This is a genomic window from Streptomyces sp. NPDC060028 (genome assembly GCF_042736725.1).
Taxonomy (GTDB): domain Bacteria; phylum Actinomycetota; class Actinomycetes; order Streptomycetales; family Streptomycetaceae; genus Streptomyces.
Window position 1 is genome coordinate 1 of the sequence record NZ_JBHWVJ010000019.1, and the last position, 56,817, is coordinate 56,817.

General features: G+C 72.2%; 51 protein-coding genes, 1 tRNA gene and 1 other RNA gene (1 of these 53 only partly in view). 17 read left to right on the plus strand and 36 right to left on the minus strand.

Annotated features, from left to right (window positions below; all coding sequences use genetic code 11):
• On the minus strand, positions 1-646 hold a 646-nt coding region (locus tag ACFWBF_RS12400), incomplete at its 3' end, for a DUF2510 domain-containing protein (RefSeq protein WP_385599327.1).
• 274 nt (positions 647-920) lie between these two features.
• On the opposite strand from ACFWBF_RS12400, the gene ACFWBF_RS12405 reads away from it, so the two are divergent.
• Positions 921-1,400 (plus strand): SsgA family sporulation/cell division regulator, encoded by a 480-nt coding sequence (locus ACFWBF_RS12405; RefSeq protein ID WP_385599330.1) that lies wholly within the window; start codon positions 921-923, stop codon positions 1,398-1,400.
• A 43-nt stretch (positions 1,401-1,443) separates the two neighbouring features.
• Here ACFWBF_RS12405 and ACFWBF_RS12410 read toward each other — a convergent pair whose 3' ends face one another.
• Positions 1,444-2,886, minus strand: a complete 1,443-nt coding sequence (locus tag ACFWBF_RS12410; protein ID WP_385599333.1) for an FAD-linked oxidase C-terminal domain-containing protein — start codon at positions 2,884-2,886, stop codon at positions 1,444-1,446.
• Between the two features lie 96 nt (positions 2,887-2,982).
• Here ACFWBF_RS12410 and ACFWBF_RS12415 point away from each other — a divergent pair, with 96 nt between their 5' ends.
• The gene (locus ACFWBF_RS12415) at positions 2,983-4,458 is read left to right on the plus strand and encodes a hypothetical protein (protein ID WP_385599336.1); all 1,476 of its coding nucleotides are present in this window, start codon (positions 2,983-2,985) and stop codon (positions 4,456-4,458) included.
• Positions 4,459-4,560: 102 nt separating this feature from the next.
• Here ACFWBF_RS12415 and hppD read toward each other — a convergent pair whose 3' ends face one another.
• On the minus strand, positions 4,561-5,715 hold the full coding sequence (gene hppD / locus ACFWBF_RS12420) for a 4-hydroxyphenylpyruvate dioxygenase (protein WP_385599339.1): 1,155 nt from the start codon (positions 5,713-5,715) through the stop codon (positions 4,561-4,563).
• Positions 5,716-5,845: 130 nt separating this feature from the next.
• Between hppD and ACFWBF_RS12425 the strand changes: the two genes are divergently transcribed.
• The 8 genes from ACFWBF_RS12425 (at position 5,846) to ACFWBF_RS12460 (ending at position 12,306) form a co-directional block, all read left to right on the plus strand.
• Complete coding sequence (locus ACFWBF_RS12425) at positions 5,846-6,322, plus strand: Lrp/AsnC family transcriptional regulator (RefSeq protein ID WP_385185474.1); 477 nt, start codon at positions 5,846-5,848, stop codon at positions 6,320-6,322.
• A 36-nt stretch (positions 6,323-6,358) separates the two neighbouring features.
• Positions 6,359-7,006: an ABC transporter permease gene (locus ACFWBF_RS12430; protein WP_385599342.1), complete on the plus strand. Its 648-nt coding sequence runs from the start codon at positions 6,359-6,361 to the stop codon at positions 7,004-7,006.
• Positions 6,999-8,252, plus strand: a complete 1,254-nt coding sequence (locus tag ACFWBF_RS12435) for a betaine/proline/choline family ABC transporter ATP-binding protein (RefSeq protein WP_385599345.1) — start codon at positions 6,999-7,001, stop codon at positions 8,250-8,252. Before ACFWBF_RS12430 ends, ACFWBF_RS12435 begins: the two co-directional genes overlap by 8 nt.
• Positions 8,249-9,118 (plus strand): ABC transporter permease, encoded by an 870-nt coding sequence (locus ACFWBF_RS12440; RefSeq protein WP_385599348.1) that lies wholly within the window; start codon positions 8,249-8,251, stop codon positions 9,116-9,118. The genes ACFWBF_RS12435 and ACFWBF_RS12440 overlap by 4 nt, the downstream gene beginning before the upstream one ends.
• On the plus strand, positions 9,119-10,102 hold the full coding sequence (locus ACFWBF_RS12445; protein WP_385599351.1) for a glycine betaine ABC transporter substrate-binding protein: 984 nt from the start codon (positions 9,119-9,121) through the stop codon (positions 10,100-10,102). It begins immediately after the preceding gene.
• A gap of 91 nt (positions 10,103-10,193) precedes the next feature.
• Positions 10,194-10,778, plus strand: a complete 585-nt coding sequence (locus tag ACFWBF_RS12450) for an ArsR/SmtB family transcription factor (RefSeq protein ID WP_385599353.1) — start codon at positions 10,194-10,196, stop codon at positions 10,776-10,778.
• Positions 10,779-10,801: 23 nt separating this feature from the next.
• Positions 10,802-11,005 (plus strand): hypothetical protein, encoded by a 204-nt coding sequence (locus tag ACFWBF_RS12455; RefSeq protein WP_385599356.1) that lies wholly within the window; start codon positions 10,802-10,804, stop codon positions 11,003-11,005.
• Positions 11,002-12,306 (plus strand): MFS transporter, encoded by a 1,305-nt coding sequence (locus ACFWBF_RS12460; protein ID WP_385599359.1) that lies wholly within the window; start codon positions 11,002-11,004, stop codon positions 12,304-12,306. Before ACFWBF_RS12455 ends, ACFWBF_RS12460 begins: the two co-directional genes overlap by 4 nt.
• On the opposite strand, the gene ACFWBF_RS12465 is transcribed toward ACFWBF_RS12460, so the two are convergent.
• Positions 12,236-13,033 (minus strand): S16 family serine protease, encoded by a 798-nt coding sequence (locus ACFWBF_RS12465; protein ID WP_385599362.1) that lies wholly within the window; start codon positions 13,031-13,033, stop codon positions 12,236-12,238. The two genes, ACFWBF_RS12460 and ACFWBF_RS12465, sit on opposite strands and share 71 nt — an antisense overlap.
• Positions 13,034-13,170: 137 nt before the next feature.
• Positions 13,171-13,812 (minus strand): helix-turn-helix domain-containing protein, encoded by a 642-nt coding sequence (locus ACFWBF_RS12470; RefSeq protein ID WP_365921598.1) that lies wholly within the window; start codon positions 13,810-13,812, stop codon positions 13,171-13,173.
• A 375-nt stretch (positions 13,813-14,187) separates the two neighbouring features.
• On the opposite strand from ACFWBF_RS12470, the gene ACFWBF_RS12475 reads away from it, so the two are divergent.
• Positions 14,188-15,927 (plus strand): hypothetical protein, encoded by a 1,740-nt coding sequence (locus ACFWBF_RS12475; protein WP_385599365.1) that lies wholly within the window; start codon positions 14,188-14,190, stop codon positions 15,925-15,927.
• Between the two features lie 79 nt (positions 15,928-16,006).
• Here the strand turns inward: ACFWBF_RS12475 and ACFWBF_RS12480 are convergent, their stop codons facing one another.
• The 4 genes from ACFWBF_RS12480 to ACFWBF_RS12495 form a co-directional block, all read right to left on the minus strand.
• The gene (locus ACFWBF_RS12480; protein WP_385599368.1) at positions 16,007-17,791 is read right to left on the minus strand and encodes a DEAD/DEAH box helicase; all 1,785 of its coding nucleotides are present in this window, start codon (positions 17,789-17,791) and stop codon (positions 16,007-16,009) included.
• Positions 17,792-17,918: 127 nt separating this feature from the next.
• Positions 17,919-18,317: a type II toxin-antitoxin system death-on-curing family toxin gene (locus ACFWBF_RS12485; protein ID WP_385599522.1), complete on the minus strand. Its 399-nt coding sequence runs from the start codon at positions 18,315-18,317 to the stop codon at positions 17,919-17,921.
• A 71-nt stretch (positions 18,318-18,388) separates the two neighbouring features.
• Positions 18,389-18,589 carry a hypothetical protein gene (locus ACFWBF_RS12490; protein WP_385599371.1) on the minus strand — a complete coding sequence of 67 codons (201 nt, stop codon included), beginning with the start codon at positions 18,587-18,589 and terminating at the stop codon, positions 18,389-18,391.
• A 13-nt stretch (positions 18,590-18,602) separates the two neighbouring features.
• On the minus strand, positions 18,603-20,075 hold the full coding sequence (locus ACFWBF_RS12495) for an MFS transporter (RefSeq protein WP_385599374.1): 1,473 nt from the start codon (positions 20,073-20,075) through the stop codon (positions 18,603-18,605).
• 207 nt (positions 20,076-20,282) lie between these two features.
• Between ACFWBF_RS12495 and ACFWBF_RS12500 the strand changes: the two genes are divergently transcribed.
• A tRNA-Cys gene (locus tag ACFWBF_RS12500) sits at positions 20,283-20,354 on the plus strand.
• Between the two features lie 74 nt (positions 20,355-20,428).
• On the opposite strand, the gene ACFWBF_RS12505 is transcribed toward ACFWBF_RS12500, so the two are convergent.
• The 12 genes from ACFWBF_RS12505 to ACFWBF_RS12560 all read right to left on the minus strand — a co-directional run bounded on the left by ACFWBF_RS12505 (position 20,429) and on the right by ACFWBF_RS12560 (position 34,947).
• A complete protein-coding gene (locus tag ACFWBF_RS12505) occupies positions 20,429-21,118 on the minus strand; it encodes a hypothetical protein (RefSeq protein WP_385599376.1) in 690 nt (229 codons plus the stop codon).
• Positions 21,119-21,147: 29 nt separating this feature from the next.
• On the minus strand, positions 21,148-23,487 hold the full coding sequence (locus ACFWBF_RS12510; RefSeq protein WP_385599379.1) for a hypothetical protein: 2,340 nt from the start codon (positions 23,485-23,487) through the stop codon (positions 21,148-21,150).
• Positions 23,488-23,500: 13 nt separating this feature from the next.
• Positions 23,501-23,926 (minus strand): hypothetical protein, encoded by a 426-nt coding sequence (locus ACFWBF_RS12515; RefSeq protein ID WP_385599382.1) that lies wholly within the window; start codon positions 23,924-23,926, stop codon positions 23,501-23,503.
• Positions 23,927-23,958: 32 nt separating this feature from the next.
• Positions 23,959-24,999, minus strand: coding sequence for a type VII secretion-associated serine protease mycosin (mycP, locus tag ACFWBF_RS12520; RefSeq protein WP_385599385.1), 1,041 nt, complete (start codon positions 24,997-24,999; stop codon positions 23,959-23,961).
• 132 nt (positions 25,000-25,131) lie between these two features.
• Positions 25,132-26,514, minus strand: a complete 1,383-nt coding sequence (locus ACFWBF_RS12525; protein WP_385599388.1) for a hypothetical protein — start codon at positions 26,512-26,514, stop codon at positions 25,132-25,134.
• A complete protein-coding gene (locus tag ACFWBF_RS12530) occupies positions 26,514-26,930 on the minus strand; it encodes a DUF2563 family protein (RefSeq protein WP_385599391.1) in 417 nt (138 codons plus the stop codon). The genes ACFWBF_RS12525 and ACFWBF_RS12530 overlap by 1 nt, the downstream gene beginning before the upstream one ends.
• A 10-nt stretch (positions 26,931-26,940) precedes the next feature.
• The gene (locus tag ACFWBF_RS12535; protein ID WP_385599526.1) at positions 26,941-29,247 is read right to left on the minus strand and encodes a xanthine dehydrogenase family protein molybdopterin-binding subunit; all 2,307 of its coding nucleotides are present in this window, start codon (positions 29,245-29,247) and stop codon (positions 26,941-26,943) included.
• A 50-nt stretch (positions 29,248-29,297) separates the two neighbouring features.
• On the minus strand, positions 29,298-31,076 hold the full coding sequence (locus ACFWBF_RS12540) for a 2Fe-2S iron-sulfur cluster-binding protein (protein ID WP_385599394.1): 1,779 nt from the start codon (positions 31,074-31,076) through the stop codon (positions 29,298-29,300).
• Positions 31,073-31,948: an FAD binding domain-containing protein gene (locus ACFWBF_RS12545; RefSeq protein WP_385599397.1), complete on the minus strand. Its 876-nt coding sequence runs from the start codon at positions 31,946-31,948 to the stop codon at positions 31,073-31,075. The genes ACFWBF_RS12540 and ACFWBF_RS12545 overlap by 4 nt, the downstream gene beginning before the upstream one ends.
• Before the next feature lie 294 nt (positions 31,949-32,242).
• Positions 32,243-33,913, minus strand: coding sequence for a beta-N-acetylhexosaminidase (locus tag ACFWBF_RS12550; RefSeq protein WP_385599399.1), 1,671 nt, complete (start codon positions 33,911-33,913; stop codon positions 32,243-32,245).
• A gap of 159 nt (positions 33,914-34,072) precedes the next feature.
• A complete protein-coding gene (locus tag ACFWBF_RS12555) occupies positions 34,073-34,357 on the minus strand; it encodes a DUF3039 domain-containing protein (protein ID WP_030161320.1) in 285 nt (94 codons plus the stop codon).
• A gap of 29 nt (positions 34,358-34,386) precedes the next feature.
• Positions 34,387-34,947: a YqgE/AlgH family protein gene (locus ACFWBF_RS12560; RefSeq protein WP_385599402.1), complete on the minus strand. Its 561-nt coding sequence runs from the start codon at positions 34,945-34,947 to the stop codon at positions 34,387-34,389.
• 274 nt (positions 34,948-35,221) lie between these two features.
• On the opposite strand from ACFWBF_RS12560, the gene murA reads away from it, so the two are divergent.
• Positions 35,222-36,565, plus strand: coding sequence for a UDP-N-acetylglucosamine 1-carboxyvinyltransferase (gene murA / locus ACFWBF_RS12565; protein ID WP_385599405.1), 1,344 nt, complete (start codon positions 35,222-35,224; stop codon positions 36,563-36,565).
• A gap of 137 nt (positions 36,566-36,702) precedes the next feature.
• Here the strand turns inward: murA and ACFWBF_RS12570 are convergent, their stop codons facing one another.
• The 8 genes from ACFWBF_RS12570 to ACFWBF_RS12605 form a co-directional block, all read right to left on the minus strand.
• A complete protein-coding gene (locus ACFWBF_RS12570; protein WP_007264399.1) occupies positions 36,703-36,984 on the minus strand; it encodes an HU family DNA-binding protein in 282 nt (93 codons plus the stop codon).
• A 309-nt stretch (positions 36,985-37,293) separates the two neighbouring features.
• Positions 37,294-38,718, minus strand: a complete 1,425-nt coding sequence (locus tag ACFWBF_RS12575) for an NAD-dependent malic enzyme (RefSeq protein WP_385599408.1) — start codon at positions 38,716-38,718, stop codon at positions 37,294-37,296.
• A gap of 439 nt (positions 38,719-39,157) precedes the next feature.
• Positions 39,158-41,476, minus strand: a complete 2,319-nt coding sequence (locus ACFWBF_RS12580) for a HelD family protein (protein WP_385599411.1) — start codon at positions 41,474-41,476, stop codon at positions 39,158-39,160.
• A 155-nt stretch (positions 41,477-41,631) separates the two neighbouring features.
• Positions 41,632-42,210 carry a CGNR zinc finger domain-containing protein gene (locus tag ACFWBF_RS12585; RefSeq protein ID WP_385599529.1) on the minus strand — a complete coding sequence of 193 codons (579 nt, stop codon included), beginning with the start codon at positions 42,208-42,210 and terminating at the stop codon, positions 41,632-41,634.
• Between the two features lie 78 nt (positions 42,211-42,288).
• Positions 42,289-42,831, minus strand: a complete 543-nt coding sequence (locus ACFWBF_RS12590; protein ID WP_385599532.1) for a GNAT family N-acetyltransferase — start codon at positions 42,829-42,831, stop codon at positions 42,289-42,291.
• 12 nt (positions 42,832-42,843) lie between these two features.
• A complete protein-coding gene (locus tag ACFWBF_RS12595; protein ID WP_385599414.1) occupies positions 42,844-43,989 on the minus strand; it encodes a uroporphyrinogen-III synthase in 1,146 nt (381 codons plus the stop codon).
• A gap of 102 nt (positions 43,990-44,091) precedes the next feature.
• Complete coding sequence (locus ACFWBF_RS12600; protein WP_385599417.1) at positions 44,092-45,444, minus strand: nitrate/nitrite transporter; 1,353 nt, start codon at positions 45,442-45,444, stop codon at positions 44,092-44,094.
• A 100-nt stretch (positions 45,445-45,544) separates the two neighbouring features.
• The gene (locus ACFWBF_RS12605; RefSeq protein ID WP_385599420.1) at positions 45,545-46,525 is read right to left on the minus strand and encodes a LysR family transcriptional regulator; all 981 of its coding nucleotides are present in this window, start codon (positions 46,523-46,525) and stop codon (positions 45,545-45,547) included.
• A gap of 87 nt (positions 46,526-46,612) precedes the next feature.
• Here ACFWBF_RS12605 and ACFWBF_RS12610 point away from each other — a divergent pair, with 87 nt between their 5' ends.
• Both ACFWBF_RS12610 and ACFWBF_RS12615 read left to right on the plus strand, forming a co-directional pair.
• The gene (locus ACFWBF_RS12610) at positions 46,613-47,908 is read left to right on the plus strand and encodes an MFS transporter (protein ID WP_385599423.1); all 1,296 of its coding nucleotides are present in this window, start codon (positions 46,613-46,615) and stop codon (positions 47,906-47,908) included.
• A 46-nt stretch (positions 47,909-47,954) separates the two neighbouring features.
• Positions 47,955-49,301 carry an SH3 domain-containing protein gene (locus tag ACFWBF_RS12615; RefSeq protein WP_385599426.1) on the plus strand — a complete coding sequence of 449 codons (1,347 nt, stop codon included), beginning with the start codon at positions 47,955-47,957 and terminating at the stop codon, positions 49,299-49,301.
• 64 nt (positions 49,302-49,365) lie between these two features.
• On the opposite strand, the gene ssrA is transcribed toward ACFWBF_RS12615, so the two are convergent.
• From ssrA to ftsE, 5 genes are all read right to left on the minus strand, one after another.
• Positions 49,366-49,754: a transfer-messenger RNA gene (gene ssrA, locus ACFWBF_RS12620) on the minus strand.
• A gap of 102 nt (positions 49,755-49,856) precedes the next feature.
• Positions 49,857-50,342: an SsrA-binding protein SmpB gene (smpB, locus tag ACFWBF_RS12625; RefSeq protein ID WP_385599429.1), complete on the minus strand. Its 486-nt coding sequence runs from the start codon at positions 50,340-50,342 to the stop codon at positions 49,857-49,859.
• Positions 50,343-50,360: 18 nt separating this feature from the next.
• Positions 50,361-51,578: a S41 family peptidase gene (locus ACFWBF_RS12630; protein WP_385599432.1), complete on the minus strand. Its 1,218-nt coding sequence runs from the start codon at positions 51,576-51,578 to the stop codon at positions 50,361-50,363.
• 67 nt (positions 51,579-51,645) lie between these two features.
• Positions 51,646-52,569 (minus strand): permease-like cell division protein FtsX, encoded by a 924-nt coding sequence (gene ftsX, locus ACFWBF_RS12635; RefSeq protein ID WP_385599435.1) that lies wholly within the window; start codon positions 52,567-52,569, stop codon positions 51,646-51,648.
• Between the two features lie 17 nt (positions 52,570-52,586).
• Positions 52,587-53,276: a cell division ATP-binding protein FtsE gene (ftsE, locus tag ACFWBF_RS12640; protein ID WP_385599442.1), complete on the minus strand. Its 690-nt coding sequence runs from the start codon at positions 53,274-53,276 to the stop codon at positions 52,587-52,589.
• Positions 53,277-53,514: 238 nt separating this feature from the next.
• Between ftsE and ACFWBF_RS12645 the strand changes: the two genes are divergently transcribed.
• Entirely contained in the window at positions 53,515-53,706 is a 192-nt protein-coding gene (locus ACFWBF_RS12645; RefSeq protein ID WP_365921525.1) for a hypothetical protein, read from the plus strand.
• A gap of 112 nt (positions 53,707-53,818) precedes the next feature.
• On the opposite strand, the gene prfB is transcribed toward ACFWBF_RS12645, so the two are convergent.
• Positions 53,819-54,928 carry a peptide chain release factor 2 gene (gene prfB / locus ACFWBF_RS12650; protein WP_385599445.1) on the minus strand — a complete coding sequence of 370 codons (1,110 nt, stop codon included), beginning with the start codon at positions 54,926-54,928 and terminating at the stop codon, positions 53,819-53,821.
• A 312-nt stretch (positions 54,929-55,240) separates the two neighbouring features.
• Between prfB and ACFWBF_RS12655 the strand changes: the two genes are divergently transcribed.
• Positions 55,241-56,242, plus strand: coding sequence for an isopenicillin N synthase family dioxygenase (locus ACFWBF_RS12655; RefSeq protein ID WP_385599448.1), 1,002 nt, complete (start codon positions 55,241-55,243; stop codon positions 56,240-56,242).
• Between the two features lie 143 nt (positions 56,243-56,385).
• On the opposite strand, the gene ACFWBF_RS12660 is transcribed toward ACFWBF_RS12655, so the two are convergent.
• Positions 56,386-56,817: the 3' end of a serine/threonine-protein kinase gene (locus ACFWBF_RS12660; protein ID WP_385599450.1), read on the minus strand. Its footprint extends 819 nt past the window's final position; only the last 432 of its 1,251 coding nucleotides appear in the window; its start codon lies off the right edge, out of view; its stop codon occupies positions 56,386-56,388.

Consider the following 56,817-nt stretch of genomic DNA (forward strand, 5'->3'; position numbering starts at 1 on the left):
GGGCGGGGGCGGCGGCCGCCGGGACGGGCTTCGGAAGGGGCTGTGCGGGCCGCTGGGGCGCCGGCTGGGGCCAGGAGGTGGTCACGCCCGACCCCGCCCCGGAGGCGCCCGGAGCGTCCGGCCAGGCCGTCGCCGGCGGGGCGGCCGAGGAGGCGGCCGACGCGGGCGCGGCCGCGCCGACCGGGGACCGGGCCGAGAGGATGCCGACGCCCTGTTGCGCGGGGACCGGGGTACGGGCCAGCGAGATCCCCGCCGCCGGCCGCGCCGCGGGTTCGCTGCCCCACGAGACCCGCTCGTCGCGCGGCCCGCCGAAGCCGGCCTGCTGGGCGGGGTCGGCCTGCCAGGCCGCCATCGGTACGGGCTGCGGGCCGGGTTCCGGCTCGGGCAGCGCCTCGGTCGCCGAGGTCTCGTCCAGGAACACCGGCCCCGTCTCGTCGGCCGCGACGGCGGGGGCACCCGCCCCGGGGACGGCCGGACCGGCGGAGACCGGACCGGGGACGACCGGACCGGGGACGACGGCCGCGGGGCGGCTCGTACCCGGCACCCAGGACGCTCCGTTCCAGTACCGGACGAACCCGGGGATGGACGGGTCGGGGTAGTAGCCCTCGCGGGCCGCGTGCTCGCCGTCACCAGGGGAGGCCGTCAATGTCCCCAACTCCGATCGTGGCTTGAGGCTTGTGCAAGGGAGGACCATAGCCAAGAACCGCCCCCCGACAGGTCCGGTAACGGGAGAATCCAAGCCTTCGGGCGAATGCGCCACGGTGCGGCTTTTTTCGGTCAGCCGACAGAATTCGGCCAATCTCCCGTTCGCTGCGCGAAGTCGCGTCATACCCGGGCACTTCGGCGCTCTCTCCGGGCGTGGGGCGCGATCCCGGCCCCACGCACCGAACCGCACCGAACCGCAGCGAAGTGAGGCCGTCATGCACCACCCCGTCATCGAGCGCGAGCTGGAACTCAAGCTGGTCCTGTCCCCCGAGCGCAGCATCGCCGTCCCCGCCAGGCTCCTGTACCTCACGGACGACCCGTACGCCGTTCACATCACCTTCCACACCGGCTCCAGCACCCCGGTCAACTGGACCTTCGCCCGCGAGCTGCTGGTCGAGGGGGTGTTCCGGCCGTGCGGCCACGGGGACGTCCGGATCTGGCCCACGAAGATCGACAACAGGTCCGTCCTGTGCATGGCGCTCAGCTCCCCCGACGGCGACGCCCTGCTGGAGGCGCCCGCCACGCCCGTGTCCGCGTGGCTGGAGCGCACCCTGCGCGTCGTGCCGCCCGGCACCGAGGCCGAGCGGCTCGGCCTCGACGCGGCGCTGGCCGAGCTGCTCGCCCCGACGCCGGCCGACGACCTGTGGATGCGCGATCCGTGGCCGTCGGACGAGTCGGCCGACGGGGACCAGTGAGGTGACGGCCCCCCGCCCGCCCGCCCGGGGGCGCCGCGTACGGTCAGAAGAGCTTGCCCGGGTTGAGCAGCCCCTCCGGGTCGAAGGCGTGCTTGACGGCGCGCTGCATCTCCAGCCCCACCGGCCCCAGTTCGCGAGCCAGCCACTCCTTCTTCAGCACGCCGACCCCGTGCTCGCCCGTGATGGTCCCGCCCAGCGCCAGCCCGAGCGCCATGATCTCGTCGAAGGACGCGCGGGCCCGCCGGGTCTCGTCCTCGTCGGCCGGGTCGAAGCAGACCACGGGGTGGGTGTTGCCGTCGCCCGCGTGCGCGCAGACCCCGATGAGCAGGTCGTACGTACGGGCGATGGCGGCGGTCCCGTCCAGCATCTCGGCGAGCCGCGAGCGCGGTACGCACACGTCGTCGATCATCGTCGCCGGGCGCAGGGCGTCCAGCGCGGTCAGGGACATCCGGCGCGCCTGGAGCAGCAGTTCGGACTCGGCCTCGTCCTCGGCGGGCACCACCGCGGTGGCCCCGGCGGCCGTGCACAGCTCCCCCACGGCGGCCAGGTCCGCGGAGGCCTGCGGGGTGTCGAAGGCGGCGAGCAGCAGCGCTTCGGTGGTCTCGGGCAGGCCCATCTTGCCCAGCGCGTTGACGGCGCGGACGGTCGTGTGGTCCATCAGCTCCAGCAGCGAGGGCGTCAGCCCGGCCTCCATGACGGCGCAGACGGCCGCGCAGGCGGCCGCGGCCGAGGGGAACTCGGCGGCCAGCGCGAGCTGCCGGGGCGGGGCGGGCCGCAGCGCGAGGACGGCCTGGACGACGACGCCGAGGCTGCCCTCGGAGCCCACGAAGAGCCGGGTGAGGTCGTACCCGGCGACGCCCTTGGCGGTGCGCCGGCCGGTACGCAGCAGCCGCCCGTCGGCGAGGACCACGTCGAGGCCGAGCACGTACTCGGCGGTGACCCCGTACTTGACGCAGCACAGCCCGCCGGAGGCGGTGCCGATGTTGCCGCCGATCGTGCACTGCTCCCAGCTGGAGGGGTCGGGCGGGTAGTACAGGCCCTGCTCGGCGACGGCCCGCGAGAGCACGGCGTTGACGACGCCCGGTTCGACGACGGCGATCCGGTCGACGGTGTTGATCTCCAGGATCCGGTCCATCTTGACCAGGGACAGCACGATGCAGCCGTCGGAGGCGTTGGCGGCGCCCGACAGGCCCGTACGGGCGCCCTGCGGGACCACGGGGACCCGTAGCGCGTGGGCGGTGCGCAGGACGTGCTGCACCTGCTCGACCGTACGGGGCAGGACCACGACGGCCGGGGTGCCGGCGGCGCAGAAGCCGGCCATGTCGGTGGCGTAGGAGGCGGTCACCTGCGGGTCGGTGAGGAGGGCCTCGGACGGGAGTCCTTCGCGGAGCCGCGCCGTGAGCCGTGCGATGTGCTGGGCGGTGAGCTGCGCGATGGGCTGGGCGATGGGCTGGGCGGACGGCTGTGCGGAGGGAGCGTCATCCATGGGGCCAGCGTGGCAGCCGGGGCCATCGGTGTGAACACGGCCGCGACCCTCTTCGGACACCTCGGCGAACTCTTCATATTGACGCACAGTGACCCCATGGACGAGGAATCGCAGCAGCCGGCCCCGCCCGTGACCTTCACAGGGCGCAAAACACTCGTGGCGGCCGCGGTCGCGGTGACCCTGATCGCCGGCGCCCTGTTGATCCGGCCGGCCCGGTCGGACGACGACGCACGGCCTCCGGGGCCCAGCGAGCGGGCCGCGACGGCGGTCGGGATGGGTGCGCCCGCCGCGGCGGTGGACCTGACGGCGCTGGTCGCGGACCGGGAGAAGTGGGTCGCGGGGCACTCGGACGACGACGCGTCGTGGGCGGTGCTCGGGTCGGCGTACCTGGAGCAGGCGCGGCGGACGGCGGACCCGGGCTGGTACCCGAAGGCGGAGAAGGCGCTGAAGCGCTCCCTTGAGCTGCGCCCGGCCGAGAAGGGCAACTTCGACGCGATGACGGGCATGGGCGCGCTGGCCAACGCCCGGCGGGACTACGGGACCGCGCGCAAGTGGGGCGAGCTGGTACGGGCCCAGGCGCCGCGGCGGTGGACCGCGTACCCGGTGCTCGTGGACGCGTACACCGGGCTCGGGGACTACAAGGCGGCCGAGAAGGCGATGGAGCGGGTGATGGACCTGCGGCCGGGGCTGGCGGCCTTCATCCGGGCCTCGCAGGTCTACCGGGACCGCGGCTGGCGCGAGGACGCGGCGATGGCCATGGAGCACGCGGCGGGCGCCGCGAAGGCTCCGGCGGAGAAGGCGTACGTGCTGTTCCGGCTCGGGGAGCTGGCCTGGGAGCGCGGCGAGACGGCTGAGGCGCTGCGGCACTACGAGGGCGCGCTGCGGGCCGATCCGGCGCAGGCGGAGGCGCTGGGCGGCCGGGCCCGGGCGCTGGCCGCGCTGGGGCGGGGCGGCGAGGCGGTGCGGGACTACCGGCTGGCGCTGGGGCGCACTCCGGTGCCGCAGCTGGCCCTGGAGCTGGGCGAGCTGCTGGAGTCGCTGGGGCGGGGGGAGGAGGCGAAGGTCCCGTACGACGCGCTGAGCGTGCTGGCCGCGCGGGGCGGTACGAACGGGGTGAACGAGGACGTGGTCCTCGGCCTGTACGAGGCGGACCACACGGATCCGGCGGCGGCCGTGCGGCGCCTGTCGGCGGAGTGGTCGCGGCACAAGAGCGCGCAGGTGGCGGACGCGCTGGGGTGGGCGCTGCACAAGTCGGGCGACGACGCGGCGGCGCTGGAGTACGCGAAGAAGGCGACCGAACTGGGGCTGCGGCTCGCGGACTTCTCCTACCACCGGGCGGTGATCGAGCGGGGCCTGGGCGACGAGGCGGCGGCGCGGCGCCACCTTCAGGAGACGATGCGGACGAACCCGGGCTTCTCGCCGGTGCGGTCGCGGGCGGCGAAGGCCGCCCTGGCGGCGATCGGCCAGCCGGCGGCGGGGGGTCCGGAGAACATGCAGCCGGTCACTCCGTGGGTGGCGCCGGATCTCCCGACGGCGAGCCCGAAGCCGAAGCCGTCCCCGGCGGGGCGCTGACCGGCGGGGCGCTGACCGGCGGGCTCCGCCCGGACCCGCGCGTCAAACGCCGGCGGGGCTGGATTGCCCTCCGGGCGATCCAGCCCCGCCGCGCGGCATTCCTTACAAGTTGCCCCGCTTTTCCTGCTCGCGCTCGATCGCTTCGAACAGCGCCTTGAAATTGCCCTTGCCGAAGCCCATCGACCCGTGCCGCTCGATCATCTCGAAGAAGACCGTCGGCCGGTCCTGCACCGGCTTCGTGAAGATCTGCAGCAGGTAGCCGTCCTCGTCGCGGTCGACGAGGATCTTCAGCTCGCGCAGGGTCTCGACCGGCACCCGCGTCTCGCCGGCCCACTCGCCGAGCGTGTCGTAGTACGAGTCCGGGGTGTCCAGGAACGTGACGCCCGCGGCCCGCATGGCCCGTACCGAGGCGACGATGTCGTTCGTGGCCAGCGCGATGTGCTGGACGCCCGCGCCGCCGTAGAACTCCAGGTACTCGTCGATCTGCGACTTCTTCTTCGCGATCGCCGGCTCGTTGATCGGGAACTTCACCTTCAGGGTGCCGTCCGCGACGACCTTGGACATCAGCGCCGAGTACTCGGTCGCGATGTCGTCGCCCACGAACTCCTTCATGTTCGTGAAGCCCATGACCTTGTTGTAGAAGGCGACCCACTCGTTCATCCGGCCGAGCTCGACGTTGCCCACACAGTGGTCGATGGCCTGGAAGGTGCGCTTGGCCGGGGGCTCGACCATCGGGTCCACGGCGACGAAGCCGGGCAGGTAGGGGCCGGTGTAGTCGCGGCGCTCGACCAGCGTGTGGCGGGTCTGGCCGTAGGTGGCGATGGCGGCCAGCACGACCGTGCCGTGCTCGTCCTTGACCTCGTACGGCTCGTCCAGGCCGCGCGCGCCGTGCTCCACGGCGTACGCGTAGGCCGCCCGCGCGTCCGGGACCTCGATCGCGAGGTCGATGACGCCGTCGCCGTGTTCGGCGACGTGCTCGGCGAGGAAGCGGCCGCGGTCGGTCGCCACCTTGATGACGGAGGTCAGCACGAAGCGCGCGGAGCCGTTGGTCAGGACGTAGCTCGCCGTCTCGCGGCTGCCGTTCTCCGGTCCGGAGTACGCGACGAGCTTCATGCCGAAGGCGGTCGAGTAGTAGTGCGCGGCCTGTTTGGCGTTGCCCACGGCGAAGACGACCGCGTCCATGCCCTTCACCGGGAAGGGGTCGGCCTCACGCGCGGTGTGCGGGGTGGTTTCGAGGTTCGCCAGAGACTCAGTCATGAGCGCAGAGTCCCGCCGATCCACAAGCTGCGCAATAGTTTCCATTTCTGCTGTACAGACTGCCCAGAGTCCCCGCAGGATGGCTGAAACATCTGTGCACTATGACCACCCCCGAGCCCGGGAGGCACCCGTGGGCATCGACGACCTCGACGGTCGGCTCATCGTTCTCCTCGCGCGCGAGCCGCGGATCGGCGTCCTGGAGGCCTCGCGCCGCCTCGGGGTGGCCCGCGGCACCGTGCAGGCCCGGCTCGACCGGCTTCAGTCGAATGGAGTCATCCGCGGATTCGGTCCGCAGGTCGATCCGGCCGCCCTGGGATATCCGGTGACCGCCTTCGCCACGCTGGAGATCAAGCAGGGCCAAGGGGCCGACGTACGGGCCCACTTGGACGGGGTGCCGGAGGTGCTGGAGCTGCACACCACCACCGGGCACGGGGACATGCTGTGCCGGCTCGTGGCGCGGTCCAACGCGGACCTCCAGCGGGTCATCGACCGTGTTGTCGGGTTTGATGGCATTGTGCGGGCTTCGACAGCCATTGTCATGGAGAATCCCGTACCCTTGCGGATCATCCCACTGGTCGAACAAGCGGCCGAGGACGACAGCCGCTGATCGAAGGCGGCCCGGCACAGGACGAGGTGACCAGGCGTGAGTTTCTGGACGTACCTGTCCTACCGCCACCAGCAGCTCCTCACCGATGCCTACCAGCACGCCAGCGTCGTCTTCCAGTGCATGGTGATCGCGACCCTGCTCGGCATCGCCATCGGCCTCCTCACCTACCGCAGCGCCTGGGGCGGGAACCTCGCCATCACCTCCACCTCCACGGTGCTGACCATCCCCTCCCTCGCCCTGATCGGCCTGCTGATCCCGCTGGTCGGGCTCGGCGTCCCTCCGACCGTGATCACCCTGACCCTGTACGGACTGCTGCCCGTGGTGCGCAACTCCATCGTGGGCCTGCGCGGAGTGGACCCGGCGCTGGTCGACGCGGCCAAGGGCATCGGGATGTCCCGCACCGCCCGGCTGCTCAAGGTGGAGCTGCCACTGGCCTGGCCTCCGATCCTGACCGGCATCCGGGTCGCCACGCAGATGCTGATGGGCATCGCCGCCATCGCCGCGTACGCCTCCGGGCCGGGCCTGGGCAACGAGATCTTCCGCGGGATCGCCTCGCTCGGCAGCGCCAACGCCCTCAACCAGGTCCTGGCGGGCACGCTCGGCATCGTCATCCTCGCCCTGCTCTTCGACGCCGCGTACGTCCTGCTCGGCCGTCTCACCATCCCGAGGGGAATCCGTGTCTGAGCCCGCCAGCGCCGACGGCCCGGGGAGCACCTCCGGCGCGACCATCCAGCTGGAGAACCTCACCAAGCGCTACCCCGGCAACCCCAACCCCTCCGTCGACAACGTCTCGATGGAGATCAAGGCGGGCGAGACGGTGGTCTTCGTCGGCCCCTCCGGCTGCGGCAAGTCCACCACCCTGAAGATGATCAACCGGCTGATCGAGCCCAGCTCCGGCCGGATCCGCATCGGCGACGAGGACGTCACCGACATGGACCCGGTCAAGCTGCGCCGCAAGATCGGGTACGCGATCCAGTCCTCCGGGCTCTTCCCGCACATGACGGTCGCCGAGAACATCGCGCTGGTCCCGAAGATGACCGGCTGGTCGAAGTCGCGGGTCAAGGACCGGGTGGAGGAGATGCTCGACCTGGTCGGGCTGGACCCGCGCGAGTTCCACGGCCGCTACCCGCGCCAGCTCTCCGGCGGCCAGCAGCAGCGCGTCGGGGTGGCCCGGGCGCTGGCGGCCGACCCGCCCGTGCTGCTGATGGACGAACCCTTCGGCGCCGTGGACCCGATCACCCGCGACCACCTCCAGGACGAGCTGATCCGGCTCCAGCACGAGCTGCACAAGACGATCGTCTTCGTCACCCACGACTTCGACGAGGCCATCAAGCTCGGCGACCGCATCGCGGTGCTGCGCGAGCGTTCGCACATCGCGCAGTTCGACACCCCCGAGGCGATCCTCACCAACCCGACCGACGACTTCGTCTCCGGCTTCGTCGGCGCGGGCGCCGCCCTCAAGCGCCTCAACCTCACCCGGGTACGGGACGTGGGGATCGCCGACTTCCCGACCGTGTCGGTGGACGACCCGCTCCAGCAGATCTTCAACACCCTGCGCGGCGGCGCGCACAACGAGCTGCTGATGCTGGACCGGCGCGGCCGCCCGTACAAGTGGCTGCGCCGCGGCGACCTGATGCGCGCCAAGGGCTCCCTGGCCCGGGCCGGACAGCTCGTACACGACACGGTGACCCGGGACGCGACCCTGCACGACGCCCTGGAGGCCGTCCTCACCGACAGCGGCGGCCGCGTCGCGGTGACCGGACGGCGCGGCGAGTACATCGGCGTCGTGGACATGGAGACCCTCATGAACTCCGTGCACGAGATGCTGGAGGCGGACCGGCTGACGGCCGCCGAGCACCAGCACGACCTGGAGGAACTGCGCCACCACCGCACCGAACAGGAGCTGGAGGGCGGTGCGGACAGCCCATGAACACCAGGAACCCCGCCACCCCCGAGCGCCCGCCCGGCGAGCACGAGGTCAAAGGGCACGCCTTCAGGGACCTCACCTTCCGGGACGATCAGCTGGTCGAGGCCGAGGAGGCGCCGGCGCCCACCCCGCCCCCGTCCAGGATCACCTGGCGCAAGCTGGTCGTCCTGCCCGCCGTCCTGGCGCTGGTGCTGCTGGCCACGTACCTGTGGATCGAGAACATCACCCTCGACTCGGTCGCCGAGAACTCCCTCGCGGGCGGCATCGTGCGGCTGCGGCTGTGGCAGCACGTGCAGCTCACCGCCATCTCCACCTTCTGGGTGCTGGTCATCGCGATCCCGCTGGGCATCGCCCTGACCCGCGGGGCGATGCGCCGGGCCGCCCCACTGGTGACCGCGATCGCCAACATCGGCCAGGCCACGCCCGCCATCGGCCTGCTGGCCCTGCTCGTCATCTGGCTCGGCATCGGCCCGTCGACCGCGATCATCGGCATGGTCGCGTACGCCGTACTGCCCGTGCTGTCCAACACGGTCGCGGGGCTGCGCGCCATCGACCCGCAGCTCGTGGAGGCCGCGCGCGGGATCGGGATGTCCTCGACGGGGAGGCTGCGCAAGGTGGAACTCCCGCTGGCCGTACCGCTGATCCTGGCGGGCGTCCGCACGGCCCTGATCCTCAACGTCGGCACCGCGACCCTGGCCACCTTCGGCGGGGGCGGGGGGCTGGGCGACCTGATCACCTCCGGGATCCAGACGCAGCGGATGCCGGTGCTGGTGCTGGGCTCGGTGCTGACGGTGGCGCTGGCCCTGTTCGTGGACTGGCTGGCCTCGCTGGCGGAGACGGTCCTGACGCCGCGCGGGCTGGAGGCGTAGATGCATACCCACCTTCTGCGGGCGGCCGCGGCGCTCGCGAGCTCGGCGGCGGTACTGGCCCTCGCGGGCTGCGGGCTCAAGAGCGGGTCCCCGCTGGTGGACGAGGTCGTACCGGGCTCGGTCGGCCGGGGGCAGCCCCTCAAGGGGGCCTCGCTCACGGTCACCTCGAAGAACTTCAGCGAGAACATCGTGCTCGGCCAGATGATCGGGCTGATCTTCAAGGCCGCCGGCGCGGAAGTCCTCGACCGCACCAACCTGCCCGGCTCGATCAGCTCGCGCGAGGCGATCGTGCGGGGCGACGCGGACGCCATGTACGAGTACACGGGCACGGCCTGGATCACCTACCAGGGCAACGCGGAGCCGATCGACGACCCGCACAAGCAGTGGGAGGCGGTACGGGAGGGAGACAGGGGAAACGGGGTCGCCTGGCTGCCGCAGTCCACCCTCAACAACACCTACACGCTCGCGATCAGCAAGAAGAACAACGCGAAGTACGGGCTGAAGACCATGTCGGACGTGGCGAAGCTGGCGCGGGAGGACCCGTCGGCGGTGACGCTCTGCGTGGAGAACGAGTTCGCCTCGCGCGAGGACGGGCTGCCGGGCATGGAGAAGGCGTACGGGATGAAGATCCCGCCGGGCAACGTCAAGAAGATGGACGCCGGGATCATCTACACCCAGGTGTCGAAGTCCGACTCCTGCCTGCTGGGCGAGGCGTTCACCACGGACGGCCGGATCAAGGCCATGGACCTGGACACCCTCGCGGACGACCGGCACTTCTTCCCCAACTACAACGCGGCGCCGGAGATCAACGCGAAGACGCTGGCGAAGTACCCGGTGATCGCGCAGCTGCTGGACCCGCTGACGAAGCGGCTCACGACCGACGTGGCGCGGCAGCTCAACGCCAAGGTGGACGTGGACGGGCAGGATCCGCACGAGGTGGCGAAGGAGTGGCTGATCAGGGAGGGGTTCATCAAGGAGGGCTGATTTCAAAGAAGCCGTTCCCAAGGAGCCATTCCAAAGAAGTCGTTGCAAAGAAACCCTTGCAGAGAAGTCTTTGCAAGCCTACTGTCGAGGCATGCCCGAAGAACCGGAAGCCCCGCAACCCCAGGTCCGCATGCTCGACGCCCGTTCCCTGCGCGGCCTCGCCCACCCGCTGCGCATCCGCATGCTGGCGACGCTGCGCCACGACGGCCCGGCCACCGCGTCCCAACTGGCCGAGCGCCTCGGGGAGTCCAGCGGGTCCACCAGCTACCACCTGCGCCAGCTCGCCGCCCACGGGTTCGTCGAGGACGCACCCGGGCACGGCAAGGGCCGCGAGCGGTGGTGGCAGGCGGCGCACGACGGCACCGCCTTCGACGAGAAGCTGATCTACGACGAGGACCCGGCCACGCGCGGCGCGGCGGACCTCTTCCTGCATGAGATCGCGACCATCCACACACAGGAGCTGAGCACCTGGCTGGGCAACGCCCACAGCTGGTCCCAGGAGTGGCGGCGCGGCTCGGACATCAGCGACTTCACGCTGCACCTGACGGCCGCACAGAGCCTCGAACTCATCCGCGAGCTGCACGACGTGATCAACAGGTACCGGGACCTGCCGCCCGCGGAAGGCACGAAGTCCGTCCGCGTCCACACCCACGCCTTCCCCCGCACCAGCGAGTAGAAGCAGAAGCAAGGAGTCCTGCCGTGCACGCCTTCACCCATGCCCGCACGCACGCCGCCCGCACCGCGGAACTCGCCGCCGAGGCAGCCGCCTGGCACCTCGCGCACGAGACCGCCCCCCTCACCCCCGCCCTGCGCGACCGGCTCGGCGAAGCCCTGGTCGCCGCCGGCATCCGCCTGATGCAGCCGGCCCACGTCCACGCCCGGATCCAGCAGCGCGCCGCATGAGCAGGCGGCCCTTCACGGCGGTCCTGGCCGCCAACACCATTTCCATAGCCGGGAGTTCACTGACCCTCATCGGCGTCCCCTGGTTCGTGCTCCAGACCACGGGCAGCGCCGGACGGGCCGGGATCGTCGCCTTCTGCGCCACCCTGCCCGTCGTCGTGGCCGCGCTCGTCGGCGGACCGGTCATCGACCGGATCGGCCGCCGCCGGGTCTCGGCAGCCTCCGACCTGATCTGCGGCCTCGCCGTCGCCGCGATCCCGCTGCTGCACTACGCGGGCGTGCTGGAGTTCTGGATGCTGTGTGCGCTGATGGCCGCCGGCGGCCTCGTGCACACCCCGGGCCTGACCGCCCGCTACGTCCTGCTGCCCGACCTCGCCGAACACGCCGGCACCACCGTCGCCCGGGCCGCGAGCCTGTACGACGCGGTCTCGCGCGGAGCCCGCATGATCGGGGCCGCGCTGGCCGGCGTACTCATCGCGGCCTTCGGCTCCGAGGCGGTGCTGCTGGTGGACGCGGCCACCTTCGGGGCGTCGGCGCTGCTGGTCACCGCGTTCCTGCGCGGGGTGCCCGCCGCCGAGCCCCAACGGGCGGCCGGGAAGGTGTCGTTCGCCGGGTACCGGGCCGAACTGGCCGAGGGCTGGGGCTTCCTCACCCGGCAGCGGCTGCTGCTCGGCATCACGCTGATGGTGATGGTGACCAACGGCCTGGACCAGGGCTGGTCCTCGGTCCTGCTGCCCGTCCACGGCCGGGAGGACCTCGGCGGGGCCACCGCCCTGGGGCTGATGATCTCGCTGTTCGGCGGCTTCGCGCTGCTGGGGGCCCTGCTCTACGGGGCGTGGGGCGAGCGGCTGCCCCGCAGAACGGTCTTCGCGGTGGCCTTCCTGGTGTGCGGGGCCCCGCGCTTCGCCGTGGCCGCCTTCACGGACACGGCGCTGCCGCTGGCCGTCACCATGGCGCTGGCCGGGCTCGGCGCGGGCGTGCTCAACCCGGTCCTGACCACCGTGGTCTACGAGCGGGTACCGGACGCCCTGCGCAGCCGCGTCTCCGGCGTGAGCACCGCGGGCAGCGAGCTGACCATGCCGCTGGGCGGGCTCGCGGCGGGCCTGCTGGTGGACGGGTTCGGGGCGCGCTGGGCGCTGCTGGCCTTCGGCGGCGCGTACCTGCTGGCCACGCTCTCGCCGCTGGTCTTCCCGGCCTGGCGCTCGATGGAGGCCCGGTCGGCCGCGGCGCCGGTCAGCAGGACGGAACCGGCTCGCCCTTGTCCAGCGCCCGAAGGGCGTTCACCGCGCCCGACAGCGTCGTGACGGGGATCAGCCGCAGGCCCTCGGGGAGTTCGGACTGCGCGTCCGAGCACTCCGCCTGCGGTACGAGGAACACGCTCGCCCCGTCGCGCTGAGCGGCCTGGGTCTTCAGGGCCACGCCGCCGACCGCGCCGACCGCGCCGTCCGCGGTGATGGTGCCCGTACCGGCGATGGTGCGGCCGCCGGTGAGGTCCCCGCCGCTGCCGTTGCCGTCGAGCTTGTCGACGATGCCGAGGGAGAAGAGGAGCCCGGCACTCGGGCCGCCGACGTCGGCGAGGTTGAGCTCGACCTTGACGTCCTTCGGGTTCTTGTGGAGGTAGCCGAGCGCGGCGTCGGCGGCCGCCGACTGGGACTTGGTCATCTCCTCCAGGTTGTGCTCCTCGATCTCCTCGTCACTGCCGCCCGAGGGGTACACGGCCTCGCGGGGCATCACGGCCCGGGTCGTGTCGAACCACTTGCCGACCAGTTCGCTCAGGCGGACGGAGGTGGAGGGGCCGGTGGCCTGGATCGTGGTCATCCGCAGCTGGCCGCCGGTCGACCGGGAGGGCGCGCCGCTGACGACGATGACCTGCTTGCCGTCCCGCGAGCCCAGCACGTCGGCCGTGAGCCCCGGCTGGGCGATCACGAAGGGCAGCGGCGCGAAGGCCGTGACGGCGAACAGCCCGAGCACGGGAACGGCGCAGACGGCCAGTGCGGTGGGACGCGGCAGACGCGTGAGACGAGAGAGCACCCGGCCAATCTATCGGGCCGGGCCTCCCCCGGCCCCGCGGGGCAAAATCAGCCCCGCCGGCGTTTGAGGCGCGGGGGGTCCGGGGGCGGAGCCCCCGGCAGCGCACCCCCACCGGGAGGGCACCGCCGAGCCCGCGGCTAGCGCAACGCGTCGGCGACCTCGCGCGCCGCGTCCACGACCCGCGGCCCCACCCGCTCCGGCACCGCGTCGGCCAGCATGACGACGCCGACGCTGCCCTCCAGCCCGGTGATGCCCACGAGCGGCGCGGCGGCGCCACTGGCGCCCGCCTCGAGCTCCCCGTGGGTGAGCGTGTACCCGGGCTCGATCAGCGCGCCCGACCGCGCGGCCAGGATCGCCCGCCCCGCGGCTCCGCGGTCCAGCGGGTGGCGGAAGCCGGCCCGGTAGGCCACGTGGTAGTCCGTCCAGGTCGGCTCCACGACCGCCACGGCGAGCGCCTCGGTGCCGTCCACGAGGGTCAAGTGCGCGGTGGCGCCTATGTCCTCGGCGAGGGAGCGCAGCGCCGGCAGGGCCGCCTCGCGGACCAGCGGGTGCACCTGGCGGCCCAGGCGCAGCACTCCGAGCCCGACGCGGGCGCGGCCGCCGAGGTCCCGGCGGACCAGGGCGTGCTGTTCGAGGGTGGCCAGCAGACGGTAGACCACGGTGCGGTTCACACCGAGGCGGTTGGAGAGCTCGGTGACGGTCAGACCGTGGTCGGTGTCGGCGAGCAGTTTGAGGACTCTGAGCCCTCTGTCGAGAGTCTGGGAGGTTTCCGCGGTCACGACGCCTCTCCCTCTTTCGGTGAGCGGCGGTGACTCTCTGAGTGGAACGCCGCCGGTCCCTCGGCGGCGCACGGAGAGGCCGCCGGTAGCGGCCATGGCACCGGCTGCGCTCCCGCGGCGGCGCTGCCACGGTGCGTTCAATGCGGGGACATTAGCGAGCGGGTCCGCTCAGCGGAAGGGCTCGTCCAGAATCCGGGCGCCTACTACCGGTTTATGCAGGTTCGGATCTCCCCGCCAGGTCAATTCGTGACCTCCCCGGTCCCGTGACCCCCTCACGCCACCTCTACGCTGATCATGTTCAAAAACAGGGGGCGGCCATCCGGGAGGGGCGCAGTCGTGCGCACGGGTGCCGCCGCACGGAGGGGAAGCAGTTCAGTGAAGCTCAACAAGCGGATGACCATCGTGGCAGCGGCCGCAGTGCTCGGACCGACGGTCCTCGCCGCGACCCCGGCGATGGCCGACGAGGCCAAGAACACGGCGGTCACCACGCCGGACTCGGAGCCGAAGGGGGACGCGGCGTCCGAGGACGCCTACACGGGGCCGGTGCTGTCGGTCGACGGCCTCCCGAAGGACGGGTTCGCGGCCGGGGGCGAGTGGACCGAGCTCGGCCTGCACGTGGACAACACCGGCAAGGCGCAGTTGTCGAACTACCACCTCGATCTGTTGGTCTCCGGCACCGACCGCCCTATCAAGGGCGCCCACATCGAGGTCGAGCGCCGCGTCGCAGGCGTGTGGCAGCCCGTCCCGCGGGAGACGGGCCCCGGCCCGCAGACCGCGTGGCTGGACCTGGCCGGCGTCTCCGTCCGGCAGGACAAGGCCCTCGACATCCCGCTGCGGATGCGGGTGGCCGCGGACGCGGCAGCCGTCCCGATCCGCATCGAGTTCCTCGGTACCGACCACACGTCCGTCGACTCCCGCACCGCGCGCTACGAGTCGAAGATCACGCGGGCCGGCGGCCGGCAGGATGCCGAGGGGCCGAAGCTCCGCCTCGACGGGCTGCCCCAGGGGGGCTTTCGGGCCGGCGCCGCCACCTGGCGCACGCTCACGCTGAAGGTGGACAACACCGGGCGCGCGGGGACCGGCGAGTACCGCGTCGGCGTGGACCTCGTCCCGCAGGCGGCGCAGGACATCCGGGCCGGTCAGGTCGAGGTGGAGTTCCTCGCCACCACCGCCGACGGCCAGTCCTACTGGCACCCCGTGGAGGTCGTCGAGGAGGACGGCAAGCTCCAGATCTTCACCTATGGGGGCGAGTACGCCGCCGGCGAGCAGCGGGACCTGGTCTTCCAGGTCCGGTTCGCGGGAGACACCCCCCGTACCTCCTTCAGCCTGAACGTCGTGGGCGCCGGCGATCCGCACCACGGCGGCGCCGTCTCCGACATGGCCACCTACTACTCGGGGATCATCGGCGCGACCGAGGCCGCCCACGTCCAGGGTCCGCGGATGACCTTCGAGGGAACTCCCGACGCGGGCTTCCAGGCCGGAGCGGACTGGCAGAACCTCACGCTGCACCTCGACAACACCGGGCGCGGCGCCGTCGACGACTTCCTGCTGGCCACCCACATGGGCCGCGGCGAAGGCGAGGGCTCGTGGGTCACCACCTCGCAGGTCCAGCTCCAGGCACGCGGCGTGAACGGGTGGCACGACGTCGAACTCGGCGGTTCCGAGGAGGTGATGGGCGGTGACATCGGCCGGCTGTCCCTGAAGGCCGGCGCCAAGACCTCGGTCGACCTCCGCATCCGCTTCACCGCCGACACCGTCCCCGGCTCCTTCAACCTCATGTTCGGCGGATCCGTGCTGAACGAGGCCGCGAACGAGTTCGTCTCGTCCCTCACGGACAACAAGACGACCAAGATCATCGCGGCGGCGGGCACGGACACCGGCGGTCAGACCGGCAACGGCGGCAGCACGGGCAACACCCCGAAGCCCGACGGCGGCGCCGCGACCCCGATCGGCGGCGCCGGCAACCCGCACACCGCCCCCACCACCGGCGGACAGCTCGCCGCCACCGGCACCGACCCGGCCACCACCTGGGCCCTCGGCGGCGCCGCGGTCGCGCTCTCCATGGGCGCCGCCCTGGTCGCCGGCACCGGCCGCCGTCGGCGCCCGACCGCGTGAGGGCGTAACGGCGACGGGGGCCGTGCGGTACGCCGCACGGACCCCGTCCGCGTTCCACCGCACCCCTCGCCGGGAGGCGTCACCGCATGCGGGTGGCCCACTCCTGGACCTTCTTGATCCGCTCGCGCAACTGCCCGGCCGTCGCCTCCGCGCTCGGCGGGCCGCCGCACACGCGGCGCAGCTCGGTGTGGATCACCCCGTGCGGCTTGCCGCTCTGGTGGACGTACGCGCCCACCATCGTGTTCAGCGACTTCCGCAGCTCCAGCAGTTCCTTGTGCGAGACCACCGGCCGCCGGTCGGCCGGCAGCTCCAGCAGGTCGGCCTCCGCGTCCGGCTTGCGCCTGCTGTGCGCGATCTGCCGCGACTGCCGCTTCTGGAGCAGCATCTGGACCTGGTCCGGCTCCAGCAGTCCGGGGATGCCGAGGTAGTCCTGCTCCTCCTCGCTGCCCGGGTGCGCCTGCATGCCGAACTCGGCGCCGTCGTAGAGCACCCGGTCGAAGACGGCGTCGGACTCCAGCGCCTCGAAGGACATCTGCTCGTCCTCGCCGGTGTCCTCGTCCTCCTGCTTGTTCGCCTCGTCCATTTCCTTCTCGGACTCGGCGTACGGGTCTTCCTCGCCCTGCTTCTTCGGCTTGTCGAGCACGTGGTCGCGCTCGACCTCCATCTCGTTCGCGAAGCCGAGCAGGTACGGGATCGTCGGAAGGAACACGGACGCGGTCTCACCGCGTCTGCGCGAGCGCACGAAGCGGCCCACGGCCTGCGCGAAGAACAGCGGGGTCGAGATCGTCGTCGCGTACACGCCCACCGCGAGGCGGGGTACGTCGACGCCCTCCGACACCATGCGGACCGCGACCATCCAGCGGCTGCCGTCCTCGCTGAAGTCGTCGATCCGCTTCGACGCGCCCGTGTCGTCCGACAGGACGACCGTCGGCTTGGTCCCGGTGATCTCCCGGAGCAGCTTGGCGTACGAACGGGCCGAGTCCTGGTCGGAGGCGATGACCAGCCCGCCCGCGTCCGGGATGCCCTTCCTGACCTCGGTCAGCCGCTGGTCGGCGGCGCGCAGCACGTTCGGCATCCAGTCGCCGCGCGCGTCGAGCGCCGTGCGCCAGGCCTGCGAGATGGCGTCCTTGGTCATCGGCTCGCCGAGCCGGGCGGCGATCTCGTCACCGGCCTTGGTGCGCCAGCGCATGTTGCCGCTGTAGGAGAGGAAGATGACCGGCCGCACGACGCCGTCGCCGAGCGCGTTGCCGTAGCCGTAGGTGTAGTCGGCGGAGGACCGCCGGATGCCGTCGTTGCCCTCCTCGTACGCGACGAAGGGGATCGGGTTGGTGTCGGACCGGAAGGGCGTACCGGTCAGGGCCAGGCGCCGGGTCGCCGGGTCGAAGGCCTCCAGGCAGGCCTCGCCCCAGGACTTGGAGTCGCCGGCGTGGTGGATCTCGTCGAGGATCACGAGGGTCTTGCGCTGCTCGCACCGGTTGCGGTGCAGCATCGGCCGTACGCCCACACCCGCGTACGTGACGGCGACCCCGTGGTAGTCCTTGCTCAGCGGGCCCGCCGAGTACTCCGGGTCGAGCCGGATGCCTATCCGGGCGGCCGCTTCCGCCCACTGCTTCTTGAGGTGCTCGGTGGGCGCGACGACGGTCACCTGCTGGACCACGTGGTGGTGCAGCAGCCAGGACGCGAGCGTCAGCGCGAAGGTCGTCTTGCCGGCGCCGGGGGTGGCGACGGCGAGGAAGTCGCGGGGCTGGGTCTCCAGGTACCGGTCCAGCGCACCCTGCTGCCAGGCACGCAGTTTGCTGGCGGTACCCCACGGCGCGCGGCCGGGGAAGGCGGGTGAGAGGTGGTGGGAGGCGGTAGTAGTCACGGTCTCCGGTTCGTCGCTCTCGGCAGTCGTACGTAGGACAACCGGGCCACCTTACCGGCCCGGGCCCGCCCCTCGCGGAGGGACGGGGCCGTGACCTCGGCGCGTGCGGCGAGCGTCACATCTCACCTCACGTGGTGCACGACATGTCACGCAACCGCCCGGCGATCACGGCCACATCGGCTTCGTTGCCGGCCGCCACGTCGATGACCAGGTCGTACGCCGTGTCCTGGTCGGCGTCGGCCAGATCGATGCCGTTGACGGACAGGAAGGTCGCGGCGGCGAGCCAGGCGGTCCGCTTGTTCCCGTCGACCAGGGGGTGGTTCGTCGCGATGCCGTGCAGCAGCGCGGCCGCCTGCTCGTACGGGTCCTCGTAGGCGGGGGTACCGAACATCCGGGCACGCGGCCGGTGCACCGCCGACTCCAGCAGCCCGGGGGCGCGCAGCTCGACGGGCTGGTCCTGGGCCAGGCACGCGCGGCGGGCGAGGTCGAGCACTTCGGCGAGGGTGAGGTGGCGGACCTCGGGCAGAGCGGCCCCGGCTGCGGTGACGGCCCGGGCTGCGGGCCCGGCCCCGGCTGCGGCCCCGGCTCCCGTGGCGCTCACTGGCCGAGCCGCTTCAGCAGTGCGGAGTGCCGCTCGGCCAGCCGCCCGGCGGCTTCCCCGACGCGTTCCCGCTCCGCCCGCACGTGGGCCCGTACGGCCCCCAGCGCGCACTCCTCGGGGGTCCGCCCGGTGGCATCGGCGAGATCGGCGAGCTCCGCGCGCTCGGTGTCGGACAGCCGGATGATCAGCTCGTTCATGGCTGAAGGCTAGTCAGTGCCGTGACCGGACAGGATCGACGGGGGCGTCCAGCCGGGTCGCGACCCAGGCCCCGACCAGGGCCACGCACGCCATCGGCAGGAAGACCACCACGAAGGCCGCGGGGTGCGAGCCACCACCGTCGGCCGCGACCGTGTGCGCGGCCCCCACCGCTCCCCCGCCCAGCGCGGCGAACGCCGCGCCGCCCGCCGCCAGCAGCACGACGTTCGCCAGCGCGTCCGAGATCTGCAGCGCGGCGGAGTTCGCCCCCGCCTCCTGCGGCGCCGACAGCTTGAGCAGCAGCACGCTCGTGGAGCCGATCACCAGACCCATGCCGAGACAGCCGACGGCCCAGGCCACCGCCAGGGTCCACACCGGCACGGACTCGACGAGCACGGCCGGCGCCGCCGCGATGGCCAAGGCCACCATCACCATGCCCGCCACCATCAGCCGCACCCGGTACGGCGCCATCCGCCCCTTCGACTGCACCCACGAGCCGCCCGCCCAGGTGAGCCCGCCCAGCGCGAGGGAGAAGCCGGCCAGCGTCGGGCTCAGCCCCCGCTGGGTCACCAGCATCAGCGGTACGAAGCTCTCCGCGGCGATGAACGACCCCGCCGCCACCCCCCGCAGCAGCACCACGGACGGCAGCCCGCGCCGGGCCAGGTAGGTGCCGCGCGGCAGCAGCCCCAGCACGGCGGGCACCAGCAGGGCCGCGCCCAGGGCGCCGGGCAGCAGCGAGAGCCACCGCAGGTCCTGGGCGGCGTACTGGAGCAGCCCCGCGCCCACCGAGATCCCGAACGCGAGCCGGATCCGCCGCCGGTCGAAGGCCGCCGGCTCGCCGCCGCCCGTGTCCACCGGGCCGGAGGCGGTCCGCCGTATCGCGGGCAGCGCGACGACCAGGGGCACGACGACCAGGGCCGGGATCCCGAGGAACACCCAGCGCCAGCCGAGGTGCTCGGTCACCGTCCCGGAGGCCAGCGGGCCGACGATCGAGGGGACCACCCAGCTCGCGGCGAAGGCCGCCATGATCGCGGGGCGCAGCCGCTCCTCGTAGGCCCGGCTGACCACGACGTACAGGGCGACGATGACCAGCCCGCCGCCGAAGCCCTGCACGGCGCGGCCGAGCACGAAGATCCACATCGTGCCGGCGGTCCCCGCGAGGACCAGCCCGGCGGCGAAGGCCCCGATCCCGACGGTCAGCGGCCGCAACGGCCCCTGCCGGTCGGCCCACTGGCCCGACAGGACCATGCCGAAGAGGCTGGTGGTGAAGTAGGAGGAGAAGGCGAAGGCGTAGAGCCCGATCCCGTCCAGCTCGCGTGCGGCGACGGGCATGGCCGTGCCGACGGCGGTCGCCTCGAAGGCTATGAGGAAGATGACGGAGATGATCCCGATGCTGAGCGTCCGGTACGCGGCACCCAGGATCCCGCCCTCCGGCGGGGGCGGGACCTGTGCGGTTCTCTGGGGCACACGGGGTTCTAGGGCGCTCATCGCCCCAGCGTAAGGTGCGTTCCCCGCCCGCGACCCTGTCAATTCGACGGATCCCGACCAGGCCTCCAGACCTAGGCCGACCCGCCGGGACGGACGGGATCATCCGGCTCGGACTGTGAACGCGGCATGGCAGTCACATTGCGGCCGCCGCAAACCCCTTCCCCGCCGGCCCGGCCCTCCGTACGGTCATACACATCACCACCACACAGCCGTGTGCCCGAGTGGTTGAGGGACTCGCCTGCAAAGCGAGTTACGCCGGTTCGATTCCGGTCACGGCTTCGCGGCGGGCCGCTCAGGGACAGGCGCTCCCCTGAGCGGCTCCCGCCATGCCCACGCCCCGCCCCCGGGCTCCACTACGCCCGTGGCGCAGGCAACTCCTCCGCCCGGCCGGGCAGCCCCCCGGCGTTCACACAGCCGAGCTCCTTGGCGACGGCGAGAGCGGCGGAGTGCGCAAGGATCCGGTAGTCCTTGACCAGGTCGGCCTCCGCGGCCGTGCCCTTGTCCCAGATGTTTCGGAATTCGACGACGACCCGGAGAGGGACCTCCTGAGTGGATCCGACGCGTGTGCTCACGCAGTCGAACTCAAGGTTGTACTGCCGACGCCCGGTCCACACCACCGTGCCCGTGTCGTTCACGCCCGGGAGGTGGTCGGGCAGACCCTCGTTTCTTCCGTGCGGGATGAAGCGCACTTCGCCCGACGGGAAGTAGGAGTCGGCGTCCACCTTCTTGGGCTCACCGGAGAAGGTGCACTTCGGCCTGGGCAGGTCCCGCATCCGCGAGCCGGCACGGTACGCCTCCTCCAACATGTTCGCCGCGGATGGCACATCCGTACGCTCTCGCTCCTCCCTGATCACGAACCGCGAGGATTCGAGGACCCGCTCCAGCGCCCCGCCCGCCTCGGCGCTGAAGAGACCACCCCCGCAGACTTCGGTCGCGGCCAGCACCTTCGTTTCGGGCTCGGGCTCGGGCTCGGCGGCGTCCGGGGCCGGGCCTGCACACCCGGCGCACACCACGCCCAGCGCGATCCCTGCGGCCCAGACCAACACCCTCCGGGTGCTCGGTCTGCCTATCCTCACTTCTTCCCCGTCTCGGCAGCATGGCCCTGCTGCTCCGCACGGGAGTTGCCCGCCTGGTAGCCGATCAGCATGGACTCCTTCAGTTCGACGCCGAGCACACTCGTCTCTTCCACGCCATGACGTCGAGTGAACTCCCGCAGGGGCGCATGGGCACTGTGCTCTCCCGCTTGGTACATCTCCTTGGTGGAGGCGTGTGCCTTCGCCTCCTGATCATCCTTGTGCTTCTCGACCGCCCCGTCCGACCATTCACCAACCACCTGGGAAGCAGCCTTCTCCACCAGTCCGCTGCCCGTATCGACCGCCAGCGGAACCACAATCGCCGCGGCACCAGCCGCGGCAGCCGTGGCGGGCAGGAAGGCGACACCGGCGGCGATGGTCGCCGTGGTGCCGAATTCGACCCAGGCTGCGCGCTGCTCGTGAGCCTTCTCGTACTCCTCGTGCTTCTTCTCGCCCTCGGCCTGAACCTGGGTCGCCCGGGATTCGTCGAGCATCCCCTGGACCTGCGCGGTGGTGAGGATCGCCGATCGGGCCCGGCCCTCGTCCACGTGTCCGTCGCGAAAGCCCTCGGTCTCAAGGACGCTGGTGGCGTAGACGCGTTCGGCCGTGGACACGGTCGCGTACGCATCCGGGTGCTGTCCCAACGCGCTGAGCAGGTTGCGTGCATCCCCCAGCTCGAACTCTGCGTGGGCGGACCCGTCCTTCGGCTCGAAGACGCTCTCGCTTCCCTGGTCGGCAATCGCGCGGTTGACGTCGTCGATGTACCCGGCGGTCATGTTCCCCAGGCTGTCCGCGAGCCTCTCGTGTTCCTTGAGCAGGGCGGCATCGCCGCCGTACTTGGCTACGACCTCCTGCATGATGCTCGCCGAAGTCTCGTCACGCACCAACGTCGGCGCCGGGTCGTCCCAGGCGTGGCCGAGGGTTGCTGACTCCAGGGCGTGGCCCAGGGCGTCCGGCATGTAGGCGCGGGCCTTCGCGTAGTCGTCCGGGTTGGACCCCGCCACGTCGATGGTGGCGGCGTATTTCTCGTGGCCGAAGAAGTCGAGGTAGCTCGTGATCGGCTGCTTCTTCGCGCCCCTGCCCAGGTCGGCCGGGCCGGGCCGCTCCGTACCGTCGTGGTTGTACGCGTGCGGCGGCCGATCGGGGTCGAAGAACTGCTTCGCCGCGTCCGGGCTGTGGCCCAGCGCCTCCAGGAAGCTGACCACCGGGTCGTAGCCGGCGCCGTTGAGGCCGGACGGGTTGAGGGGGCTGCGGCCGTGGCCGTTGAGCTGCCGCGTCTGGTTGAAGAAGTCCGGGTCCTTCGCGTGGAGCTGGGTCGCGTGTTCGGCGATGGGGAGCAGGAACTTCGGGTCGTAGTTCCCGTACCGCATGATGCCGCCGAGCAACTGGTACCCGTACGGCGGGTTCTGGTCGTACCTCGCCAGCGGGATGTGCTGGGTGCCGAGTTTGCGCAGCTCCTGGGCGAAGCTGTCGGGCAGGTGCGGCTCGGTCTTGGAGTTGGTGGCGGTGGCGAGGTTGAGGCCGAGGTTGCGCTGGAGGGCCTGGACGTCCTTGAGGCGCTGCTCGTCGAGTTCGGAGTAGTCGTACGTGTCCGTCGACAGGCGGCCGAAGAACTCCAGCGCGCCCTTGGGGCCGAGCGCCGCGTAGAAGTCGCGGGAGAACTCGGGGACCTTGGCGTTGTCCGCCAGCAGTTCGTTGAGCTCGATGAGCTCGTCGTGGGTGAGGTCGCGTCCCTTCTTCGCCAGGGCGGTGGCGCGGCCGGCCTGTTCGGCGTCGAGGCCGGCGTACTTGGGTGCGCTGAAGTCGTGGTCGTCGGTGACGTTCGCGTGGAGGGCGCGGGCCAGTGACTGGTCGATGTCGTCGCACTCGTCGATGAGCGCGTCGATCCTGGCCTGCCATTTCGGCCGGTTGACCCGGATCAGTTCCTGGTAGTCGGGGTCGTGGCGCGCCGCGTTCTCCTCTTCGTCGGTGAGGAGGGGTGTGGGCGATACGCGCCCTTCGGCGTCGACCCGGAAGCCGGCGGCGGGCGCCTCCTGCTCGGCGATCTTCCGCAGCTTCTCGCGGGAGGATGTGAAGGTGGCGTGGCTCTCGGTGAGGGCCCGGTGGATGCCCTTGGCCTCTTTGGCCGCGTCCTCGAACTCCTTGGCCGTCTTGTCGACGAACTGCCGTGCCACGCCGGCCGTGACCCCGCTCCACTCGGCCTTGGCGGCCTTGGCTTTCATGCCGTTGCGGGCGGCTTCGGCCAGCTCTTCGAGCTTGGTGACGAGCGCCTGCCAGTCGCTGACCGCGGTGTGGAGCTTGGCCACGGGTGCGTTGATCACGTTGTCGTACTTCAGCACCTGCGCTGTGCCCTTACTTGAGAAGCGTGTCGATCTTGGAGGCGGTGAACTCGGCGTGCAGTTCCTTCTCCTCCTTGTGGTGGGAGGAAAGGGAGTAGTTGAGGCCGTTGGAGATGTGCGCGCAGGCGGCGACGAGGGTCTTGACCTGGCTCTCCCACCTGCTGTTGGCCTTGAGCAGGGCCGCCCCGCTGGCGAAGTTCTCCTTGGAGAGCGCGCTCGCGGCCTCGGCGGTGGCGGTGGCTGCGTGCTTGCCGTCGGTGGAGAGCCGCGCGTGGAGCTTGTAGGCCTCGGTGCCGATGGCGCCGATGTGGTCCTGGTTGAGCTCGAGGTCGGCGGGGGCGGTGGGGCTGGTGGGGCCCGTGGCGACGTGGTTGAGGCGCATGGAGGCGGTGGCGGTGGCGGTGGCCCGGGCGGCGGACCATTCCTCGTCGAAGGACATCGCGGGCGGTTCTCCTTGCGTGTCGGGCGCCGTCAGCGGTTCGCGCGCCGGACGGCGGCGGCGGCGGCAACGGCGCCGCCGATCAGCAGGCAGGCGCCGATTCCCAGGGCGAGCCAGGGGAGGGCGCTGCCGTCGTCCTTGTGCGCGACGGGCTGGGGGGTCTTGCTGTCCAACGACGGAGGGGGCGACTTGGCTTCGGCCTCCGCCGCCGCCAGATCCGGCAACGGGTACACGTCGGCCGGGCCGGGGTCCCCGGGGGTGGGCAGCGCGACCCGGGGGCGGACGATGCCGTAGCCGACGTAGTCGTTGCGCTCGACGCCGTCCACGGGCTTGCCGGCGGTGTTCAGGAGCACGCGGAGCACCTGGTTGTTGGTCCAGTCGGGGTGGGCGGACCAGAGCAGTGCCGCGGAGGCGGAGGCGAGGGCGGTGGCGTCGCTCGTGCCGTGGCTTGTGCAGACTCCGGTCTTGCCCGCGCAGGCCGCAAGAATGTCGACGCCAGGGGCTGACATGTCGATCTGGGGACCACGTTGTGACTCCTTGGTCGCAGCACCATCGCGGTCGACAGCACCGATACCCACCACCCCTGGTGTCGCAGCCGGGAAGCGCGGCGCATCGTCGACATCCCCGTCATTTCCGGCCGCCGCAAAGATCAGCTTTCCCTTGGAGAGTGCGTACTCAACGGCTTTGATTCGCGCCGGATCCTCCTTGGATGTGCCCATCGAGATGTTTACGATCTTGGCGTCCGTATCCGCTGCATACCGAATCGCCTCGGTCCAGAAGGGATTACTGGGATCGTCGCCATGCGGAACACGGATCGGAAGGATCTTGGCGTCGGGAGCCAGTCCTAAGGCGCCGTCACCGCTGGAATGCTTGCCCGTGCCCGCGATGATCGCCGCCATGGAGGTGCCGTGATCCTCAAGGTCCGTACGTTCGTCGCCTTCGTTCGAGGTCGCAAAATTCTTACCAACGAGGACCTGACTGTCCAATTCGGCGATGTGTGCAACACCGCTGTCGATCACGGCAACAGTGACACCTTTACCGGTGCTGACCCTCCAGATGTCTTCAGCGTTCATGGCATCCAGATGCCATTGCCGTTCCCGAACGGTCGCGGCGTGGGCCGGGGTCGCAGCAACTCCTGCGAGCAGTAGGCCCACGAGGGCAGAGGTCGCCTTCCGCATGCGCATGCCGTGCGATGTCCGTTCTGTTCAGTCGATCACTGGCGGAACAACACGACGGATGCCCTGCCAGGTCTCTGCGTCCTCGGCCAGATAGTCGGGGCGTTCGCCGCCCTGGGTCCCCTGCCGCCTACCAGGTGTGTTCGCTCCTGCACCGCCGTGTCCCATGGCGCCGGGATTGCCGCGCACAAGCCCCGAGCCGCCCTGTGTGAACGGTCTATCGTCTGCCCCGGGCTGGCGCCCTCCAACGACCCCGCCGGGTTCCATCGCGAGCCGACGACCGGGCGCCGAACCGCTTGGACCTTCATGGATGCCCCCGCCCATCATTCCGCCCATGCCGCGGCCACCGGCCTGCATTGCTTCAGAGCCGATGACGGTACCTCGCGGAATACCCGCACTCGGATCGCCGGTTGCGACGGGGCGGCCGCCGACGATCCCAGTGTCCCGAGAGGGTGTATCGCCCGCTTTGCCACCAGGGGCACTCAATCCCGGAAATACGCCCGCGGAGCCTCCTCCGATGGGTGGCAGCGTCGAAGCGTGGATGGCCGAGCCGGGGATGATTCCCCCGCCGCTGTCGACAGGAACTGCGTCCAGTTGGAGGCTCGCTGGCGGGACTAGGGACTTGTCCTGCAGTGTCCCGACGTCGTCGAGGCCGAGGCCTACAGCACGATGCTTACCAGCTCCGTCGCTCGGCGGAAGCATGGTGTCCGCGGGTGGCTGACGCCCAGACATCCACCCAGGATCGCTCGATGGCGCTCCACCCAAAGCACTGTGCGCAGCGTACTTGGAATCACGCGATGTAATCGCGCCCCCCGTCGGCCCCTCAGAGCGCGAAGCGTCCTGTTGATCGGCGGCGTAGCCCGTGGGCACAAATGATTCCGGCACTGGGGGGAACGTGGGGAATTCTGCTTTGTTCAGTTGTGTTGTCGACTGTTCGTATGCCTCCGCCAGTTTTCTCAGGCCGTCGATCGCGCGCTCGTGGGCGGTCGTCAGTTTTGTGCGGGACTCGTGGGCGATTCGTTGGGCGTCCGGGTCGTTGTGGGCGGCGCGGGCCGCTTCGATGTTCGCCGTGAGGGCCGCCGCCGTTGGCGGGTCGTACGGGGGGACGCCGGCCTCGCCCCTGGTTTCGTACATCACCTGGCCCGCGCGGCTCAGCCAGTCGCCGCTCGTCGCGCTGTACTCGCTCAGGCGCAGTGTCGCGTTGCCCGCCCGGCCGGCCCAGTCGTGGAAGGCCTGGGCGGCTTCGCCCTGCCAGCCTCGGACCTCGTGCCGCTTGAGGGCCTCGCCGATCTCCTTGATCGTGGTCGCGGCCGCCGTCAACTGCGTGGCCCGCGCCGCCACCGTCCCCGGGTCGAGCGCGGCGATCATGTGCCACAGCTGTTCGTGCGAGTACCCCTCGAACCGCGTCACCATCAGAACCGGCCCCCCGCCGTGCTCCCGCGCGCCGGCGCGTCACGGTCCTCGGCGTGGTCCTGCCGCGCCCGCTTCGCGAGGGCCGCCATGCGCCGCTTGGCCTCCTCGTCCATCGCGGTGAAGCCCTTGTCGGCCGACAGGATCGCGAGGCCCAGCGCCTCGATCTGCCCCGCCAGGGCCCTGGACAGGCCCCGTAAGCGCTCCTGGACCGTGTGGTACGCCGTGTCGAGCGCGTCGGCCTCCGCGAAGCCCGTGCCCAGGGCGCCCGACGGCAGGGCGAACCGGGCCAGCTCCTTGTCGGACGCCGCGGATTCGCCCAGCTTCAGGAGGAGGCCGTCGACCGTTGTCTTGTAGTGCGTGAGGGAGTTGAAATCGATCTCCAGGGCGCGCAAGTCCGCGCGCCGGTCCAGAGCCACCGCCGGCCCGCTACGCGCCGGGCACCACAACCGCCGCCGACGGCCTGATCGGGAGTCTGTTGACCGGCCGGCCCGTGGCTGCCCGTACCGCCGAGGCGATCGCCGCCGGGGAGGTCACCACCGGGACGGCGCTGGCCGCCTTGGCGCCGAACGGGGCCACCACGTCACGCTCCTCCACCAGCTTGACGATGCGCACCGTCGGGGCGTCCAGCGAAGTGGGCAGGGCGTAGCCCGTCAGGTCGGGGTGGCGGATCAGGCCCCCGGCCGTGCGGAGGTTCTCCGTCAGGGCCGCGCCCACGCCCTGGATGACACCGGCTTCGATACGGGCTTCCAGCTGGCGGGGGTTGAGGACGCGGCCCACGTCCTGGGCCACCGCCAGCTCGACCACGCGCACCGAGCCGAGCTCGATGTCCACGTCGACCACCGCGCGCACGGCGCAGAAGGCGAGGCCCACGAAGGCGTCGCCCTGGCCGTCGCCGTCCAGCGGCTCGGTCGGGTGGGGGCGGCACTGGGCCGTCGCCCAGAGTTCCTTGCCCTCCATGGCCTCGGCCACGGTGGTGGAGAACGCCCCGTCGTACGAGGTGATCCGGCCGTCCGCGATCTGCAGGAGTTCCGTGGACATGCCCAGCTTGTGGGCCATCGGCTGGAGGAGCTGCGTACGGACCATCTTCGCGGCCCGTTCCACCGCACCGCCCGAGACCCACGTGTGCCGGCCGTGCGCCGAGGGGCCCGCCGGCGGCTGGTCGGTGTCGACGGGGGCCATGACCACCTCGTCGACGCCCAGGGTCTCCTGGACGATCTGCCGGGCCAGCGTGGAGAAGCCCTGGCCGGTGTCGACCGCCGCGCAGATGACCGTGGCGGAACCGCCCACGACCTTGACCGTTGCCGTCGAGACCTCGTCGGCGCCCTCCGCGCCGAGCATGTGCACCATGCCGACGCCGTAGCCGACCCCGCGCCGCACCGCGCCCGGTTCGCCCGCGCCCTCCGGGCCGCCCGGCAGCAGCCACTCCTCCTCCGGTGTGTCCTTGGGGAGCGAGGGAAGCTCGAAGTCCCGTACCGCGCGCAGGAGTTCCGCGACCGGGGCGGGGCACGTCACCGTCTGCCCGGTGGGGAGCAGGTCGCCGGTGGCCAGGACGTTGCGCATGCGCAGTTCCGCGCCGTCGATCCCGAGGGCCGCGGCCAGCTTGTCCATCTGGCCCTCGTACGCGGCGCAGACCTGCATGGCACCCTCGCCGCGGACGTGGCCCGACGGCGGGTTGTTCGTACGGACCGCCCAGCCCTCGACGAAGGCGTGCGGGACGACGTACGGGCCGCAGGCGAAGGCCACCGCCGCCGCGAGCGACTCCGCGGACGCGTCGGCGTACGCGCCGGCGTCCATCAGGATCTGGGCCTCGACCTTGACCAGGCGGCCATCGCCGTCCGCGTGGTGGCGGTAGCGCAGCAGCGTCGGGTGGCGGTGGGTGTGGCCGAGGAAGGACTCCTCGCGGGTGGCGGCGAGCTTGACCGGGCAGCCGGTACGCAGGGCGAGGAGGCCCAGCGGCAGCTGGAAGGCGGCGTCCTCGCGGTCCGCCGTCGCGCCCGGGACCCCGGTGACCACGACCCGTACGCGGTCGGGCTCCAGCCCGAAGCACGCCGCGGCCAGGTCGCGGTCGGTGTGCGGGTCGGTGGAGGCGGTGTAGATCTCCACGCCGCCGTCGGGCCGCGGCACGGCCAGCCCGGCCTCGGCGCCGATGGGCGCGGGGTCCTGGCGGCCGATGAGGTAGAGGCCTTCGACGACCACCTCGCCGGTGGCTTCGGGGTCGCCGTAGCGGAGCGGGATGTGCCGGATGAGGTTGCCGTCGGGGTGCAGGGCGGGGGCCCCGAACGCCTGCTCGGGGTCGGTGACCGCGTCCAGCAGCTCGTACTCCACGGCGATGGCGGCCGCCGCGAGCCGCGCCGTGTCGGGGTGGTCGGCGGCGACGGCGGCGATGGGCTCGCCGTGGTGGCGGACCACGTCGTGCGCGAACACCGGCCGGTCGGCGATGCGGCGGCCGTGCGTGGTGGCGCCGGGGACGTCGGCGTGCGTGACGACCGCGCGCACGCCGGGCATCTCGACGGCGGCCGAGGTGTCGATGGACAGGATCCGGGCGTGGGCGTGCGGGGAGCGCAGCACGGCGGCCCACAGGAGGCCCTCGGCCCACAGGTCGGCGGCGTAGGGGAAGGTGCCCTCGGTCTTGGCGCGGGTGTCCGCGGCCGGAACGGAGACGCCGATTCCGCGCAGCACCTCCTGCTCGGAGGCCTGCGCCGCGGCTGCCGCGGCCGTCGCGGTCGCGACCACCGTCGTGGACCCTCCGGCCGCGGCCGTCGTCGCCGTCGCGTCCTGCCCGCTCACGCCGTGCCTCCGAGGTGGGTGCCGTGGGTGCCGTGGACCCCGCCCTCGCCGGGCTGGGCCTGGTGCGGAATGCGCGGCTCGCAGGCCGCGGCGGACGAGCCGCCCGGCCCGCCGCCCGAGCCGGACGACGCCGCATTCTCCGCGGCCGCCGCCTCGCGACCGGCCACGACGTCCTGCACCGCGTCGATGACGCCCTTGTAGCCGGAGCACCGGCAGAGGTTCCCGCACAGGGCCTGGCGGGTCTCCAGCTCGCTGGGGGCGTGGTTGCCTTCCAGCAGGTCGTGGATGGTCATGGCCATGCCGGGTACGCAGAACCCGCACTGCACCGCACCCGACCTGCACAACGCCTGCTGCACGTCCGACAGTTCCCCGTCCGTCGCCAGACCCTCGACCGTGCGGACCTCGCTGCCCGCGGCCGTCGCCGCCGGGACGAGGCAGGAGGCGACGAGCCGGCCGTCGACCTTCACGGCGCAGGCGCCGCATTCGCCCTGCGAGCAGCCGTCCTTGGCACCGGCGAGGCCGAGGCGCTCGCGCAGCACGTAGAGGAGGGACTCGCCGATCCAGGCGCCGGTGACGGGACGGTCGGCGCCGTTGACGCGCAGCACGTAGGAGGCCAGCGGGTGCTCGTGATGAGCGACGGCCGCGGCTTCCGGTTCTTCCTCGTACGTCGGCCCGGCGTCGGGGACCCCTTCGCCGAAGTCCCCCTCCGCCGCCGTGCCGGCACGGTCGGCGGTGTCCTCACCCGGAGCGGGCTCGGCCTCCGCTTCGGCGACGGTCCGCCCGTCCTCCTCGACCGGCGCCACCTCGATCCGCGGCACCTCGACCGGCGCCACCTCGACCGGCGGCACCACGAAGCCGTGCCCGTCGGTCGAGCCAGGGCCAGAGCCGGAGCCAAGGCCAGAGCCGGCACCGTGCCCGCCCTCCGTCCCCGGATGCGGGCGCTCCCCCGCCACCGGGGGTTCGGCCGGGCCGTGGACGGCCTCGATGTCGTGCGGGGCCGGATGCACCGGCTCCCCCTCAGGCTCCGGTGCGGGCAGCGGGGTGCCCACGCCCGGGCCGCCCAGCACGCGCGGCCCGCGGCTCGGCGCGCCGGCCGCCGGGGCACCCGGCAGCACGCCCGAGCTCAGTCCCCCGTCGAAGTCGGGGTGGCTCGCCCACGGGGCCGCGGCCCCGCCGGGCAGCGTCGCCGGGGCCTGGCTCCAGTCGGCCGCCAGCGCGCCCGGCTGGAACTCGCCCGTCGCGACCTCGGGGAACCGCCACTCGGCGGTGGCCCCCGGGTCGATGCCCGGTCCGGCGTCCGGCTCGGCCGGCGCCTCGACGTCCCGCGCCTCGACGTGCGGCTCGGCGTGCGCCTCGGCGAACGCGGCCGCCACCGACGCCGGGATCGGCACCGACGCGGGGATCGGCCCGCGCACCGGAGCCGGAGCGGGCGCCGAAGCGTGCGCCGAAGCGGACCCCTGCCCCGCGCCGGACGCGGCCGATGCCCCGGCCCCCGCCCCGGTCCCGGCCTCAGGCCACTGGACCGGCATCGTCCACGCCCCCGTCGCCGCCGGATCCGTGCTCGCGGAGCCCAGCGGCACGATCATCGGCGGCGGCACGTACCCGTGCCCGGGGGCCGCCAGCGGCTCCCCGGTGTCGAGCGCGTCCAGCATGTCCTGCGGCAGCTTCACGAAAGCCGTCGCGTCGGAGTCGTACTCGCCGCCGTGCGGCACCGGTTCCCAGCCCCACGCGGGGCCGCTGCCACCACTCACGTTCTCGATCTCGTTCTCACTCATGAGGTCAGCGCCCTCCCCAGGGCCCTCCGTGCCAGCACGGCCACCGTCCGCCGCAGATGCAGTACACCGGGAGCCACGGGTTCCCCCTGATCGGGAACGCACGCGGCCGCGACGTATTCGCCGAAGGCTTCCAGCGCCTCCGGGGCCAGGCTCCGTTCCCCGTCCCAGTCGATCAACGACGCCACCCACTGCTCGGCTTCCAGCGGCCGCAGCGGCATCGGGGCGACCGCGCCGATCGCACAGCGCACACCCCGGCGCGCGGGATCGAGCACGAGCCCCACGGACGCCACCGCGCGCCCCGGACCCGTACGGCCCGTGGCCTTCAGGAAGACCTGCGGCGCGTGCAGCAGCGGCACCCGCACGAAGCCGATCAGCTCGCCCGGCCGCAGCATCTCGCGGCCCGCCAGCAGGTGCGACACCGGGATCTCGCGCTCGGACCCGCCCGGCCCGACGATGAGCAGTACGGCCTCCAGCGCGGCCAGCACGGGCAGTGCGTCGCCCGTCGGCGCGGCCGTGGCGATGTTCCCGCCGAGCGTGCCGGCATTGCGGATCTGCGGCGGCCCGGCGGCGCGCGCGGCGGCGGCCAGGGCCGGGATCAGCGCGGCGAAGTCGGGCCGGCCCATCCTCGCGTGGGTGAGCCCGGCGCCGAGCAGCGCGTGCCCGTCCTGGTACTGCCAGCCGCGGATCTCGTTGATCCGGCCCAGGCCCACCAGCGCGGCGGGCCGCAGCAGCCCGGCGTTGACGGCGGCCATGAGGTCGGTGCCGCCGGCCACGGGCACGGCGGCGGGCATGGCGGCGAGTGCCGCCACGGCCTCGTCGAGCGAGGCCGGCAGCGTCACGGACTGCGCCGCCTGCGGTGCGTGCGTGGTCAACCCAGCTGCCCCTTCCCGATGTCCCGGTCCCGGCGCTCACGCCTGTCCGCCGTACGGTACGTGCTCACCGCCGGGACGTGGCAACTCTGGCACATCTTGCACGGCACCCGGCGCGAGGGTCGACCGGGGGTCCCCTCCCCCGCACGGCACCCCGTGCGGCTCCCCGTCCGGCTCCCCGTCCGGCTCCCCGCACGGGGAGCGCGTCACCTTCGCCGGGCCCCTCCCCTATCGCCCGTTTTCCCCCGTACAGGAGGAAAAGTGAACAGAGTTCCGGTTCTCGCCGCCACACACTTGTCACACGTTCGGGGGCTTGCCCTCCTTCGGGCGCCCGAGCACCCCGGGCCGGCGCTGCCACGGCAACGGCCCGCCGGGCGCCCGGTAGTCGACCCCGAGCGCGTCCAGGCGGCGGTAGTGCGCCCCCATCCGCACCTCGAAGCCCGCGTAGTCGCGCTCCGCCGGCCCGGGCAACTGCGACCACACCACCTCCGCGAAGGCGGCCAGCCGCGGGAACACCTGGTAGTCGACCCGGCTCTGGTTCTCCGTCACCTCGGTCCACACGTTGGCCTGCGCACCCAGCACGTGGGCCGCGGCCTCCTGCGACAGCTTCGGCGGCACCGGCTCGAAGCGGTACACGTCCTCCAGCGAGCGCACGTACGCGATGGGCATCGGCTCGTCCGCGCCGGCCGCCTGACGGTAGTCCAGGTAGACGTGCTGCTCGGGGCACATCACCACGTCGTGCCCGGCCTCGGCGGCCGCGATCCCGCCCCCGTACCCGCGCCACGAGGAGACCGCCGCGCCCGGCGCCAGACCGCCCTCCAGGATTTCGTCCCAGCCGATGAGCCGGCGCCCGCGCTCGGCGAGCCAGCCGTCGAAGTGCCGGATGAACCAGGACTGGAGCCCGTCCTCGCCGTCCACCCCCAGTTCGCGGATCCGTTCCTGCGCGAGCGCGGACGCCTTCCACTGCGCCTTGGGGCATTCGTCCCCGCCCACGTGCACGAAGGGTGAGACCTCGGCCGGGAACAGTTCCAACAGCTCCTCGAACACGCCCTCGTAGAACCGCAGGACGGCCTCCGTCGGGGCGAGGACGTTCTCGTTGATCCCCCAGTCCTCCCACACCCCGAGCGCCGCGGTGTCGACCACGTCCGTGTTGCCCAGCTCCGGGTACGCGGCGATGGCGGCCTGCGAATGCCCCGGCACGTCGATCTCGGGCACCACCCGGACGTGCCGCTCGGCCGCGTACGCGACGATCTCGCGGATGTCGTCCTGCGTGTAGTAACCGCCGTGCGGGGTCTCGTTCCACAGCGGCGAGGCCCGGTGCCCCCAGCGGCTGCGCGCACGCCAGGCGCCGACCTCGGTGAGCCTGGGGTGACGCTTGATCTCGACCCGCCAGCCCTGGTCGTCCGTCAGGTGCAGGTGCAGCACGTTCAGCTTGTGCGCGGCGAGCAGGTCGATGTACCGCAGCACCCCGTCCTTGGGCATGAAGTGCCGGGCCACGTCGAGCATCATCCCGCGCCATCCGAAGCGGGGGCCGTCCAGGAGGTCCCCCACCGGCAGCCGCCAGCCGTGGCCCGGGGTCACGGGTGCGCGCCGGTACGCCTCGGGTCCGAGCAGCTGACGCAGCGTCTGCGCGGCGTAGAAGAGCCCGGCCGGGTCGGCGCCTTCGAGCAGTACGCCGCCCTCCGTGACGTGCACCTCGTACGACTCGGCGCCGACGCTCCGCGCCAGGTCGGGGCGCAGCGCGAGCCGGATCACCGCGCGCCCCCCGTCCCCCTGCCCCCGCCCCGGCGCGGGGGCGGGCGCGGGCGCGGGCAGTTCCCAGCCGGTGGCCGCGCCGAGCTCGCGGCGCAGCCAGCGCGCGGTGCCTTGGGCGCCGGGGCCGACGGCGAGCAGCGGATCGTCCAGTGCGCACACTCCGGCGTCACGGGCGAACCGGGCGTAGCGCGGCTCCGGAATCAACTCGGGCATGGCCTCGACCCCTCCAGCTTCCGGCCGTTGCATCATGCGCAACGGGCGTTTCACATGGCGCTTACGCCGCCGACCCTAACCGGCTCCCCGGGCATGGCAAAGGCCCCCGGACGCGCACGGCGCATCCGGGGGCCTCGGTCCTGCCGGGACCGGGTCGGACTACTTGTCCTTGCCGCCCTTGTCCTTGTCCCCGCCGGGACCCATGGACTCGTAGATCTCCTTGCACATGGGGCAGACCGGGTACTTCTTCGGGTCCCGGCCGGGCACCCAGACCTTGCCGCAGAGCGCGACGACGGGGGTGCCGCCGAGCGCGCTCTCCATGATCTTGTCCTTCTGGACGTAGTGGGCGAAGCGCTCGTGGTCGCCGTCGCCGTGGGACACCTGCGGCGTCGGCTCTACGAGGGTCCCCGTACCAGTCCCGCGCTCGGGCTCAAGAGTGCTCATAAAAGCCAGGGTACCGATCCCGGCCCGGGTCAGTTCAGCGACGGGTCGTCCGGATAGGTGGCCACCATCGCCAGGTCGCTGCGCTGGCGCCGCAGCACCGCGCGCCACAAGCTCTGCGGATCGGGGAAGGACACGTCACCGGGCTCGGAGTCCACGACGTACCAGGCGCCCTCGCCCAGCTCGCCCTCCAGCTGACCGGGGCCCCAGCCCGAGTAGCCCGCGAAGATGCGCAGGCCCCCCAGCGCCGCCGCCAGCAGCTCCGGCGGGGCCTCCAGGTCGACCAGGCCGATCGCCCCGTGCACCCGGCGCCATCCGAGCGGCCCCTCCTCGCCGGGGATGACCGCCACGCCCAGCGCCGAGTCCAGCGCCACCGGGCCGCCCTGGAACACCACACCCGGGTCGCCGGCCAGCGGGGCCCACGGCAGCAGGATGTCCCCGACGCCAACGGGAGTGGGCCGGTTGAGGACGACGCCGAGCGAGCCCTGCTCGTCGTGGTCGAGCAGCAGCACCACCGCGCGGTCGAAGTTCGGGTCCGCGAGGGCTGGGGTGGCCACGAGCAGCCGCCCTGTGAGGGAGGACACCTCGGTCATGGCGACATGATCTCGCACATTCGCCCTTCAGGGGGAGTCGGCGCAGACATCGGGCCGTACGCAGTTCAGGGCGCACGGCAGCAGTACGGAGCGCGTGGCGCCGGTTGTTCCCTCCTCCGGCGGAACGCGACACTCCGCCATGGGGCGCACACCGAGGGTGTTGTGGCGAATTCATGACAGTCCTGCGGCCGCGTCAGCCATACAAACAAGGGGGTGGTGCCCCTTACCCTTTTCACTGGTCCCCCTGCCCACCCCACTCCGGAACGCGAGATTCATGACCGGCATCAGCGACGATGTACTGCTTGTTCACGGCGGAACCCCGCTCGAGGGCGAGATCCGTGTCCGTGGCGCGAAGAACCTCGTACCGAAGGCGATGGTCGCGGCCCTGCTGGGCAGCGAGCCCAGCCGGCTGCGCAATGTCCCCGACATCCGTGACGTCCGGGTCGTGCGCGGACTGCTCCAGCTGCACGGCGTGACGGTGCGACCCGGTGAGGAGCCGGGCGAGCTGGTCCTCGACCCCTCGCACGTCGAGAGCGCGAACGTCGCGGACATCGACGCGCACGCGGGCTCCTCGCGCATCCCGATCCTCTTCTGCGGCCCGCTGCTGCACCGCCTCGGCCACGCCTTCATCCCGGGCCTGGGCGGCTGCGACATCGGCGGCCGCCCGATCGACTTCCACTTCGAGGTGCTGCGCCAGTTCGGCGCGACCATCGAGAAGCGCGAGGGCGGCCAGTACCTGGAGGCCCCGCAGCGGCTGCGCGGCTGCAAGATCCGCCTGCCCTACCCGTCGGTCGGCTCGACCGAACAGGTGCTGCTGACGGCCGTGCTGGCCGAGGGCGTCACCGAACTCAGCAACGCCGCCGTCGAACCGGAGATCGAGGACCTCATCTGCGTACTGCAGAAGATGGGCGCCATCATCTCCATGGACACCGACCGGACCATCCGGATCACGGGTGTCGACCGGCTCGGCGGCTACAACCACAAGGCGCTCCCGGACCGCCTGGAGGCCGCCTCCTGGGCTTCCGCGGCCCTGGCCACCGGCGGCAACATCTACGTGCGCGGCGCCCAGCAGCGCTCGATGATGACGTTCCTGAACACCTACCGCCGGGTCGGCGGGGCGTTCGAGATCGACGACAACGGCATCCGCTTCTGGCACCCGGGCGGCCCGCTCAACGCCATCGCACTGGAGACCGACGTCCACCCCGGCTTCCAGACCGACTGGCAGCAGCCGCTGGTCGTGGCGCTGACCCAGGCCACGGGCCTGTCGATCGTCCACGAGACGGTCTACGAGTCCCGCCTGGGCTTCACCTCCGCGCTCAACCAGATGGGTGCACACATCCAGCTCTACCGGGAGTGCCTGGGCGGCAGCGCCTGCCGCTTCGGGCAGCGCAACTTCCTGCACTCGGCGGTCGTCTCCGGCCCCACCAAGCTGCAGGGCGCCGATCTGGTCATCCCCGACCTGCGCGGCGGCTTCTCGTACCTGATCGCGGCGCTGGCCGCCGAGGGCACCTCGCGGGTCCACGGCATCGACCTGATCAACCGCGGCTACGAGAACTTCATGGAGAAGCTCGTGGAGCTCGGCGCCAAGGTCGAGCTGCCGAACGGCGACCTCGTCTGACGAAGCCCCCTCCGGGCCCCTCAGGGGCCCGGAACAGGCCGAAGGGCGGCCACCCCACCAGGGGGTGGCCGCCCTTCGCCGTGTCACGTACTACTGCCGTCCCGAGGGCCTGCGCGGCCCTCGGCACAAGGGCGGGACTACTTGCCCTTGGCGGCTTCCTTGAGCTTGGAGCCCGCGGAGACCTTCACGCTGTAGCCGGCCGGGATCTGGATGGGGTCGCCGGTCTGCGGGTTGCGCGCGGTGCGAGCGGCACGGTGGGTGCGCTCGAAGGTCAGGAAGCCGGGGATGGTGACCTTCTCGTCGCCCTTGGCGACAATCTCGCCGACGGTCTCGGCGAGCGCGGCCAGAACGGCGTCGGCGTCCTTGCGGGTCACCTCGGCGCGCTCGGACAGAGCGGCCACCAGCTCACTGCGGTTCATGTTGTACTCCCGTGTTCAACGTGCCTTAGAGGCGTGAGATCGAAGCCGATGCTGCCAGGGCCCTAGGACAGTCCCCGGACCCGGGTCTGACGTCAGACCCTCTCGCCCGATTACGCATCCTGCCCCCACCAGCGGCGGGAAAGCCAATCCGGCACCCGCCAGGGTCACACGAAAAGCGCCACAGTCACGCCGCGGTGACGCTCCGTCCGCACCAGAGGGGATCCGGCCGATGCGGACCGCGGGCCACGCGGGCATCCCCGCAACCCTAGAGGGGGCCCGCCGGGCCCGCATCCCGCGACGCGCCGGGGATCAGGGGGTTGTGCCGGCCGGCCCGACGGCCGAGGCGGCCTTGCGGACGGCTCCGGCGACCGCGCCGGCGACCTTGTCGTTGAACACGGACGGGATGATGTAGTTCGCGTTCAGCTCGTCCTCGCCGACCACGTCGGCCAGGGCGCTCGCGGCGGCCAGCATCATGTCGGTGTTCACGGTGCGGGACTGGGCGTCCAGCAGGCCGCGGAAGACGCCCGGGAAGACCAGCACGTTGTTGATCTGGTTCGGGAAGTCCGAGCGGCCGGTGGCCACCACGGCGGCCGTCTGACGGGCGATGGCCGGGTCCACCTCGGGGTCCGGGTTCGCGAGCGCGAACACGATCGCGCCCTCCGCCATCGCGGCGACGTCCTCGCCGGAGAGCACGTTCGGGGCCGAGACGCCGATGAAGACGTCGGCGCCGACCACGGCCTCCTTCAGGGTCCCGGTGTAGCCCTCGGGGTTGGTGTTGTCGGCGATCCAGCGCAGCGGGGAATCGGCGTCCGCGTCGACCAGGTCGGGGCGGTCGGCGTGCACGACACCGTGGATGTCGGCGCTGACCGCGTTCTTGACGCCCGCGGCGAGGAGCAGCTTGAGGATCGCGGTGCCGGCGGCGCCGGCGCCCGACATGACGACCTTGACATCGCCAACTGCCTTGCCCACCACGCGAAGTGCGTTGGTGAGAGCGGCGAGGACCACGATCGCGGTGCCGTGCTGGTCGTCGTGGAAGACGGGGATGTCGAGGGCCTCGCGCAGCCGGGCCTCGATCTCGAAGCAGCGCGGCGCGGAGATGTCCTCCAGGTTGATGCCGGCGAAGCCCGGGGCGATGGCTCGGACGATCTCGACGATTTTGTCGGTGTCCTGGGTGTCGAGGCAGATCGGCCACGCGTCGATGCCGGCGAAGCGCTTGAAGAGGGCCGCCTTGCCCTCCATGACGGGCAGCGCGGCCATCGGGCCGATGTTGCCGAGGCCCAGCACGGCGGAGCCGTCCGTCACGACTGCGACGGAGTTGCGCTTGATGGTCAAGCGGCGCGCGTCCTCCGGGTTCTCGGCGATCGCCATGCACACGCGGGCCACGCCCGGGGTGTAGATCATCGAGAGGTCGTCGCGGTTGCGGATGGGGTGCTTGGACGCCATCTCGATCTTGCCGCCGAGGTGCATCAGGAAGGTGCGGTCGGAGACCTTGCCGAGGCTGACGCCCTCGATCCCCCGCAGCTTCTCGACGATCTCGTCGGCGTGCGCCGTGGAGGTCGCCGCGATGGTGACGTCGATACGGAGCTTCTCGTGGCCGGAAGCGGTCACATCGAGGCCGGTGACCGAGCCACCGGACGACTCCACGGCCGTGGTGAGCTGGGAGACCGCGGTTCCGCTCGCGGGCACTTCCAGGCGGACCGTCATCGAGTACGAGACGCTGGGCGCCGTTGCCATGGCCGTGTTCCTCTTCTGTCCCTGGTTTTTCTGTACACACAGGGCCCCGCTGCACGCAAGGTGCCCGGCAGGACCTGTTGTCCGATCGTCCCACCTACCAGCCAGTACAAGGTAACCAGCTACAAATTTCGGAAAGACTCTTCCACCATACGAGATTTCCAGGTGTCTCGGAAGCTTTTCCGGCCACGCAAAACAGGTCTGCCCCCTTCACCGAAGCGAAGGGGGCAGACCTGTTGTGCACGACTACGACACCGACCCGCCATGCTCGCCTCGCGGCAAGTGGTCGCTCTAAGCGACGAAGGTTGGGCCCGGGGGCTTGGATCGAGCCGGTGTCTTCACCAGGCTAACAAAGGTTCGCCGGAAGTGATCCCCCTCCCGGAAGTTGACCTCTGCGCACCAGCCGCCTGGCCGCGGGCCATCCGGCCCAACGCACCCGCGCCTACACCCTCAGCAGCTCCGGCACCCCGGCCGCGTCCGGCCGGTCCCGGTCCGCGGAGACCACCGTGAGCTGCTGCGTCGCGCGCGTCAGCGCCACGTACAGCACCCGTAGGCCGGCCGGGGACTCCTCCGCGATCTCCGCCGGCGAGACGACCACCGTGGCGTCGTACTCCAGGCCCTTGGCCTCCAGGCTGCCCAGCGCCACCGCCCGGCCGCCCAGGTCCGCCAGCCAGCCCGCGGCCTCCGCGCGCCGGTCCATGGCCACGACCACGCCCACGGTGCCGTCCACCTGCTCCAGCAGCCGACGGGTCTCCTCGCGCACCGCCGCGCCCAGCTCGCCCCCGGCGGCCGCGAAACGGGGCTCCAGGCCCGTGGAACGCACCGCCGTGGGCGGCTCCATGCCCGGCATCGCGAGGCGCAGCACCCGGGACGCGACCTCGGCCACCTCCGCCGGGTTGCGGTAGTTCACCGTCAGGGTGAACCGCCGGCGCGGCCGGGAGCCCAGGGCCTCGTCGCGGGCCGCGGCCGCCTCCTGCGGATCCGTCCACGAGGACTGCGCCGGGTCGCCGACCACCGTCCAGGTGCCCATCCGGCCCCGGCGGCCCACCATCCGCCACTGCATGGGGGTCAGGTCCTGCGCCTCGTCCACGATGACGTGCGCGTACTCCGTGCGCTCCGCCGCGAGCCGCTCGGCCCGCTCCCACTGGGTCTCCTCGCGGGTCGGCATCAGCTCCTCCAGCCCGCTCAGCTGGTCGAGGGGGTCCATCTCCCGCCTCCTCTTGGGGCGGGCCGGGGCGCCGAGCAGTTGGTGGAGCTCGTCCAGCAGCGCCACGTCGTGCACCGACAGCGGGCCCTTGCCGTCCGGGCCCACCCGGCGCAGCGAGCGTGCCAGCTGCCGGGTCTCGCGCGGGTTCAGGTCCCGGCGCGACCAGCGGCCGAGCTTGCGCTCGTCGGCCATCGCGGCGAGCACCGTGCGCGGGGTCAGCTCCGGCCACCAGGCGTTGAGGAAGTCGATGAAGGCGTCCTCGGTGGAGATGTCCTCGTCGAAGGCGGAGCGCAGCTCGGCGGCCAGCTCCGGGTCGCTGTGCCGGCCGGAGCCGCCCGACTTCGCGTACAGCGCGTCGAGGAGCAGCTTGCGGGCGCGCGGGCGCAGCAGGTTCACGGGCGCGGTGCCGCCGAGCACGTTCTGCCGGATCCGGTTCAGATCGTCGGCCTCCAGCTCCTGGCGCCGGCCGAAGGCGACCACGCGGAGCCGGTCCGGGGCGGGGCCGCGGGCGTTGCCGAGCTCCAGGGTGCCCCGTACGGCCTTGCGGAGCACCTTCAGCATCCGCGAGGAGCCCTTGACGCGGGCCACGGACGGATCGTCGTACGTGGTCGCCTCGGCCCCGTCGACGAGCGAGCCGAGCGCGCGGATGGCGACCTGGCCCTCCTCGCCGAGGGAGGGCAGCACGCCCTCGGTGTACGCGACGAGCAGCGGCGTCGGGGAGACGATCAGGATGCCGCCGGAGTAGCGGCGCCGGTCCTGGTAGAGCAGGTAGGCGGCACGGTGCAGGGCGACGGCGGTCTTGCCGGTGCCGGGCCCGCCCGCGACCTCGGCGACCGAGGCGGCGGGGGCCCGGATGACGAGGTCCTGCTCGGCCTGGATGGAGGAGACGATGTCGCGCATCGAGTGCGTACGGGCCCGGCCGAGCGCGGCCATCAGCGCGCCGTCGCCGATGGCGGGCAGCTCCTGCCCGTTCAGCGAGGCGGTGACCTCGGGGCGCATCAGGTCGTCCTCGACTCCGAGGACCTTGCGGCCCTTGGAGCGGATGACGCGGCGGCGCACGACGCGGCCGGGCTCCTTGGGGGTGGAACGGTAGAACGGCGCGGCCGCCGGGGCGCGCCAGTCGATGACGAGCGGCGCGTAGTCGGAGTCCAGGACTCCGATGCGGCCGATGTGCAGCGTCTCGGCGATGTCGGCGGTGAGGTCGGCGCGGATCGCGTCGTCGGCCGGCTCGACGGAGGTGTAGGCGCCGTCGGCCCCGCGCTCCCCGTCCTTGCCGAGCACCAGGTCGATGCGGCCGAAGAGGAAGTCCTCGAACTCGTTGTTCAGCCGGTTGAGGTGGATACCGGCGCGGAAGACCTGCGCGTCGCGCTCGGCGAGCGCGCCGGGCGTCCCCACCTGGCCACGCTGGGCGGCGTCGTTCATCAGGAACTCGGCCTCGTGGATCTTCTCCTCAAGGCGTCGGTACACCTGGTCGAGATGCGTCTGCTCGACCGCGATCTCCCGATCGCGGACGGAATCCGCCGTGCTGTCGACAGCGGCATTCTGCGCGGCCACCAAGGCCCCCTTCTGACGTGCATGGGCGACCGTCAACCGTACGCGAAGCGGCGCCCTGTCCGCACGCCCGTTCCGGGAACGGGCGCGGATCAGGACGAAGATCACTACGCGGGGCCGCCCGGGGACCGCACGGGAGCGTCCGGGGCCGGCCGCCCCTACCCGGGCCGGGCCGCCAGGACCCTGCGCCGGTGGCGGGCGACCCGCTCACGGTTCCCGCACAGCTCGCTGGAGCACCAGCGCCGCCGGTGTCCGCGCGAGGTGTCCAGGTAGACGCGGGAACAGCCCTCCCCCTCGCAGGCCCGCAGCAGCGCCCGGTCGCCGGGATCGGTGAGCAGTTCCACGGCGTCGCGGGCCACGGCGGCGAGCAGCGCGCCGCACTCCAGCCCGCCGCACAACTCCCGTACGAGGTGACCCTCTTGGTCCGGGACGGCACACAGTCCCGGGGGTGGACCGGCGGCCGCCGCGTTGACCCGGGCCAGCGCGTCCCGGTCGGGCCCCGCCGCGGCCAGCTCGGCGCGTACGAGGCTCTCCACGTCGACGCGCAGCGCCCGGAACGCCTGGACCCAGTCGGTCTGGATCTGGGTCAGAGGTGTCCCGCCGGGCACCAGCCCGGTCCCGACGAGCCACAGCCGCAGCTCGTCACCGTCCCGGATCCCCTCTGTGCCCTCGATGTCCTTGCGGGAGCCGAAGGTGGCCACCAGGTCCAGGCAGACCCGCCCGGAGTCGAACCACATGCCCGTCACCGCCTCACTCTTGGGGCGTGCCCCCAGAGTGCCCGTAGCCGCTCCGCGGCGGAAGCCCCCGTACAGGCCCTAGCTGCGCGGCGGGTCGTCGTGCAGCAGGCGCTGGAAGAGCCGGTGGTCGCGCCAGGCACCGTTGATGTGGAGGTACCGGGGGGCGACCCCGTAGGCGGTGAAGCCCGCCTTGGCCAGCACCCGCTGGGAGCCGTGGTTGTCCAGGAGCGTGCCGGCCTGGACCCGGTGCAGGCCGACCTCGTCGCGGGCGAGCCGGCAGACCTCCGCCACGGCGGCGGTGGCCAGGCCCTTCCCGGCCCAGTCCTGGTCGACCCAGTAGCCGACGCCGCCGCTGCACAGCGGTCCGTGCACGATGGAGCCGAGGTTGATCCCGCCCACCGGTATGCCGCCGGCGGTCAGCACGAAGGGCACCGTCCGGCCGTCGTCGCGCTCCGCGAGCAGCGCCTCGACGCGGGCCCGCTGGCCCGGCTCGGTGAAGAACTCCTCGGTCCGGTAGGGCTCGTAGGGCGCCATGTACGCCCGGTTGCGGGCCAGCGTGTCGGCCAGCCCGGCGGCATCGTCCAGCGTGATGCCCCGCATCTGAACTCCGTCAGCGATCATCATCCGGGCACGCTAACCGACGCGCGCCCCCGGCGCGCACTCCCCGGCGTCCAGCGACAGCCGGTACCCCCGCTTCACCACGGTCTGGATCAGGTTCGGCGCCCCCAGCGCCACCCGCAGCCGGGCCATCGCCGTCTCCACGGCGTGCTCGTCGCGCCCCGCGCCCGGCAGGGCCCGCAGCAGTTCCGACCGGGCCACCACCCACCCGGGCCGGCGCGACAGGGCCCGCAGCAGGGCCATCCCGGCCGGCGGTACGGGGCGCAGTTCCGCGTCCACCACCACCGCCTGCCCCCGGATCTCCACCCGGTGCCCCGCGACCGGCAGCACCCGCGCGCGCCCCGGCAGTTCCGTGCAGAGCAGCTGGACGAGCGGCCCCAGCCGGAACCGCTCCGGCTGCAGGGTCGCCACGCCCTCCGCCTGCAACGGCAGGGCCGTCACCGGGCCCACGCACGCGGACAGCACCCCGCCGTCCCGCAGCGCCGCCAGGACGGGTTCCCGTACGCCCCGCTCCCCGGCCCGCGCCAGCAGCGAGGCCACCGCCGGGGCCGAGGTGAAGCTCACCGCGTCCACCGAGCCCGAGACCACCGCGTCCAGCAGCCGGTCCAGCGGCCCGAGGTCCGCCGGCGCCATCCACCGGTAGACCGGTACGCCGATCACCTCGGCCCCGCCGTCCCGCAGCGCCTCGATGAACCCGGGCAGCGGCTCCCCGTGGAGCTGGAGCGCGATGCGCCGCCCCGCCACCCCGGCCGTCAGCAGCCGGTCGAGCACCTCGGCGAGGGACTCGGACCGCGGGGACCAGGCCTCCACCAGCCCGGCGGCCCGGATCGCGCCCTTCACCTTCGGTCCGCGCGCCAGCAGTTCGCTCTCGCGCAGCCGGGCGATCAGCTCCTCGCCGACCCCCCACCCGTCGGCGGCCTCGATCCACCCGCGGAAACCGATGGCGGTGGTGGCGACCACGACGTCCGGCGCGAAATCGATCAGCTTCCTGGTCGCGGCGAGCAGTTCGGTGTCGTCGTCCAGCGGCACGATCCGCAGGGCCGGCGCGTGCAGCACGGTGGCCCCGCGCCGCTGCAGCAGGGCGATCAGCTCGTCGGCCCGCCTGGCGGCGGTGACCCCGACGGTGAAGCCGGCGAGCGGCCCGGTGTGCGTGTCGTACATGGTGACCTGCCTTGCGCAGTGGGTCGGGTGTCGCGTGAGCCGAGCCTGCCAAGGGCGCGTATCAGGCTCGGTTCACCCGCATTTCCACGCGGTTAACCCCCGTTACACCGAGGTGAGCTGCGCTTTCGCCGCCGTCCCCGCTTCCGGGGAGGCCGTGGCCGCGGGCCGGCGAAGGTATACCGTCCACGTGACGGCGCAGCACGCGGCGTAGAAGGCGAGGAAGGTCACGAAGGCGGCCGTGCCGGAGCCGGAGGTCGAGAAGGCTTCCCGGAACGCCAGGTTGATGCCGAGACCGCCGAGCGCGCCCACCGCCCCGATCAGCCCCATCGAGGCCCCGGAGAGCCGCCGCCCGTAGGCGGCGGCGTCCTCGCCGCTCATGCCGCGGGCCAGCGCCTTCGCCTGGAAGATGCCCGGGATCATCTTGTACGTCGAGCCGTTGCCGAGCCCACCGAGCACGAACAGCGCCACGAAGCCGACGAGGAAGACCGGCAGCGACTCCCGTACGGAGGCCAGGATGACCACCCCGGTCGCGGCCGCCATCGCCACGAAGGTGCCGAGGGTGATCCGCGCGCCGCCGAAGCGGTCCGCCAGCGCCCCGCCGACCGGCCGGATCAGGGAGCCGAGGAGCGGGCCGACGAAGGTCAGCGAGGCCGCCTGGAGCGGGGTCCGGCCGAACTGCGTCTGGAGCACCAGCCCGAAGGCGAAGCTGTAGCCGATGAAGGAGCCGAAGGTGCCGACGTAGAGGAACGCCATGATCCAGGTGTGCGCGTCGCGCACCGCCTCCCGTACGGCGCCGGTGTCATTGCGCACGGGCGCCAGGTTGTCCATGCGCAGGGCGGCCAGAGCGGCCGCGATCACGATCAGCGGGAGGTAGACCGCGAGCAGCACCCTGGGGCGGCCCGCCCCGGCGGTGGCGATGACCAGCAGCGCGAGCAGCTGCACCACGGGTACGCCGATGTTCCCGCCGCCCGCGTTGAGTCCGAGCGCCCAGCCCTTCTTGCGGAGCGGGAAGAAGGCGTTGATGTTCGTCATCGAGGAGGCGAAGTTGCCGCCGCCCACCCCCGTCAGCGCGGCGACGGCCAGGAAGGTGCCGTAGGAGGTCCCGGGCTCCATGACCACCAGTGCGCCCACCGTCGGCGCGAGCAGCAGCAGGGAGCTGACCACCGTCCAGTTCCGGCCGCCGAACCGGGCGACGGCGAAGGTGTACGGCACCCGTACGAGGGCGCCCACGCAGGTGGCGGTGGCGATGAGGAAGAACTTCCCGGCCGGGTCGATCCCGTAGGCCGGCCCCATGAAGAGCACCATCACCGACCACAGGGACCAGATCGAGAAGCCGATGTGCTCGGAGAGCACCGAATACAGCAGGTTGCGCCGGGCGATCCGCTCCCCCGTGGTCTTCCAGAAGGTCTCGTCCTCGGGGTCCCAGTGTTCGATCCAGGTCTTCGTACGCCTCATCACACGCCTCCGCAGCTGCCGTCGCGTCCGTGGTGACGACCGTAGGAAGGGCGCGTTTCGGCCCTGGTCCCCGCCGGATGACCGCCGGGAAACCTTGCTCTCACCCGCCGCCCGCGCCGGGTGTGAGCGCGGCGGCGGGCAGCCAGCTGCCGGGGGGCACGTCCAGCCAGCCCCGCTCGGCGGCGAGTTCCGCCGCGGCCGTGCGCAGGGCGTCCAGTCCGGGATGGGCGAAGCCCTCGCGCCACACCATCGCGAGGGGCGACAGCGGCACCGGGTCGGCGAGCGGCCGTTTCACGCACCCGGGCATGTCGGCGAAGTCCACCGTCACCAGTACCGGGTTGCGGGTCTTGGCCATCACCCGCCCGAACTCGTCCTTGCCCATTGCCACCGGGGCGGGCGGCGCCTGGGCGATCCCGCGCCCGGCGAACAGCTCCCCGGCCAGCCCCGTCCACTCCAGGGTCCGCGCGTTGCCCGCCCCGGTGTACACGCTCTCCCCCGCCAGCGCGTCCAGCTCCAGCGGTACGCCGGCCGGCCCGGCCGCCGCGGCCAGCGCGTGCCCGGCGGGCAGCAGCACCGCGAGCGGCTCGTACCGTACGGGCGTGTGGGCGAGCCGGGCCCGCAGCTTCGGGTCCAGCCCGCCGGCGTACCCGAAGGAGACGTCCAGGCGCCCGGCCGCGATCTCGGCGGCGGCGTGGGTGAGCCCGCTCTCGAAACGGGCCATCAGCTCGCAGTCCGGGGCGAGTTCGCGGGCCCGCTCCAGGACGGTGCGGGCGGTGCCGGGCCCGTCGGTGTTGAGGTCCACGAGCAGCGGGCGGGGCCCGGCGAAGGCGGCGACCAGCTCCTCGTGGGCGCGCAGCACCCCGCGGGCCAGGGGCAGCAGGCGCTGCCCGTCCGGGGTCAGCTCGACGGCGCGGGTGGTGCGTACGAACAGCGCCGTGCCCAGGGCCTGCTCCAGGCGGCGCACGTCCCGGCTCAGGGCCTGCTGGGCGACGTACAGCCGGGCAGCGGCGCGGGTGAAGTGCGACTCCTCGGCCACGGCGACGAACCCGCGCAACAGTCGGGGTTCCACATCACGGGGCATCACCCACGGAGACTAACAACAGGGAGCGGTGAATCCCCCGGGAACAGGTGTTGGACCCGGCCCGGCCCCCGGCCGGAACCTTGATCCATGCCCACTGCCCCGCTGATGACCGTCACCGGCACCACCCTCGTCCTCGCCGCCCCGGCGGCGACCGCTCCTTCCCCCGTCGCGCCCGCGCCCCGCGCCCAGGGCCCGTACCGGCGGCTGTTCGCCCTCCCCGGCGCCCGCGCCTTCACCGCCGGGAACCTGCTCGCCCGGCTCCCCATGGGCATGTTCGGCATCAGCGCGGTGATGATGATCGCCGGCCAGCGCGGCTCGTACGCCCTCGCCGGCGCGGTCACGGCCACCGGACTCGGCGCCACCGCCCTGGTCGCGCCCTGGACGGCCCGGCTGATCGACCGGCACGGCCAGGCCCGGATCGCCGTACCGGCCACGCTGATCGCGGTCCTGGGCTCCCTCGCCCTGATCGTCTGCGTCCGCCTCGAAGCCCCCGCCTGGACCCTCTTCGCCGCGTACGCCGCCACGGCCACCACCCCCAACATCGGCGGCATGTCCCGCGCCCGCTGGACCCACCTGCTGCGCGACTCCCCGGCCGCGCACCACACGGCGATGTCCTTCGAGCAGGCCGCCGACGAGTTCTGCTACATGTTCGGCCCGGTCCTCGCGGCCTTCCTCTGCACGGCCGCCTTCCCGGAGGCGGGCACCCTCACCGGGGCGGCCCTGCTCCTCACCGGCATGCTGGTCTTCACCTCCCGGCGCGCCACCGAGCCCCCGGTGACGGCGGCACCCCGGCGCGGCTCGCCGCTGCGAGCCCTGGGCCCGCTGCTGGTCCTCTTCCTGGCCCTGGGCCTGGTGTTCGGCTCGATGGAGGTCTCCTCGATCGCGTACCTCGACGCGCACCGGCTGGGCGCCGGCACCGGTCTGGTCCTGGCCCTCCAGGCGACCGGCTCCTGCGCGGCCGGGCTCCTGTACGGCACGCTGCGCCCGCGGGGCCTGGGCACCTGCCTGGCCGTCCTGGCCGCGGCGATGGCCCTGCCGGCGGCGGCCGCGGCGACGGGCTCGGTCGTCCTGCTGGCCCCGGCCCTGCTCCTGGCGGGCATGGCCACCGCCCCGACGATGGTGACGGCGATGGCCCGGGTGCACGCCGTCACACCAGAGGGCCGCCTGAACGAGGGCATGACCCTGGCCGTCACGGCGATCCTGGCGGGCATCGCGGCCGGCTCCGCCACGGCGGGCGCCGCCGTCGACCACCTCGGTCCGGCCGCGGCCTACCTGCTGCCCGCGGCGGCCGCCCTCGCGGCCATCGTGGCGGGGCGGTTCATCCGGCGGGCGGGTGACCATGCCCGCGTGGTACTCGCTGCCGACGCCCAAGATCGGCAATAACTGGGATGTCTTCCCCCACGCCCTTCCCTTCGCGAAGGAAACACCCTTGTCTGCTTCGTCTGCTTCACGCTCCGTGTCCTCGGCCCTGATCGTCGCGGCCGTCACCGCAACCTGCCTGGTTCCGGCCGTACCGGCCCTGGCCGACTCGTCGAACATCCGGTTCACCCAGCCGTACGTCCCGTCGATCGCCCCGGGCCAGACGGGCCGCATCGTCATCGCGGCGGCCAACGGGGCCGATCCGGCGGTCAGCAGCACGTTCCACATCACCGCCCCGGAACGGACGACCTTCCCGGAGGCCCGCTTCTACTGGGACGGCCGGCGCGCCGCGGTGGCGTGCACACGCTCGGACGACGCGCGGCTGCTGACCTGCAACGCCGGGACCCGCGCCGGGTTCACCTTCCCGTCGAACACGCAGACGCGGCTGGGAGTGGCCCTGCGGGTGGACGCGGACGCCCCGGAGGGCACCACGCTGCACGGCGGCGAGTGGGCGCCGGACAACGAGGCGCCCGCCCTGTTCGCCGTCGCCACCCCGGTGACGGGCCCGAAGGGCGACGACGGCCGCCCGGGCCACGACGGGAAGCCCGGCCACCACGGCTGGCCCGGACACGCCGGCCCGAAGGGCGAGCAGGGCGAAAAGGGCGACAAGGGAGATCGCGGCCAGCGCGGCGAGCGCGGCCCGAAGGGCAACCACGGCGACACCGGCCCCCGGGGCCCGAAGGGCGACCGCGGCGACCAGGGCCCGGCCGGCGGACCCAAGGGGGACAAGGGAGACAAGGGCGAGCACGGCAACCGCGGCCCGAAGGGCGACCGCGGCACCCCGGGCGGCAGCGGCCCCAAGGGCGACCGCGGCCCGGCCGGACCCCAGGGCCCGCAGGGCCCGAAGGGCGACCACGGCCCCTCGGGCGGCCCGAAGGGCGACAAGGGAGACCGCGGCCCGAAGGGCCCCCGGGGTCCGAAGGGTGACCACGGCACCACCGGCTCCCCCGGCACGTCCGGCCCGAAGGGCGACACGGGCCCGGCCGGCCCCCAGGGTCCGCAGGGCCCCAAGGGAGACAAGGGCGACACCGGCAAGCCCAGTAAGCCCGGCAAGCCCAACACGCCCGGTAAGCCTGGCAAGCCCGGTCACTGCAAGAAGTGCGGCGACGACCACGGCGGCCACGAATCCCCGAAGGCCCGCATCGTCACCCCCGGCAAGGACCTCGGCATCCGCTCCGGCCCCGGCACTCAGTACGCGAAGACGGGCAAGGCCCTGACGGGCACGGTGGTCGCCCTCCAGTGCAAGGCCAACGGCCAGAACGTCGACGGCAATTCGGTCTGGTACAAGCTGGCCGACGGCCGCGGCTGGATCGCCGCCCGCTTCGCCCGGAACCTCAACAAGGTGCCTTTCTGCTGACGGTCACCCGAACATGACAAAGGCCCCGCAGCCGAGAGGCCGCGGGGCCTTTGCCCACATGGGGTGGTGGAGATGGCGGGAATCGAACCCGCGTCCAACGGTGCAGAAGCAGGGCTTCTCCGAGCGCATTCCGCTGCGCTTTTCTCAGCCCCGGAGATCACACGGACAAGTCTCCGACGGGCTCAGTCACTGTTTGATTTCCCTCCAGCCCCCGTGACCGGGGTTAGAGGTTTAGATCCCTAATTGACGCCAGGATCCGGACCGGGACCACTTCCGGGCTGACGCTCCTCACAGAGGCTTCAGCTCACTGTTATTAGGCAGCGAGGGTGAAGCGGGAGTTATCGCTCTTGGAGTTGGCGATTATTGTTTGCGACATATGGTTTACGAGATCATTGCCGCTTCCTCGGCTCGCTTCCCCTGCATCGACATCCGCTGTCGAAACCGATCATCCCCATGTTTCACGCTATTGAATTGTGTACTGCACGAACCGCTCCGCCCCCGAGGGGGTGGCGCTGACGCCATGGTACGCGAAGTGGACCACCGTGTGCCAGGAGGTTAAACCGTACCCCGCTGCTTGCGGCGAACCGCCGAGATCGCGCGGTTCGTCTCGCGGGTGTCCTGCTTCTCCCGCAGGGTCTGCCGCTTGTCGTACTCCTTCTTGCCCTTCGCCAGCGCGATCTCGACCTTCGCGCGGCCGTCCTTGAAGTACAGGGACAGGGGCACGATCGTGTGACCCGACTCCTCCGACTTGCGCTCCAGCTTGTCGATCTCCTCCCGGTGCATGAGGAGCTTGCGCTTGCGCCGCGCGCTGTGGTTGGTCCAGGTGCCCTGGCTGTACTCCGGCACGTGCACGTTGTACAGCCAGGCCTCGTGGCCCTCCATCGTCACGAAGCCGTCCACCAGCGAGGCCCGGCCCTGGCGCAGGGACTTGACCTCGGTCCCCGTGAGCACGAGACCGCACTCGTAGGTGTCGATGATCGTGTAGTCGTGCCGCGCCTTCTTGTTCTGGGCGATCAGCTTGCGCCCTTTTTCCTTAGCCATAGTGCGGTCATTTTCGCACTACGGACCCACCCCGAGGCCACCCAATACCGCGCGGGCCCGTTCCTCGGCCCCGTCCGCCACCGCCAGGTCCGGCTGGATGCCGCCGCCGTCGAGGCTGCGGCCCCCCGGGGTGCGGTACGTGCCGACCGTCAGCTCGGCCACCGAGCCGTCCGGGAGCCGCGTCGGCATCTGCACCGAGCCCTTGCCGAAGGTCCGGGTGCCGACCGTGACGGCGCGGCCGCGGTCCTGCAGGGCGCCCGTGACGAGTTCCGCCGCGCTCATCGTGCCGCCGTCCACCAGGGCCACGAGCGGCCGGGCCGTGTCGCCGCCCGGCGGGGCGTACAGCGCGTGCTGGTCCCCCCGTACGTCGTACGTGGCCACGAGCCCGCCGTCGAGGAACGCGGCGGCGGCCGTCACCGCCTCGGTGACCAGCCCGCCGGTGTTGCCGCGCAGGTCGAGCATGACCCCGGAGCCGGGCGGGGCGGCGCGGACGGCGTCCCGGACCCGTTCGCCGGAGCCGCGGGTGAAGGAGGCGACCTTGATGACGGTGATCCCGCCCGGGAGTTCTCGTACGGTCACCGGCTCGGCGCGCATTTCCTCGCGCCGCACGGTCTGGGTGAGGTCGACGCCGCCGCGGGTCAGGTGCAGCACCGCGGGGGTGCCGGCCGCGCCGCGCAGCAGGGCCACCACCTCGGGGACGTGCAGCCCGGTCACGCCCTGCCCGTCGACGCTCAGCAGCCGGTCGCCGGCGCGCAGGCCGGCCCGGGCGGCGGGGCCGCCGGGCTGGACCCGGTCGATCTCGACGCGGCCGTCCTGGCAGCGCTGGACCCAGAGCCCGACGCCGGTCCAGCGTCCGTCGAGGTCCTCGGTGAAGGTCTCGTACTCGTCCCGGTCGTAGACGGTGCCCCAGCGGTCTCCGCTGCGGCTGACCACCTCCTGGGCGGCGTCCTTGCCGGACTTCCCGGCGGCGGCGGCCTCCCCTGCGGCGCGGGCGACGGCCTCCCGGTCCGCGGTGCCGGCCGCACGGGGCGGGGCCGCGGCCCCGGGGCCCCGCGCGGGCCCGTCCACACCGCGGGCGATCAGCACGGCTCCCGAGCCCGCCGCGTCCGCGGGGGTGTCGAAGTCCCAGCAGCCGGTACTCGCGGCGGTCGCGACGGCCACGAGGAAGACCAACGTCAAAACGGCCCCGCGACGCAGGTCGCGGGGCCGGAGACAGAAGGCGGGCAGTCCCGGCATGGCGCCGAGTCTAGGACAAGCCCCGTGGCGGTACGGGTGGTTGGCCGTACCGCTCGCGGGGCGCTCGTCACACCTTCAGGTACTTGCGCAACGCGACGAAGGCGGCCAGGGAGGGCATGAGCAGCCCGATGACCAGCACCAGCGGCAGCTTCGTCAGGACGGAGTCCCAGCCGATGAAGTTGATCAGTTCCATCTTCGTGCGCAGCGCGGCGCCGTGGTCGATCACGAAGTACTGGCCGGCGCCCAGCATGCCGCAGGCGAAGATGGCGCCGATGAGGCCGGCGAAGGCGGCCTCCATGATGAACGGCACCTGGATGTAGAAGCTGGACGCGCCCACCAGCCGCATGATCCCGGTCTCGCGCCGCCGGCTGAAGGCGGAGACGCGCACGGTGTTGACGATCAGCAGCAGCGCCACGATCAGCATGATCAGCATGATGCCGAGGGCGGCCCAGTTGAGGTAGCCGAGGAGCCGGAAGATGTTGTCCATCACCGTGCTCTGGTCCTCGACCGACTGGACGCCGTCACGCCCGGAGAAGGAGGTCGTGATGACCTTGTACTTCTCCGGATGCTTGAGCTTGACGCGGAAGGACTCCTGCATCTGGTCCGGGGTGATGGAGCCGGCCAGGGCGGTGTGGCCGAATTGCTCTTGGTAGTGCTTGAAGGCGTCGTCGGAGGACTCGTACGTGACCTTCTCGACGAGGTCCATGCCCTTGAGCTCGGTCTCCAGGGCCTGCTTCTGCTCCGGGGTCACCGCACCCTTGGAGCAGGAGCCCCCACTGGTGGTCTCGGCGTCGTTCTTGTTGCAGAGGTAGACCGAGACGTTGACCTTGTCGTACCAGTAGCCCTTCATCGTGCTCACCTGCTCGCGCATGAGCAGGGAGCCACCGAACAGGGCCAGCGACAGGGCCACGGAGATGATGACCGCGAAGGTCATGGTGAGATTGCGACGGAGACCGACGCCGATCTCCGACATGACGAACTGGGCGCGCATTGCGTCTCAGGGACCTTTCAGTGCTGGTAGCCGTAGACGCCGCGCGACTGGTCGCGCACGAGTCGGCCCTGTTCGAGTTCGATGACGCGCTTGCGCATCTGGTCGACGATCTGCTGGTCGTGGGTCGCCATGATCACGGTGGTGCCGGTCCGGTTGATCCGGTCCAGCAGCTTCATGATCCCGACGGAGGTCTGCGGGTCGAGGTTGCCGGTGGGCTCGTCCGCGATCAGCAGGGCCGGACGGTTGACGAAGGCGCGGGCGATGGCCACGCGCTGCTGCTCACCACCGGAGAGCTCGCCGGGCATCCGGTCTTCCTTGCCGCCGAGCCCGACCAGCTCGAGGACCTGCGGGACGGCCTTGCGGATCTCGCCGCGCGGCCGGCCGATGACCTCCTGGGCGAAGGCCACGTTCTCGGCCACCGACTTGTTGGGCAGGAGCCGGAAGTCCTGGAAGACGGTCCCCAACTGGCGCCGCATCTGCGGAACCTTCCAGTTGGAGAGTCTGGCGAGGTCCTTGCCCAGGACGTGCACCTGGCCGTGGCTCGCCCGCTCCTCACGCAGGATGAGCCGCATGAAGGTGGACTTGCCGGAGCCGGAGGAGCCGACCAGGAAGACGAACTCGCCCTTCGCGATGTCCAGGGAGACATCTCTGAGTGCGGGGCGGCTCTGCTTCGGGTAGGACTTGGAGACGTTGTCGAATCGGATCACGGGTGCACCACGGTCGCCGGGAGTAGGTGTGCGTGACCATACGCGAACGGGCGCGAGGTGTGGACCCGGCGTCCGGAGTTGCCCGATATATCCCCGTCTCCGAGGTGCCCTCGACGCGATTGCCCGGACGGGCCGCGCCGAATGTCGGCGAAGCTGGCACAGTGGTAGGGGGAACGGTCTCGTTCCCCGCGCCGTTGTCCCTCATGGAGGGACACCAAGGGGACGAGAGGAGGAGCGCATGACATATGACCGGCTCGTGTGCGCGAACTGCGCCGCACCCGTCAGCCAGGGCCGTTGCCCTGTGTGCCGGGCGAACCGGGAGCGCCTCCAGCAGGAGGGCCCCTTCTCCGGCCTGAACCCCGTGGCGCTCATCGCGCTTCTGGTGGTCCTGGTCGCCGCACTGGCGCTGGTGGCCCAGCAGACGGCATAGCCCGCACAGCCCGCGCCACGTCCCGATCAAGCGCATCACGCACCACCGCATGACCGAAGGGCCCGTACGCCTCCTCGTGAGGTGTACGGGCCCTTCGGTCGTGTCCGGGCGCTTACGCGGTCTGCTCCTGCTGCTTGCGCCAGCGGATACCGGCCTCGAGGAAGCCGTCGATCTCGCCGTCGAGCACCGCCTGCGGGTTGCCGACCTCGAACTCCGTCCGGAGGTCCTTGACCATCTGGTACGGGTGCAGGACGTAGGAGCGCATCTGGTTGCCCCAGGAGCTGCCCGCGTCCTTGAGGGCGTCCATCTTGTCCTTCTCCTCCTGGCGGCGCCGCTCGAGCAGCTTGGCCTGGAGGACGTTCATGGCGCTGGCCTTGTTCTGGATCTGCGAGCGCTCGTTCTGGCAGGAGACCACGATGCCGGTCGGCAGGTGCGTGATGCGCACCGCCGAGTCGGTCGTGTTGACGCCCTGGCCGCCGGGGCCGGAGGCGCGGTACACGTCGATGCGCAGCTCGCCCTCGTCGATCTCGACGTGGTCGCTGGACTCGACGACCGGCAGCACCTCGACGCCCGCGAAGGAGGTCTGGCGGCGGCCCTGGTTGTCGAAGGGCGAGATTCGGACGAGCCGGTGGGTGCCCTGCTCGACGGAGAGGGTGCCGTAGGCGTACGGGGCCTTGACCACGAAGGTGGTCGACTTGATGCCGGCCTCTTCCGCGTACGAGGTCTCGTAGACCTCCGTCGGGTAGCCGTGGCGCTCGGCCCAGCGCAGGTACATGCGCTGCAGGCGCTCGGCGAAGTCGGAGGCGTCCACGCCGCCGGCCTCGGCACGGATGTTGACCAGCGCCTCACGCTCGGCGTACTCGCCGGAGAGCAGGGTGCGGACCTCCATCTCGTCCAGCGCCTTGCGGACGGAGACCAGCTCCGTCTCCGCCTCGACCAGGGTGTCCGCGTCGTCCATCTCCTGGGCGAGCTCGAAGAGCACCGCGAGGTCGTCGATACGGCCGCGCAGGGTCTCGGTCTTGCGGACCTCGGCCTGGAGGTGCGAAAGCTTGCTCGTGATCTTCTGGGCGGCTTCCGGGTCGTCCCACAGGGACGGCGCGGCGGCCTGCTCCTCGAGCACGGCGATATCTGCCCTCAGCTTGTCGAGGTCCAGGACGGCCTCGATCGACCCCATGGTCGAGGAGAGGGACTTCAGCTCTTCGGAAACATCGACGACTGCCACGGGTCCAGCGTAGCCGGTCCCCGGACGGCGATCTCCGGGCAGGCCGGATCACCCGTACTGATGGACCTCCGTGCGGGCGTACGCTCACCGTATGACTGTTCCCCTCGTCAAACGCCGCCATGTGGACCACATGCGTGTCACGACGACGAGCTGTCTGCCGCCGGACCATCCCCAAGCCTGATCCACCCCGATCCGACTTGGTCCTGTACGCGGCCACGCGGCCCCGACGCCATCCCTGTCGGCGGCCCTCCCCTTCCGCGACCCCGCCACCCCTTGGGGACAGGACCCCGTGACATCCGAAACGGAGACGTCATGCCGTCCGCGCACTCCCTTCCCGTCCTGGACCTCTCCCGGGCGGACGACCCGGCCCAGCGGGCCGATTTCCTGAAGGCACTGCACGCCGCCGCCCGCGACAGCGGTTTCCTGCACCTCACCGGGCACGGCGTGACCGCCGCCGAGACCGCCCGCATCCTGGAGCTGACCAAGGCCTTCTTCGCGCTCCCGGAGGCCGACCGGCTGGCCGTGAGCAATCTGAACTCCCCGCACTTTCGCGGGTACACCCGCATCGGGCACGAGCTGACCGGCGGCGCCTCCGACTGGCGCGACCAACTGGACGTCGGCGCCGAGCGGCCGGCGCCGGAGCTGGGGCCGGGCGACCCGGCGTACCTGTGGCTGGAGGGGCCGAACCAGTGGCCTGCGGCGCTGCCGGAGCTGCGGGCGGCGGTGCTGGAGTGGCAGTCCCGCCTGGCGGCGGTGGCCCACCGGCTGCTGCAGGAGCTCCTGGCCTCGATCGGCGCCCCGTCGGACTTCTTCGACGCGGCCTTCGCGGACCGGCCGCACCTGCACACGAAGCTGATCCGCTACCCCGGGGCCGCCCCGTCGGGCGCGGACCAGGGCGTGGGCGCGCACAAGGACTACGGCTTCCTGACGCTGCTGCTCCAGGACTCGGTGGGCGGGCTCCAAGTGGTGCGCGACGGCGGCTTCGTGGACGTCCCGCCGCTGCCCGGGGCCTTCGTGGTCAACCTCGGGGAGCTGCTGGAGATCGCGACGGAGGGGTACCTGACCGCCACCGACCACCGGGTGGTGAGCCCGCGGGGCGGGGTGGAGCGGTTCTCGGTGCCGTTCTTCTACAACCCGCGGCTGGACGCGGTGGTGGACACGGTCCCGGGCGACTACCTGCGGTCGGCGCCGGGTGTCGCGCACGACGCGTCGAACCCGCTGCACGCGGAGTACGGGCGCAACGAGCTGAAGGGCTGGGTCCGGGCGCACCCCGCCGTTGCGCGGCGCTGGCACCCGGAGCTGGTCGGCGCGTAGCTCCCGGGGCGGGGCCCCACCCCACGGGCTCCGCCCGGACCCGCGCCTCAAACGCCGGCGGGGCTGGATTCTGGCTGATGCGCCTGGTGGCAGCTCTGCCGGCGTTTGAGGCGCGGGGTCCGGGGCGGAGGACCGGTGGGCGGCTACGGGGTGCGGGGGGCCGTGCGTTTGCTGTCCTGCGGGGGCGCGGGGTCGTCGCCGCCGGACACGGCGAGCCACGTGCCCAGGCCGACCGCCGCGACCAGCAGGGCCGCACCCGCGGACAGGGCGAGGCGCCGCTTGCGCGCGGCCTCCGCACGGTGCCGGGCCGCGCCCGGGCGGTGCCCGCCGGCGGGGCGGGGCACCCGCGCCGTGCCCAGCGCGCCCCCCGCCAGTTCGTCGGGCCCCGGCACCCGCATGGAGGTGTGCGTGTCGCGGTTCGAGTCCGTCGCGGAGCCCGGCACCAGCGGGACCACGCCCCGGCGCCGGACGGGATCCGCCGCCGGTTCCTCCGAGGAGCCCTGCTCCGGCTCCGCGTCGTCCGGCTCGTCCACGTCCAGCGGCGGCATCCCGGCCAGGAGCGGCAGGAGGTCCCG

Bases quoted from the DNA above. Each gene is read 5' to 3' on its own strand.
- ACFWBF_RS12405 (WP_385599330.1), top strand. From the start codon at position 921: ATGCACCACCCCGTCATCGAGCGCGAGCTGGAACTCAAGCTGGTCCTG.
- ACFWBF_RS12410 (WP_385599333.1), bottom strand. From the start codon at position 2,886: ATGGATGACGCTCCCTCCGCACAGCCGTCCGCCCAGCCCATCGCCCAG.
- ACFWBF_RS12415 (WP_385599336.1), top strand. From the start codon at position 2,983: ATGGACGAGGAATCGCAGCAGCCGGCCCCGCCCGTGACCTTCACAGGG.
- hppD (WP_385599339.1), bottom strand. From the start codon at position 5,715: ATGACTGAGTCTCTGGCGAACCTCGAAACCACCCCGCACACCGCGCGT.
- ACFWBF_RS12440 (WP_385599348.1), top strand. From the start codon at position 8,249: ATGAACACCAGGAACCCCGCCACCCCCGAGCGCCCGCCCGGCGAGCAC.
- ACFWBF_RS12445 (WP_385599351.1), top strand. From the start codon at position 9,119: ATGCATACCCACCTTCTGCGGGCGGCCGCGGCGCTCGCGAGCTCGGCG.
- ACFWBF_RS12450 (WP_385599353.1), top strand. From the start codon at position 10,194: ATGCCCGAAGAACCGGAAGCCCCGCAACCCCAGGTCCGCATGCTCGAC.
- ACFWBF_RS12460 (WP_385599359.1), top strand. From the start codon at position 11,002: ATGAGCAGGCGGCCCTTCACGGCGGTCCTGGCCGCCAACACCATTTCC.
- ACFWBF_RS12490 (WP_385599371.1), bottom strand. From the start codon at position 18,589: ATGAACGAGCTGATCATCCGGCTGTCCGACACCGAGCGCGCGGAGCTC.
- ACFWBF_RS12495 (WP_385599374.1), bottom strand. From the start codon at position 20,075: ATGAGCGCCCTAGAACCCCGTGTGCCCCAGAGAACCGCACAGGTCCCG.
- ACFWBF_RS12515 (WP_385599382.1), bottom strand. From the start codon at position 23,926: ATGTCCTTCGACGAGGAATGGTCCGCCGCCCGGGCCACCGCCACCGCC.
- mycP (WP_385599385.1), bottom strand. From the start codon at position 24,999: ATGAACGCTGAAGACATCTGGAGGGTCAGCACCGGTAAAGGTGTCACT.
- ACFWBF_RS12525 (WP_385599388.1), bottom strand. From the start codon at position 26,514: ATGGTGACGCGGTTCGAGGGGTACTCGCACGAACAGCTGTGGCACATG.
- ACFWBF_RS12540 (WP_385599394.1), bottom strand. From the start codon at position 31,076: ATGAGTGAGAACGAGATCGAGAACGTGAGTGGTGGCAGCGGCCCCGCG.
- ACFWBF_RS12550 (WP_385599399.1), bottom strand. From the start codon at position 33,913: ATGCCCGAGTTGATTCCGGAGCCGCGCTACGCCCGGTTCGCCCGTGAC.
- ACFWBF_RS12555 (WP_030161320.1), bottom strand. From the start codon at position 34,357: ATGAGCACTCTTGAGCCCGAGCGCGGGACTGGTACGGGGACCCTCGTA.
- ACFWBF_RS12560 (WP_385599402.1), bottom strand. From the start codon at position 34,947: ATGACCGAGGTGTCCTCCCTCACAGGGCGGCTGCTCGTGGCCACCCCA.
- murA (WP_385599405.1), top strand. From the start codon at position 35,222: ATGACCGGCATCAGCGACGATGTACTGCTTGTTCACGGCGGAACCCCG.
- ACFWBF_RS12570 (WP_007264399.1), bottom strand. From the start codon at position 36,984: ATGAACCGCAGTGAGCTGGTGGCCGCTCTGTCCGAGCGCGCCGAGGTG.
- ACFWBF_RS12575 (WP_385599408.1), bottom strand. From the start codon at position 38,718: ATGGCAACGGCGCCCAGCGTCTCGTACTCGATGACGGTCCGCCTGGAA.
- ACFWBF_RS12585 (WP_385599529.1), bottom strand. From the start codon at position 42,210: ATGTGGTTCGACTCCGGGCGGGTCTGCCTGGACCTGGTGGCCACCTTC.
- ACFWBF_RS12590 (WP_385599532.1), bottom strand. From the start codon at position 42,831: ATGATCGCTGACGGAGTTCAGATGCGGGGCATCACGCTGGACGATGCC.
- ACFWBF_RS12595 (WP_385599414.1), bottom strand. From the start codon at position 43,989: ATGTACGACACGCACACCGGGCCGCTCGCCGGCTTCACCGTCGGGGTC.
- ACFWBF_RS12600 (WP_385599417.1), bottom strand. From the start codon at position 45,444: ATGAGGCGTACGAAGACCTGGATCGAACACTGGGACCCCGAGGACGAG.
- ACFWBF_RS12605 (WP_385599420.1), bottom strand. From the start codon at position 46,525: ATGCCCCGTGATGTGGAACCCCGACTGTTGCGCGGGTTCGTCGCCGTG.
- ACFWBF_RS12610 (WP_385599423.1), top strand. From the start codon at position 46,613: ATGCCCACTGCCCCGCTGATGACCGTCACCGGCACCACCCTCGTCCTC.
- smpB (WP_385599429.1), bottom strand. From the start codon at position 50,342: ATGGCTAAGGAAAAAGGGCGCAAGCTGATCGCCCAGAACAAGAAGGCG.
- ACFWBF_RS12630 (WP_385599432.1), bottom strand. From the start codon at position 51,578: ATGCCGGGACTGCCCGCCTTCTGTCTCCGGCCCCGCGACCTGCGTCGC.
- ftsX (WP_385599435.1), bottom strand. From the start codon at position 52,569: ATGCGCGCCCAGTTCGTCATGTCGGAGATCGGCGTCGGTCTCCGTCGC.
- ACFWBF_RS12645 (WP_365921525.1), top strand. From the start codon at position 53,515: ATGACATATGACCGGCTCGTGTGCGCGAACTGCGCCGCACCCGTCAGC.
- ACFWBF_RS12655 (WP_385599448.1), top strand. From the start codon at position 55,241: ATGCCGTCCGCGCACTCCCTTCCCGTCCTGGACCTCTCCCGGGCGGAC.